Source organism: Mycobacterium sp. E2479 (assembly GCF_001667925.1).
GTDB lineage: Bacteria > Actinomycetota > Actinomycetes > Mycobacteriales > Mycobacteriaceae > Mycobacterium.
The window spans coordinates 1-57,515 of record NZ_LZJR01000010.1 but is presented as its reverse complement, the minus strand read 5'-3'; the positions used below and the strand labels follow the sequence as shown (position 1 = coordinate 57,515).

The window sequence follows — 57,515 nt, the reverse complement described above, 5'->3', positions numbered from 1 at the left end:
TGCCCGACTGAAGATTCTGCTACCCGCGCGGGCGGCGAGCTTTCCGCGCGATGCCGACGCCGCCCCACAGGGAGAAGCCGCGGATGCGTACGGTCGGCGCGCCGGGCGCGCCCTGCCCGACGACTTCGCGGTCGAAGTTTCCCATCACGCCGCGGCCGTGCACCTCGACGTTGACCTCGGGCGGCAGCAAAATATTCTGCACACCCATAATCGACATCGCATGTATGTCGACCTCGGTCGAGGTGAAGTCGGCGTAGCGCAGATCGACCACCCCGCTGCCCCACAGGGTGAAGGTGGTGAGCTTCTTGGGGACGTTCCAACGGCCGCGGCGCTCGAAGCCGCTCATCAATGCCAGCAACAGCGTCGACGGCGCCGGATTGGGCTTGCCACCGCGGCGCGGGCTGACCGGGGTCTCCGGCAGATCGGCCCGCAGCCGATCCAACTCCTCATACGTCGTCGCCGCGTAAGCCCTGGTCAAGCGGTCTTCGTAGTCGTTCAGCTGCAGGCGGCCCTGTTCGGCCGCATACGCAAGCAGCTGCGCAGTCTGAATGCGATCAGTATCGGCTGCGCGCGACGGCTCGCCGCGCGTGTCCTCCGCATCCCGTTGCGTTGAGTTGCTCATCACCAACGAGCCTACGACGTCCAGGTTTTGCCGCAAGAGAAATGGCTAAACTGCAACGTCACGCCCGCCCCTGCCGCGCCCCGGGCCGGTGCGCCGGGCCTTTTTGGACATCTGGCTAACTTCTCGGCCGGCTAACGGGCCCAGTTGGGTGGACGCTTCTCCAAGAATGCCAGCATGCCTTCGCGGGCTTCGTCGGACACGAATAGCCGGGCCGATTCCTCGGCGAGCCGCTCGGCATCGCGGTCGAAACGTTCCAGCACCGCGGCCGTGGTCAGTGCCTTGGAAGCCGCGAGGCCCTGAGGCGAACCACGGCCGATATCGGAGACAAGTTGGTCGACCGCGGCGTCGACGTCCTCGGTGGCCTCGGTGATCAATCCGATCTCGGCCGCCTGGCCGGCGTCGAACGTCTCGCCGGTCAGGTAGTAGCGCGTCGCGGCCCGCGCGGACAATTTCGGCAGCAGCGTCAACGAGATGATCGCCGGCGCGACGCCGATCCGGGCCTCGGTCAGAGCGAAGGTGCTGCGCGGGCCGGCGACCGCGATATCGCAGGCACCCACCAGACCGAACCCGCCCGCCCGCACGTGCCCGTTGATCGCGCCGATCACCGGCAGCGGCGAGGAGACGATGGCCCGCATCAAGGCGGCCATCTCGCGGGCCCGCGCGACGGCCGTGTCATATGCCGACGGTGGCGACCCGGCTAGGCCGCCGTCGCGATCGCCCCTGGGATGACCCCCGCCGGCTTCGCTCAGATCCGCACCGGCGCAGAAGGTGCCGCCGGTGTGGCCCAGCACCACCAGCCTCGCCGCGGGATCGACAGAGGCATCGCGCAGCCCCTGGTGCAGCTGATTGACCAGCGTGGCGGACAACGCATTGCGGTTGTGCGGTGAGTTCAGCGTCAGTCGCGCGTAGGGCCCGCCGGTCCTGTCGGGACCGGCGTATTCGACGAGAGCATCCATCAGTAGCTTCGGGGCAGGCCCAGCGATGTCTGCGCGACGAAGTTCAGCACCATCTCGCGGCTGACCGGAGCGATGCGGCCCAGCCGGGCCGAGGTCAGCATGGCCGCCACGCCGTACTCCTTGGTCAGTCCGTTGCCGCCCATCGACTGCACCGCCTGGTCCACCGACCGCGTGGCCGCCTCGGCCGCAGCGTATTTGGCCATGTTCGCGGCTTCGGCCGCGCCCATGTCGTTACCGGAGTCGTAGAGGGTGGCGGCCTTCTGCATCATCAGCTTGGCCAGCTCGACCTCGATGTGGCACTGCGCCAGCGGATGTGACAAACCCTGGTGCGTGCCGATCGGCGTGCCCCACACCTGGCGGGTCTTGACGTAGTCGGCGGCCCGGCTAAGGGCGAAACGTCCCATCCCGACGGAGCTCGCCGCACCCATGATGCGTTCGGGGTTGAGTCCGGCGAAAAGCTGTGCGATGGCGGCATCTTCGGCGCCGACGAGGGAGTCGCTGGGTAGGCGGACATCGTCGAGGAAGACCTGGAACTGGCGCTCGGGGCTGATTAATTCCATCTCGATCGGGGTGTAGCTGAAGCCCGGCGCGTCGGTGGGCACGACGAACAGCGCGGGGCGCAACTTGCCGGTCTTGGCCTCCTCGGTGCGGGCCACCACCAACACCGCCTGCGCCTGGTCGATGCCCGAGATATAGACCTTCTGGCCCTTGAGGATCCAGTCGCTGCCGTCCCGGCGGGCGGTTGTGCTGATCTTGTGCGAGTTGGAGCCGGCGTCCGGCTCGGTGATGGCGAACGCCATCGTCAGCGTGCCGTCGGCGATACCGGGAATCCAGCGCTGCTTCTGCTCCTCGGTGCCGAACTTGCTGATGATGGTGCCGTTGATCGCGGGCGAGACGACCATCAGCAGCAGTGCGCTGCCCGCGGCCGCCATTTCCTCCATGACCAGCGACAGCTCGTACATTCCGGCGCCGCCACCGCCGTACTCCTCTGGCAGGTTCACCCCGAGGAAACCGAGTTTGCCTGCTTCCGACCACAATTCGTCGGTGTGCTCATGCGCGCGGGCCTTGCGCAGGTAGTATTCGCTGCCGTAATTGGCCGCCCAGGCCGCCACCGACTTGCGTAGGGCCTGACGCTCCTCGCTCTCGATGAAGCTGGTGTCGGTCATGCTTGATCTCCTTCTGATTGCGGCGCTTCCACTCTTGCCAGCACAGCGCCAACTTCGACTTGCTGACCGGTTTTGACATCGAGTTCGGCGAGCACCCCGTCGACCGGGGCGGCGATGGTGTGTTCCATTTTCATGGCCTCCAGCCAGATCAATGGCTGGCCGGCGGTGACGGTGTCGCCGATCGCGGCGCCGAGCCGGATGACACTGCCGGGCATCGGCGCCACCAGTGAGCCCTTCTCGACGGTCGAACCCGGTTCCGGGAACCGCGGCTGCGCGATCAGGTGCACCGGCCCGCGCGCGGAATCCACATAGACATCGGAATCGCCGGCGCGGTAGCGGCGTACGGCGAAGCTGTGGTCGACGCCGTCGACTCGCAGCACCACGTCATTCGCCGTGGCCGACACCAACTGCACCGACGGGTCTTCGGGGAGCACCAAAGCGGTTCTGGTGAAGCGGTATTGGACGAGGTACTCGTCACCCTGGTCGTCATGATAGGTCTTGGTCTGGTGGCCTGATGCCAAATTGCGCCAGCCGCTGGGAACGGTCCGCAGCACGGGCGCTGTGGCGCGGTTATGTGCGGCATCGGCGAGTGCCGCCGCGATGGCGGACAGACGGATCACCGCGGTGTCACCGAGTGGCGCCGCCAATCGCGCCAGGCCGTGGGTGTCGAAAAACGCTGTGTCCGTTGCGCCGTCGAGGAACGCCGGATGCCGCAGGACGTTCACCAGCAGATCGCGGTTGGTGCGCACCCCGTGCACACGGGCCCGGGCCAGGGCGTCGGCGAGAATCAGCGATGCCTGACGGCGGGTCGGGGCGTAGGAGATGACCTTGGCCAGCATCGGGTCGTAGTGAATGGAGACGGTGAATCCGTCGACGATGCCCGAGTCAACCCGAATCCCGGTCCGCTGCCCCAGCGAGCCGAACTCAGTCCGAACCGACGGCACCTCGAAAGCGCGCACCAGACCGGCCTGCGGCTGCCAGTTCTTCGCAGGGTCCTCGGCGTAGAGTCGCGCTTCGATCGAATGCCCTTGCGCGACAGGAGGTTGTGCGCCGAGACGGTCGCCGTCGGCGACGGCGAGTTGCAGTTCGACGAGGTCGAGTCCGGTGGTCTCCTCGGTGACGGGGTGTTCGACCTGCAGCCTGGTGTTCATCTCCAGGAAGTAGAATTCGCCGCCGTCGTCGGCCAGGAACTCCACAGTCCCGGCCCCGGTGTAGCCGATGGCCTCGGCGGCCAGCCGGGCAGCGTCGAACAGCTTGGCGCGCATGCCCACGGTGCGCTCCACCAACGGCGCCGGGGCCTCCTCAATGATCTTCTGGTGGCGGCGCTGGATTGAGCATTCGCGTTCACCGACGGCCCAGACGGTGCCGTGGGTGTCGGCCATGACCTGCACCTCGATGTGGTGCCCGGTCGGTAGATACCGCTCGCAGAACACCGTGGGGTCACCGAAGGCGGACTGCGCTTCGCGACGCGCGGCCTCGACTTCGCCGGACAGAGCGGCTAATTCGTGCACGACCCGCATGCCGCGGCCACCGCCGCCCGCGGACGCTTTCACCAGCACCGGCAGCTGCGCTTGCGTGACAGTCTCCGGGTCGAGTTCTTCGAGCACCGGCACGCCCGCCGACGCCATCAACTTCTTGGACTCGATCTTGGAGCCCATGGCGCGCACCGCGTCCACCGGTGGCCCGATCCACGTCAGCCCGGCGTCCAGGACGGCGGCCGCGAAGTCGGCGTTCTCCGAGAGGAACCCGTAACCGGGGTGAATCGCGTCGGCGTCGGCGGCATGCGCGGCGGCGATGATGGCCCCGGCGTTGAGGTAGTCGCTGGTCTTGTCCAGCCGCACCCGGGCATCGGCCTCGGCGACGTGCGGCGCGCCCGCGTCTGGGTCGGTGTAGACAGCGACGGTGCCCAAGCCGAGCCGGCGGCAGGTAGCGAACACCCGGCGGGCGATCTCGCCTCGGTTGGCGACCAGAACTCGAGTAACCATGGAGCTCACATCCGGAAGACGCCGAAGTTCGACGTCCCCTTGATCGGGCCATTGGCGATGGCGGACAGACACATTCCCAACACGGTGCGGGTATCTCGCGGGTCGATCACCCCGTCGTCGTAGAGCATCCCGGACAACACCAATGGCAGCGACTCGGCTTCGATCTGACCCTCGACCGCGGCCCGCATCGCCGCGTCGGCCTCCTCGTCGACCTGCTGGCCGCGCGCCTCGGCCGCCGCTCGTGCCACGATCGACAGCACGCCCGAAAGCTGGGCGCCACCCATTACGGCCGACTTCGACGTCGGCCACGCGAAGAGGAACCGCGGATCGTAGGCGCGCCCGCACATGCCGTAGTGGCCCGCGCCGTAGGATGCGCCGATCAGTAGCGAGATGTGCGGGACCGTCGAATTGGACACGGCATTGATCATCATGGAGCCGTGTTTGATCATCCCGCCCTCCTCGTAGTCCTTGCCCACCATGTAGCCGGTGGTGTTGTGCAAGAACAACAGTGGCGTGTCAGAGCGGTTGGCCAACTGGATGAACTGGGTGGCTTTTTGAGACTCCTCACTGAACAGCACCCCGCGCGCATTGGCCAGGATGCCGATCGGATAACCGTGCAACTGAGCCCAGCCCGTCACCAACGAGGATCCATATAACGGCTTGAATTCGTCGAATTCGGAGCCATCGACGATGCGGGCGATCACTTCCCGGGGATCGAACGGAATGCGCAGATCCGCCGGCACAATGCCGATGAGTTCCTCGGTGTCGAACAACGGCGCGGTGACCGGCTTGGGCTTCGGCCCCTGCTTGACCCAGTTCAATCGGGCGACCACTCGACGGCCGATGCGGATCGCGTCGAGCTCGTCGACGGCGAAATAATCGGCCAAACCCGAGATGCGGGCATGCATCTCGGCGCCGCCGAGCGATTCGTCATCGGATTCCTCACCGGTGGCCATCTTCACCAGCGGGGGACCCGCGAGGAAGACCTTGGAACGTTCCTTGATCATCACCACGTGGTCGGACATGCCTGGGACGTAGGCGCCGCCCGCGGTGGAATTGCCGAACACCAATGCGATGGTGGGGATACCGGCCGCTGAGAGCCGGGTCAGGTCGCGGAACATTCGTCCGCCGGGAATGAAGATCTCCTTTTGCGTGGGCAGGTCCGCGCCGCCGGACTCCACCAGCGAGATCACCGGAAGCCGGTTCTCGAAGGCGATCTGGTTGGCCCGCAGAATTTTTTTCAGGGTCCACGGGTTGCTGGTGCCGCCTTTGACCGTCGGGTCGTTGGCCACGATCATGCATTCGACGCCTTCGACCACGCCGATGCCGGTGACCGTGCTGGCACCGACCTTGAAGGCGCTGCCCCAGGCGGCCAGCGGGCTGAGTTCCAAGAACGGCGAATCCTGGTCGACCAGCAATTCGATGCGTTCACGCGCTGTCAGCTTGCCCCGGGCATGATGACGCTCAACGTATTTGGGCCCGCCGCCGGCCAGCGCGTTGGCCAGCTCGCCGTCGATCTGCTCGAGTTTCGTCATCGCCGCCGATGCCGCGTCGGTGAAGGTGGTGGCCTCCGGATCGAGGGTCGACTGCAGCACGGTCACGATTGATACCCCAGAAGTTTGGCGGACAGTGCGGTGAGGATTTCGGTGGTCCCTCCGCCGATGCCCAGGATCCTCATGTCCCGGTATTGGCGTTCGACCTCGGATTCGGCCATGTAACCCATGCCCCCGAACAACTGAACGGCTTGGTGGGCCACCCATTCGCCGGCCTCGACCGAGGTGTTCTTGGCGAAACACACCTGCGGAATCAGGTTGGTCTCCCCGGCGAGCTGCCGTTCCACCACGCTGCGCGAGTAGACCCGGGCGACGTCGATGCGACGGGCCATCTCGGCCAATGTGTTCTGCACCGACTGGCGCGATATCAGTGGGCGACCGAATGTTTCGCGGTCGCGACACCACTGGACTGTCAGGTCCAAGCACCGCTGCGCACTCGAATAGGCCTGTGCAGCAAGGCCGATGCGCTCGGAGACGAAGGCCTGGGCGATCTGGGCGAACCCGGTGTTCTCGGCGCCGACCAGGTTGGCCGCCGGGACACGGACGTCGGTGTAGGACAGCTCGGCGGTATCCGAGGACCGCCAACCCATCTTGTCCAGCTTGCGACTCACCTCGAAGCCGGGCGTGCCCTTTTCGACCACCAGCAGCGAAACCCCGCCCGCACCCGGGCCTCCGGTGCGCACCGCGGTGACCACATAGTCGGCGCGGACCCCCGAGGTGATGTAAGTCTTGGCGCCGTTGACGACGTAGTGGTCACCGTCGCGAACCGCGGAGGTCCGCAGATGTCCGACGTCGGAGCCACCTCCCGGTTCGGTAATGGCCAACGAACCGATCATGTCGCCGGCGAGCGTCGGGCGAACGAAGGTGTCGATGAGCCGCTGATCGCCCGAGGCGATCATGTGCGGCACCGCGATGCCGCAGGTGAACAGCGACGCGAACACTCCGCCCGGGGCTCCGGTGTGATGCATCTCCTCGCAGATGATCACCGCGTCGGCGCCGTCGCCGCCACCACCGCCGACAGATTCGGGAAAGCCCGCACCCAGCAGCCCGGCGGCGCCGGCGCTCCGGTGCAATTCGCGCGGCAGGTCGCCGGTGCGCTCCCACTCGTCGACGTGCGGCAGGATCTCGCGTTCTGCGAAGGCGCGCACCGTCTTTCGCAACTGTTCTCGCTCGGGCGTGGTCCAAAGATTCACAATAGACTCTCCGGGATGTCAAGGTAGCGGCCGCGAAGCCATTCGCCCAGCCCCTTGGCCTGGGGGTCGAATCGAGCCTGATAGGCGACGCCCTGGCCGAGGATGCCGTCGATGACGAAGTTCACCGCACGCAGGTTCGGCAGCACGTGGCGGGTGACGTCGAAGTCCACCGCTTCTGGCAGCAGCTCCTTGAGCAGCTCTACAGTCAAAGTGTTGGCCAGCCATCGCCATTGCTCGTCGGTGCGCACCCAGACCCCGACATTCGCCGAGCCGCCCTTGTCGCCGCTGCGGGCGCCGGCGACGCGGCCCAGCGGCACTCGTCGCGTCGGGCCGGCCGGCAGGGGGTCGGGCAGCGGCGGGGGATTGGCGGGCGCCAATGCCAAAGTCTCGGTGGCGCAGGCGATGTCGGTACGTGTGCCGTCGGCGTGGACCGCGACGTGCGGCACCTGGGCGACATCGACGAAGCCGGGCGTGAACACACCGTAGACCTGACCGTCACCCGGCGGCGCGGTCGCATGAAATCCCGGATAGCTGGCCAACGCCAATTCGACGGCGGCCGAAGAGAATTGACGTCCTACGTTGGCGGGATCGGGATCGCGCACGACGCAGTGCAGCAGGGCGCTGGCGGTTTCTTCGGTGTCGGCGTCGGGGTGGTCGGTGCGGGCCAGCGACCACTGCAGTTCGGCGGGCTTGACGGTGAGCGCGGCGTCGAGTTGCCGGCGCAAGAGTTCGGCCTTGGCCTCGATGTCCAGTCCGGTCAACACGAAGGTCATCGAGTTGCGGAACCCGCCGATGCTGTTCATCGACACCTTGTAGGTGGGTGGCGGGGCTTCACCGCGCACCCCGCTGATGCGCACGCGATCCGGCCCGTCGGACGACAGCTCGACGGTGTCCATCCGCGCGGTGACGTCCGGGTTGGCGTAGCGCGCTCCGGTGATCTCGTAGAGCAGCTGCGCGGCTACGGTGTCCACGCTGACCAGACCGCCGGTGCCCGGGTGTTTCGTGATCACCGAGGATCCGTCGGCGCTGACCTCGGCCAGCGGAAAACCGGCGTGGGTGAGGTCGGCCACCTCGGTAAAGAACGAATAATTGCCTCCCGTGGCCTGAACCCCGCATTCGATGACGTGTCCTGCGACCACGGCGCCGGCGAGTTGGTCGTAGTCGGTGCGGTCCCAGCCGAAGTGCGCAGCGGCCGCCCCGACAATCACCGAGGCGTCGGTGACGCGGCCGGTGACGACGACGTCGGCGCCGTGGTCGAGGCAATCGACAATGCCCCAGGCGCCCAGGTACGCGTTCGCGGTCAGCGGGTTGCCCAACCCGAGTTCGGCCGCGCGCGGCAACAGGTCGTCACCCTCGACGTGGGCGACTTGGGCGTCAATGCCCAGGCGTTCGGCCAGCGCGCGAATCGCGTCGGCCAGGCCGGCCGGGTTGAGGCCGCCGGCATTGGCGACGATACGAACCCCGCGCTCGCGGGCCTCGCCTAGACAATCCTCGAGCTGCGTCAGGAAGGTCTTCGCGTAGCCGCGCTCGGGGTGCTTCATCCGATCCCGGCCCAGGATCAGCATGGTGAGCTCGGCCAGGTAGTCGCCGGTGAGGTAGTCGACGTCTCCGCCGGTGAGCATCTCGCGCATGGCCGACAGCCGGTCGCCGTAGAACCCCGAGCAGTTGGCGATCCGGACGGCGCCGGAACTGCCGGAGGCGCCGGAGGCGCCGGAAGCAGAGGCCATGCCTGTCCTCCATTCACGAATTCACCGGTTCGGATCAACCAACCAACCGGTAGGTTAGCGGGTACCGTCGGTGCCACGTCAAGGATCCCACTTCGGAGTGAAAGACCCGTAGCGCGCCCGATGGGCGGGCGATCGGCGCGCGGCGCCCATTTTGGCGACAAGCGGACCAGCGACTATCCTGGGATGCGATCGTCGCCCGTTCGGCCCACCAGCCACGCCGCGCGACAGCCGAACTGCAAGTTCCACGTCGAATTACCGAAGCAACACGAGGAGTCAGGCCCGACCATGGCCGTACCCAAGCGCAGAATGTCGCGCGCGAACACCCGTAGCCGGCGCGCGCAGTGGAAGGCCGACAAGGCCGAACTGGTCGGTGTGACGGTCGCAGGTCAGCGGCACAAAGTGCCCCGCCGGCTGCTCAAGGCGGCCCGCCTCGGTCTGATTGACCTCGACCGCCGCTAGCTCTGGATGGCGGCGGCCCGCTGCGCCCGGCTTTGCCGCGCTTGCGACCGCCGCGAGTCCCCTCACGGCGCGCCTCTCAGGTCAGTCTCAGGCGGTGGGACGAAACTAGGGCCGTGCGAATATTGGTCGTCGACGACGATCGCGCGGTGCGCGAGTCGCTGCGCAGGTCGTTGTCCTTCAACGGCTACTCCGTCGAATTGGCCCACGACGGGGTCGAGGCCCTCGAACTGATCGCGAGCGATCGCCCCGACGCGCTCGTCCTGGATGTGATGATGCCGCGCCTGGACGGCCTCGAGGTGTGCCGTCAGCTCCGCAGCACCGGTGATGACCTGCCGATTCTGGTGCTCACCGCGCGCGATTCGGTGTCGGAGCGGGTCGCCGGGCTGGACGCCGGAGCCGACGATTATCTGCCGAAGCCGTTCGCCCTGGAAGAACTGTTGGCACGGATGCGCGCGCTGCTGCGCCGCACCAAGCCGGAGGACGACGCCGAATCGGTGGCGATGACGTTCTCCGACCTGACGCTGGACCCGGTGACCCGCGAGGTCACCCGCGGACAGCGCCGGATCAGCCTGACCCGCACCGAATTCGCATTGCTTGAAATGCTGATCGCCAATCCGCGCCGGGTGCTCACTCGCAGCCGCATCCTCGAGGAGGTCTGGGGGTTCGACTTTCCCACCTCGGGCAACGCGTTGGAGGTGTACGTGGGTTACCTGCGGCGCAAAACCGAAGCCGATGGCGAGCCGCGCCTGATCCACACAGTGCGCGGCGTGGGTTACGTCCTTCGGGAGACGCCCCCGTGACGATGCGGGTCCGTCGATGATCCGGTTTCCCCGGCCCCAACGTCCACCGCTGCGCCCACCGTTGCGCGCAACGCCCTCCCTGTCGTTGCGGTGGCGGGTGATGCTGCTGGCGATGTCGATGGTCGCCATGGTCGTGGTGCTGATGGCCTTCGCCGTGTACGCCGTGATTTCGGCCGCGCTGTACAGCGATATAGACAACCAATTGCAAAGCCGGGCGCAACTGCTGATCGCCAGCGGCTCGCTGGCCGCCGACCCGGGCAAGGCCATCGAAGGCACCGCCTATTCAGATGTCAACGCGATCCTGGTGAACCCGGGCCACGCGATCTACACCGCCCAGCAGCCGGGTCAGACCCTGCCGGTCGGCGCACCGGAGAAAGCGGTCATCCACGGTGATCTGTTCATGTCGCGGCGCACCGCGGGTGATCAGCGGATCCTTGCCGTGCACCTGCAGAACGGCACGTCGTTGCTGATCTCCAAGAGCCTCAAGCCCACCGAAGCGGTGATGAACAGGTTGCGCTGGGTACTGCTGATCGTCGGCGGTGTCGGTGTGGCGGTCGCCGCGGTGGCCGGCGGCATGGTCACCAGGGCCGGACTGCGACCGGTGGCACGTCTGACCGAAGCGGCAGAGCGGGTGGCGCGCACGGACGACCTGAGACCCATCCCCGTGTTCGGTAGTGACGAATTGGCCAGGCTCACCGAATCGTTCAACCTGATGCTGCGCGCGCTCGCCGAGTCCCGGGAGCGGCAGGCGCGGCTGGTCACCGACGCCGGGCATGAACTGCGCACCCCGCTGACGTCACTGCGAACAAACGTTGAGCTGCTGATGGCCGCGATGGAGCCTGGGGCGCCGCGGCTGCCCGAGCAGGAGATGGTTGATCTGCGCGCAGATGTGATCGCCCAGATCGAGGAATTGTCAACGCTGGTAGGCGATTTGGTGGACCTCACCCGTGACGACGCCGGCCAGGTGGTGCACGAGCCGGTCGACATGACCGAGGTCTTCGACCGCAGCCTGGAGCGAGTCAGGCGGCGGCGCAGCGACATTCATTTCGACGTCGACGTGACGCCGTGGCAGATGTATGGCGACGCCGCCGGGCTGTCGCGGGCGGTCCTGAACCTGCTGGACAACGCGGCCAAGTGGAGCCCGCCCGGTGGCCACGTCGGCGTCACCATGCGCCAGCTCGACCCGTCACACGCCGAGCTGGTGATCGCCGACCACGGTCCCGGCATTCCGCCGCAGGAGCGCCGCCTGGTGTTCGAACGGTTCTACCGCTCGACGACGGCACGGGCCATGCCGGGCTCCGGACTCGGGCTGGCGATCGTGAAAAAGGTGGTGCTCAATCACGGGGGACTGCTGCGTGTCGAGGACACCGTTCCGGGAGGCCAGCCGCCGGGTACCTCCTTTTATGTGCTGCTGCCCGGCCGGCCGTTGCCCGCCTCACCGTACGGCGCGGCCGCTGCGGAGCCACAAGCCGACCAGGTTGATGCCGCGCCCGGCCCCGCCCAAGCACCGGCCGGCAATCAGGAGAACTCTCGGGAATCGGCGAACGTTATCTCAGTGGACTCTCAGTCCGCGCGGGCAAGGTAGGTCTGCGACTACTGTTGAACCCAGCCGTCGACTTGCCGAAACACTGAGATAGAGGAAGAGCGACTTAGCGACATGACGAATGACCCGAGGTATTCGCCACCGCCGCAGCAGCCGGGGTACCCCCCCGTGCCCAATCAGACTGCGCCCGTCCCGAGCCATGCGGGGTCCCCCGGTTATGCCCCGGGACAACAGCCCTATAACCAGCAATACGACTGGCGCTACCGGTCGCAGCCACCGTCTTCGCCGACGACACAGTTCCGTCCGCCCTACGAGCCCTTCAGCAGCACCGGGCCCGGCCGGATTCCCGGGGGAACCGGTGTAGGCCCCGTACCGGGAGGTACCGGCCCGGGTCCGATTCCCGGCATGCCGCCCGGCATCCCCGGTCCGCAGGAACCCCAAAAGCGTTCTCGCACAGGGTTGATGGTCGTCGGTGCGTTGGCCGTCGCGGTGGTGTCGGCCGGCATCGGTGGTGCCGCGGCCACGGCTGTCGAACTCGGCACGCACTCGACGGGCAACGGTGGTGGCCGGGTCATCGGGGCGGCGCCCAGCGTCCCCGCCGCGAACATGCCGCCCGGCAGCGTCGAACAAGTCGCCACCAAGGTGGTACCCAGCGTCGTGATGCTCGAGACCGACATAGGTCGGGCGTCCGAAGAGGGCTCCGGCATCGTCCTGTCCACCGACGGGCTCATCCTGACCAATAATCACGTCGTCGCGGCCGCGGCGGGAGCGCCCAAGGGTCCTGGAGGCCTCCCGGGAGGCCCGCCGGGGGCCCCCGTTCCACCCGGCGGACCGGGTGGCCCCGGTTCTCCTACGCCTAAGACGACGGTGACCTTCTCTGACGGTCGCACCGCGCCGTTCACGGTGGTCGGCGCGGATCCCACCAGCGATATCGCCGTGATTCGAGTGCAGGGTGTTTCCGGGCTCACACCCATTTCGCTGGGTTCCTCGTCCGACCTTCACGTCGGCCAGCCGGTCGTCGCGATCGGGTCGCCGTTGGGCCTGTCCGGCACGGTGACCACCGGCATCGTCAGCGCGCTGAACCGGCCGGTGTCCACCACCGGTGAGTCGGGCAACCAGAACACCGTGTTGGACGCGATTCAGACCGACGCGGCGATCAACCCCGGCAACTCGGGTGGCGCGCTGGTCAACATGAACGGCCAGCTGGTGGGTGTCAACTCGGCCATCGCCACCCTGGGCGCCGACTCGGCGGATGCCCAAAGCGGTTCGATCGGTCTGGGCTTCGCGATTCCGGTCGACCAGGCCAAGCGCATCGCCGATGAGCTGATCGCCAGCGGCAAAGCGTCCCACGCCTCGCTCGGCGTTCAGGTGATGAACGACAAGGGCACCCCCGGCGCCAAGGTCGTCGACGTCGTCTCGGGGGGTGCGGCGGCGGCCGCCGGCGTCCCCAAGAACGTGGTCGTCACCAAGGTCGACGACCGGCCTATCAACAGCGCCGACGCGTTGGTCGCGGCCGTGCGGTCCAAAGCACCCGGCGACAAGATCTCGCTGACGTTCCAGGATCCCGCTGGTGGCGGCAGCCGGACGTTGCCGGTGACCCTTGGAAAGGCGGATCAGTAGTGAGAGTGGACGAACCCTCGGCACCCGGATTGTCTGAGCTCGGATATACGGTGGCACCCATGGAAACGGGTGCGGAATTGGTGGTTGGCCGAGCTCTTGTTGTGGTGGTCGACGATCGCACCGCTCATGGGGATGAGGACCATAACGGTCCGCTGGTAACCGAGCTGCTGACCGAGGCGGGCTTCGTCGTCGACGGCGTGGTCGCGGTCGCCGCTGACGAGATCGAGATCCGCAACGCGCTGAACACCGCTGTGATCGGCGGGGTCGACCTGGTGGTTTCGGTCGGCGGGACGGGCGTCACCCCGCGCGACGTCACACCGGAGGCCACCCGCGAGATCTTGGATCGCGAAATCCTCGGTATCGCAGAGGCTATCCGCGGTTCGGGGCTGTCGGCGGGGATCATCGATGCCGGATTGTCCCGCGGTCTGGCCGGGGTGTCGGGCAGCACGCTGGTGGTCAACCTGGCCGGTTCCCGCTACGCGGTTCGCGACGGGATGGCGACGCTGAATCCGTTGGCGGCCCAGATCATCGGTCAGTTGTCGAGCCTGGAGATTTAGACCTCACGGCCAGCTGAACCCTGCCGGGTCGACGCGGCTATTTCGATTCGGCTTCCGCGCGCGGCCCGTGCTCGGGAGGGGGGGTGGTGGTGGCACTCCCGTGCTTGCCCGGCGATTCGCCGTTGGTCTGTGCGAGCAGGTCGCGGATCTCCTTGAGCAGGACCACCTGCGCGTCGTCGGCCGGTTCGACCTCACCGCGCTTGCGCAGCGTCGTGTATGGCAGCACGACCAGGAAGTAGACGACCGCGGCGATGATCACGAAGTTGATGGCCGCCGACAATACCTCGTTCAGGTCGATAGTCTGGCCGCCACCGATGCCAATCCGCAAGACGCCGAGATCGGACTTTTGGTTGACGCCGATCCGGTTGATCAACGGCTTGATGATCGCGTTGGTGAAAGTCGTGACCAGTGCGGTGAAAGCAGTACCGATGACCACTGCGGTGGACAGATCGATGATGTTGCCCCGGGAGAGAAAATCCTTGAACCCTTTGAGCATTGGAGACGGCCTTTCTGGGACTGGACAGAGTTGGCTGTCGGCTAGCTGACCAACAACGGCGAGGGACTCAGTGCAGGGTTAGCGTCACCGTCTGGCCCAGCGCCGAACCTGCCACCGCGTTCGCCACACGAGCCGGCAGCGCAACTAACACTACGCGGTCGCTGTCGGCCGCTTGCATCTTTTCCTTGGCCGATACCAGCACCACCACGGCGTCCGTGGCCACCACCTTGGGGGTGGCATGGGAGCTCTCCGGCGCACTGGTGACGGGCGCCGCCAGCACGTCGACGACGTCACCGACCCGCACGAGGTCGATCAGGGCGCCATCGGCCAAATGCAGCGGCACGATGCGGGCGCCCGGGCCGGCCTTCGACCCAATTGCAGCCTCCGCCAACCGGCTGCCCAACAACCGGACGTCGGTGAGTATCTCACCGCGTCGCGTCGGGCCGGCCAGCGTCGAACCCACCACTGCACCCACGTCGGCTCGGGCGCCGTCGGGAATGGTTGCAGCCAAACGCTTTTCGAGCCGAACATCGGCCGGTGTCAACGCGGCACCGGGACGAAGGTCATGATCGGCCACCACGACTTCTGCGTAATCACCGGAGGGGTTGGAGCGCAGCGTCGCGATGCCGGCCAGCACGACCAGCCCACCCGCGGCGACTCGGCGTGCCAGCACGGTGCGAGTCCAATCCGGGCGCAACCACAGGGACAGCCGGCTCAATAGGCTTGGGTTCAGCGATGATTCGCCCACGCTGCAACGGTAGGCGCAACCCGGTACCCGGGCTTGCGGCCGGGAAGGCCGGTGTGGATAGCCGTCAGCTGGTCGCGGCGGCCGCCGACGTTGTCGAGCTGCTGTTCGACTTGTCGCTCGGACTGGAACTGGACTTCTCGCTCGAGCCGTTGCCGTTCTTTTCGCTGGTTGGCGAGCCGCTCGATCCGGCGTCGCTCGACGAGGAGCCGTTGCTCGTACTCGACGGCTTCTTGCCCGATTCGCGGCTGTCGGTGCGGTAGAAACCGCTGCCCTTGAAGACCACGCCGACGGAGTTGAAGCGCTTGCGCAGCCGCCCGGAACAGCGCTTACACGTCGTCAGCGCGTCGTCGGTGAAGGCTTGCACGATGTCGAAGCGATCGTCGCACTCGGTGCACTGATAGCTGTAAGTCGGCACGAAAACCTCCGGAGGATTGCAAACCTGGTTAGCACTCTAACGTCTCAAGTGCTAGAACCGCCACGTGACATGTCTCATTCCCGATATGTCAGCGCCCAACGAGGTCGATCAACCCCTGTCGCGGCGTGAGCGCGTGGGTCATGGGGATGTCGTGCGGATCGGCCGGTAGTTCGTCGAGCACTTCCGCGTCGCGAACCACCGCGATCAGCCGCGCGCGTGGGGCGCGGCCGCCCAGCGAGCGGTCGTAGAAACCCCGGCCCCGGCCAAGCCGCACGCCGCGGCGGTCCACGGCCAACGCAGGCACCAGCACCACGTTGGCTTGCGCCAAAGCCGACGGCGGGAGCCACGGGCGCGGCGGTTCGAGCAGCCCCCACCGCCCGGTGGTCAGCGTGCCCGGCCGGTATTCCCCCCACGACAACGCCAGTGGGGTGTCGTCGGCAGCGGTGCGCGCAACCGGCAACAGGACCCGTCCGGCGCGCCGCAGCAACATGTCGAGCATCTCGATCGATCCTGGCTCGTTGCCCACCGGCACGTAGGCGCACACGGTGTCGCCGCTGGTCACAAGGCTTTGCAGGGCTTCCAGCCGGGCGCATATCTGCTGCGCCTCGGTGGCGCGAACGTCGTCGGCAACGTGGCGGCGGGCGGCAAGCAGCTGGTCGCGCAACGCGGCTTTGCTGGTGGTCGCCATGCGTCAACCATGACAGCCAGGTCTTTACACGCGCCACATCGACTCGGCCGAGCGGATGCGGGTTATCGTGTGAACAATGTCAAGCCCAAACGTGGTGGTGCCACGCACTGCGGTCGTGCCCGCCGCGGGTCTCGGTACCCGCTTCTTGCCGGCGACCAAAACCGTCCCCAAGGAGCTGTTGCCGGTTGTGGATACGCCGGGCATCGAGTTGGTGGCTGCCGAGGCGGCCGAGGCCGGTGCCGAGCGGCTGGTCATCATCACCTCCGAGGGCAAGGACGGTGTCGTCGCGCATTTCGTTGAAGACTTGGTGCTGGAGAGCACTTTGGAGGAGCGCGGCAAGACGGCGATGCTCGACAAGGTGCGGCGCGCGCCGCAGCTGATCAGGGTCGAGTCCGTGGTGCAGAGCGAGCCGCTCGGCCTGGGGCACGCGATCGGCTGCGTGGAGTCGCGGCTGGCCGACGACGAGCACGCCATCGCGGTGCTGCTGCCCGACGACTTGGTGCTGCCTACCGGCGTGTTGGGGACGATGTCGAAGGTGCGGGCGCATTACGGCGGCACGGTGTTGTGCGCCATCGAAGTAGCGCCCGAAGATGTCAGCGCCTACGGCGTTTTCGACGTCGAGCCGATTGCCGACGACGACAATCCCGACGTGCTCAAGGTCAACGGCATGGTCGAGAAGCCGAAGGCCCAAGACGCCCCGTCGCTGTTCGCCGCGGCCGGCCGTTACGTGCTCGACCGCGCCATCTTCGATGCCTTGCGCCGCATCGACCGTGGGGCCGGCGGCGAAGTGCAGCTCACCGACGCGATCGCGCTGCTGATCGCGGAGGGTCACCCGGTGCACGTGGTCGTGCATCGCGGATCTCGACACGACTTGGGAAATCCTGGCGGCTACCTCAAGGCTGCGGTTGACTTTGCATTGGATCGTGACGATTACGGCCCGGATTTGCGGCAGTGGTTGGTGGCCCGATTAGGCCTGGCGGAGCAGTAGCCGAGCGATAGCCCCGGCTGGCGGACGGCAGACCGGCGGAGCGCGTAGCGGTCCCGGGCGGGGGATGCCCCGCCTGCGCAGTGAGCGGGTCGCCGTGTGCGCGGGGCCCGCCGGGTTTGAGGGCAGAGAGGCGCGCTGTGCGTTCGGTGGAAGAGCAGCAGGCCCGGATCACGGCGGCCGCGGTTGCCCCGCGGCCGATACGTGTCGCGATCGCCGAGGCGCAGGGATTGATGTGCGCCGAGGAAGTGGTGACCGAACGCCCGATGCCCGGCTTCGACCAGGCGGCGATCGATGGCTACGCGGTGCGCAGCGTCGACGTACTCGGTGTGGGCGAGGTGGGCAGCGAGAGCTTGCCCGGCCCGTTCGACGATTCCGGCGAGAACGACGCGCGCGAGGGCCTGGTACTGCCGGTGATGGGCATCATCGAGGCCGGTTCGCGCACGCCCAGCCGGCTGCAGCCGCGCCAGGCCGTACGCGTGCAGACCGGTGCCCCTCTGCCCACCTTGGCCGACGCGGTCCTGCCGTTGCGGTGGACCGATGGCGGCACGCAGCGGGTGCGGATTCTGCGGGGCGCCCCGTCGGGCGCCTACGTGCGTCGCGCGGGCGACGACGTCCAACCCGGTGACGTGGCGGTGCGGTCCGGGACCGTGATCGGCGCTGCGCAGGTCGGACTGCTGGCCGCCGTCGGCCGCGAACGGGTGCTGGTGCACCCGCGGCCCCGGGTGACGATCATGGCGCTGGGCGGCGAACTGGTCGACATCTCGCGCACTCCAGGCAACGGGCAGGTCTACGACGTGAACTCCTACGCGCTGGCGGCCGCGGCCCGCGATGCCGGCGCCGAGGTCAACCGCGTCGGCATCGTCAGCGGCGGCCCCCGCGAGCTCCGCGAGATCGTCGAGGGCCAGATCAATCGCGCCGAGGTGATCGTGATCGCCGGTGCGGTCGGCGGTGCCGCGGCCGAGGCGGTGCGGCAGGTGCTCGCCGAGCTCGGCGAGCTCGAGGTCGTGCGCGTCGCCATGCATCCGGGATCCATCCAGGGTTTCGGGCAGTTGGGTCGCGAGGGCGTTCCGACGTTCTTATTGCCGGCCAATCCGGTGAGCGCGCTCGTGGTTTTCGAGGTGATGGTCCGCCCGCTGATTCGGTTGTCGCTGGGCAAGCGTCAGCCGATGCGCCGCATCGTGCAGGCGCGCACGCTATCGCCCATCACGTCGGTGGCCGGGCGGAAAGGATTCTTGCGCGGTCAGCTGATGCGAGACCAGGAGAGCGGCGAGTATCTGGTGCAGACGCTCGGCGGCGGCCCGGGCGCGTCATCTCACTTGCTGGCGACCCTCGCCGAGGCGAACTGTCTGGTCGTGGTGCCCACCGGCGCCGAGCAGATTCGGACCGGCGAGATCGTCGACGTCGCCTTCCTGGCTCAGCGCGGCTGAGCGAAACGACTGCATACCCTGTGAACCTGTTGCGCTCCGATTCCCGTCATCCAGGGTGGCCCATGAGCGTTGGGCCCCTGCGGGTTCCGGGCGGCGTTGTCCGGTTGCGGGCGGTGCGGTTGCGCGACGGCGCGCAGTGGAGCCGGATCCGGCTGAGCGATCGTGCGCATCTGGAACCGTGGGAGCCCAGCTCCGAGGGCGATTGGGTGACTCGTCATGCGGTAGCGGCCTGGCCGGCGTTGTGTTCTGGGCTGCGCGCCGAGGCGCGGCAAGGGCGGATGCTGCCCTACGTCATCGAACTCGACGGCCGGTTCTGTGGCCAGCTGACCATCGGCAATGTCACCCACGGAGCGCTGCGGTCGGCATGGATCGGCTACTGGGTGCCGCGGTCGGCCACCGGCGGCGGTGTGGCCACCGCGGCCTTGGCGCTGGGATTGGATCACTGCTTCGGCCCGGTGATGTTGCATCGGGTCGAGGCCACCGTGCGCCCGGAAAACGCGGCGAGCCGCGCCGTGCTGGCAAAGGTCGGGTTCCGCCAGGAGGGACTGCTGCAGCGCTACCTCGAAGTAGACAGGGCGTGGCGGGATCATTTGCTGATGGCGATCACCGCCGAAGAGGTGACCGGATCGGTGGCGTCGACCCTGGTCCGTGCCGGTAACGCCAGCTGGGTGTAGAGGCCGTCCGCCAGGGCCTGCTAGGGCTCGCGCGGAGTACAAACCGATGCCAGTTGGGACTAGCGCGACACGAGTGACTTGTGGTGCTTGTGAGAGGCAAATTACAGGTGTGTAATTGTCCTGGTCAGTAGGACCCGGCCGCGTGGGCCACCAATGGGCTTCGCGGGGGATTGACACCAAAGAGAGCAGGTCGTCATGCCAAGCATCCCGCAGTCATTGTTGTGGATATCGCTCGTGGTGCTATGGCTGTTCGTCTTGGTGCCGATGCTCGTGAGCAAACGCGATGCGGTGCGACGCACCAGCGACGTGGCGTTGGCGACCCGGGTGCTCAACGGCGGGGGTAAGTCCCGGCTGATCAAGCGCAACGGCCCGGCCGCCGGACATCGCAGCGACCCCGACTGGACGCCGCCGGAAGAATCTGCCGAGGCCGACCTCGACGAGGAGCGCGATGAACTGTCCGAGGATGAAGGCCGCGAGGTAGACGACAACGCCGACACCGATGAACTGGGCCGTCGGCGCCCGGTCGTGATGCAGATGGCCGTCGCCGAACCCACCGAGCCCGACTACCTCGATGTCGATGTCGTCGAGGATTCCCACGTACTTCCGGTGGGGGCCAGCGGCGCCGACGACGAGGCGGAGCCGACCGATATCGAGCCGGTCGAAGACCAGGTCGACACCGAGGCTGTCGCCAAACGCGACGTCGAGGACGAGGACGGCTACGAGTACGTCGAGGACTCGTCCGGTTTGGAGCCCGCTGCCGAGGACGACGACGCCGACGAGGAGGCGCCCGCGCCGATGCGGCGGAGCGCCTCGCGGCAGCGCCGCTTCGACACCAAGACGGCCGCAGCGGTCAGCGCCCGCAAGTACGCCTTCCGCAAAAAGGTCCTGGTCGTGATGGCACTCGTCCTGATCGGCTCGGCCACCGCAGCCTTCAAGGTCTCGCCGACCGCCTGGTGGGTGTGCGGCAGCGCCACTGCGATCACCCTGCTCTACCTGGGTTACCTACGCCGTCAGACGCGCATCGAGGAGCGGGTGCGTCACCGCCGGATGAAGCGGATGGCGCGGGCTCGGCTCGGCGTGGAGAACGCCTACGACCGTGACTACGACGTGATCCCGTCGCGACTGCGGCGTCCCGGCGCGGTGGTCCTGGAGATCGACGACGAGGATCCCGTCTTCGAGCACCTGGAGTACGCGATGGCGATGCGGACCTTCGGTTGGCCCCGGGACCTGCCGCGCGCCGTCGGAGAATAGTGCTCGCGGTTCGGTGGTTGGTGCCGCGGCTGGTAGCCTGCTAGCGGTCAGGGGCTATGGCGCAGTTGGTAGCGCGACTCGTTCGCATCGAGTAGGTCAGGGGTTCGATTCCCCTTAGCTCCACAAAATTTGAGCAGTTCACACCCATAAAAGCGGCCTAGCGGCATCTGGTGAATGCAGCGGCCTGGTGTGGTCATTGAAGGAAGTGGACGACGCCGCTCGCCGGCACCAGCCTCAGGGATGAAGGTTCCACTGACCGCAATCCTCGGCAAGCACGTCGTTGACATCGACTTCGAGTCCCGCGACGACTGGGCCAGGATTCGACGCCGTACTCACCACACGTTGGTAGAGAACCGCTGCGGGCTCGATCTGGCCGCGGGACCAGGACCGGGTCTGCCAGGCCCACCGGTGGCCGGGTGTGCGCGAATTTCCGATAACGCCGTCGGCGGCGGCCCACCGGCACACATCGATGCCGCCGTAGACGCCGGTGCGCTGCACTCCTATGACCGAATTGATCCCGCGCAACCACTTGAGTGCCAAGTTGTTCCAGGTGTCGTGGTTTATGTCCTCGTCGATGCTGAAGTAGATCGGGGCACTCTGACCGCCACCCGCCGCGGTATGCAGCTTCCAGGCGGTGCGAGCATCGGCGACCCCTCCCTCGAACCCGCGCCGAAAGTCCGAAGGTGCTGTCCCGCCTGGCTTGCCGTACTGGTAATTGCTGACGATCATCAGCCCGGCAGCGGTCAGCTGCTCGGCGTAAGGCCGGGTGATCGGCTTGGCACCCATTGACGAGCCGGGGCGCGATAGCGACACGTAATTGATGACCCCGGAATAGCCGGCGGCTCGAATGTGCTCCGCTGGCAATTGGCGCATGGCGAAGTCGATCAGTTTGGGAGTGGCGGCAGCCGCGGCAGGGACGGTGCCAATTTCCGACGCGACATACAACCCAGGCAATGCGGACATAGCGATGGCATAACGCAGTACGTCGCGCCGGGAAATAGCGCGTGATCGGGGGGAGCGCACATTTCCCGACAAGTCCTGCATCGCGTGATGTTAAATATGTGGACTTTGTGAAAAAAAGTAGCGTGCAGTAGTCGATATCAAATCGGTCTTTACGGTTCACCAGCCTGAGTCAACGGCCCTCAGCTGTCGAAGGCGATGGGCAGGCTCGCCGGCCCGCTCAGTCCGACAATCGGCTTCCAGGGTGCTGGTCCGTTCTTGCGGGGGTTCGCGATCCGGCGAGTGACGGTTTTCAGCGCCTCGGCGATCTCGCGCCGCGCCAGGTTCGCCCCCAGGCAGTAGTGCACGCCTGCACCGAAATTGAGTACCGGCGGCAACCCCTCGCGGGTGATGTCGAACCGGTTGGGATCGTCATAGATCGCTGGATCGCGGTTGGCCGCAGCGGTATTCGCGAACACCAGTGTCCCCGCGGGAAAGACCACGCCGCAGAGTTCGACGTCCTCGGCGACGACGCGCAATAGCGAGGTCGCGATCGGGGAGTGCCGCATGGTCTCTTCCACGGCATTCATCGCCAAGTCGGGAGAGTTTCGCAAGAGCTCCCACTGGTCCGGGTGCTCACAAAGCACGCCGATGGACGCCGCCACCTGGTTGCGGGTCGTGTCAGTGCCCGCGAGCAACAAAGCGGCAGCGAGCATGCGCAGCTCTGCGGCGTCGAGTCGGTCCCCGTCGTGTTCGGCGCGGATGAGGTCGGAGAGCAGGTCGTCGGTCAAGGTGTCGCGACGTCTGGCGATCATGTCGTCGACGTAGTCGTCCAGTTCGCCCCACGCGCGCATCACGGCGGGCACGTCATCGACGGTGAAGGTGAAGTTGAAAGCTTTGAAGATGGCGTCGGCCCACAGCGAAAACCGTTGCCAGTCTTCGCGAGGCGCACCAAGCAAAGCGCAGATGACGGGCACGGGGTAGGGCCGCGCGATGTCGGTGACGACGTCGCAGTGACCTCGGCGGCTGATCGGTTCGACGAGTTCGTCGATGACCTCGGTGATCGTCGCGTGCAGGCGTTCGACAGCGCGCGGGGTGAAGGCTTTCGACACGACACTGCGGACGCGCTGGTGTCTTGCGCCCTCCATGCCCAACAACGAGTTGACGACTTTGTCCCAAAGGGGCCCGGAGGTGATGCCCTGGACGGCGAGAATGTAGCCGGGGGGAATCTGGAACCGATTGTCTCGCAGCAGGTTCCGCACAAGTTCGTAGGAGAGCACCTCGGGTCCATAGGGTCCCAGCGCGATCGGTGCTTGTCGCTGTGCTGCTTGAAACTGCGGGTAGACCTCGTCCGGTGTGGCGGTGGCGACGTCGTACTCGATGGTGGGCAGGCCCGCTTCGAACACGCTCGGGCTCGAGGTGCTGACGGGCATTCGCCGCCTCCGTATCGGCTTGAGGACGTTACAACCGGCAGTCGGCTGTCACTTTATCCGATCTGAAGGCGGGCGGGACAGGCCGCTGCGGTAAGACGATCGCGGCGATAGGCGCGCTGCACTCGACGAAGCAGAGCCCGCTGCTTCACGACAAGGCGCCCGTACAACAGTGGCGAAGCGTTGTCCTTTAGCGGCGCGCGCCGACAGACAAAAAGTCCGCGCCACGCGCCGCTATCGGCTACAAGCGCTAGCGATTGCCGGTCAGGCCGGATTGACGGCGATTGCGCGGCCGCCGCCCCCTAGGTCGATCGTGATGCAGCCGGACGACCCCAGCATCACACCGGTCAGCACCGCGACCAGTGCGGCAGTTTTCAGCATCTTCTTCTTGCTTGCGCTCATCGGTTCACCTTTCTGCGGTAGAGACAACCGCGGCAATATCGACCGCCGGTTAGCCGATGCTATCGCGGTCTTTTTACGTGTGTGCAATATTGCGCAAAGCGCCTAAAGCTATTTATCAATGACTCCAAGTACGCGCCAATACAGCCCGTCGCCGCGTCAGCTTCGAGGACTTTATGGACGACACTTCGCCGTCCACGTCATCCGATCTCCTGCTGGCAAAGGGGTCGTGGCAACCACCCCGGTGGCCGCTCAGCCTCCGGGGTGGGTGCTCTAAGTTCTTGGAGTAATTCGCGGCAATGCCGCCGCGAGGTCAGGGGGAGCTGCCGATGGTGAAATGGACGGGATCCCGATCGTCTTTCGACCGTGGTGGAAACGTTTTGATGGCTAGGCGGCGATTGAAGCGCACGACCCGGAGGCGACGCGTTCGCATAACCAGCCCGTCGCCGTTCGCGCCGGAGTGGACGCCGCGCCCAGCGACGTACGGCGTGGGCGTTCGGCACAACGTTGCGGTGCCGATGACCGATGGTGTCGACTTGAGGGCAGATATCCATTATCCCACCGTGCCCGACACTGGACAGGCCGCCGCGGGCCCGTTTCCCGTGCTGCTGTCGATCACGCCCTACGGCAAGAAGGCGCCCCCACCGGCCGCCCAGATCGGCGGCGGCCCGGCTCCTTACCTGATCAAACGGGGCTACATCGAGGTGATGGTCGACGTCCGTGGCACGGGATCCTCGGGCGGATCGTTCGAGATGTGCGGCGAGCGCCAGACGCAGGACGGAGTGGAGCTGGTGCAGTGGGCGTCCACGCTGCCCAATGCCAACGGTCGCGTCGGCATGGTCGGGCTGTCCTACTTGGCGATCAATCAGCTGTTCACCGCGGCCGCGGTTGGCCCCGATTCGCCGCTGAAAGCGATCTTCCCGGTGATGGCGGCCCGCGATTTCTATCGTGACGCCGCCACGATGGGGGGCGTGCCGCACTTGCACGCCGTCCGCGGCTACGGGTCCGTCTACACGCTCCTCAACGTCGTCAACCCGGCACTGGAGTGGCTGGCCCGCGGCGGTCACGAACGACCGCGCTCCGGCGGCCTCGCCGCGGTTCGACAGCGCGGACGCGACCAGCGGCGTTATTTCCGACCCTTGATCGCCGAGGTTGTCGCCGGCGGCGAAACCGCCTATCACGGCCCATTTTGGGACGCGATGAGTCCGGCGCTGGTCCTGTCCAAGGTCGCCGCCAACCGCATTGCGACGTTCCTCGTCGGTGGGTGGCACGACGCGTTCCAACGCGGCGCGCCGCTGAACTACACCGCGTTGCAGAACGCGGCCGTCGGACGGCCTGACGACGCCCTGATGGAACCCGGCCAGCCGGTATCGGATCGCATCCGACTGATGATGGGCCCGTGGTATCACGTGTCGAACCACGGCGGGCTGCACCTCAATGCGCTGCAATTGCGCTGGTTCGATCACTGGCTCAAAAACGACGCCGACGCGGCCATCTCCGGAAAGCCGTTGACCTTCCAAGCGATTGGAAGCTCACAGTGGTATCGCGCCGATAACTATCCGCTCGACGAGGCGAAGCCAAGCCGCTTCTACCTGTGCCACTCGGGCCGGCTGAGTTCGGACGCCTCGCCGGAGGGTACCGCGGCGTCACTGACCTATGTGGCGCGAGGACCCCTGTCCGGTCGCAGCCTCGAACAGTGGTCGCTGGGCTTGAACAGCTTCATGCTCTCCCAACGGGGCCGTAGCATCCGCTACGACCAGGACAATCGCCGCCTGCAGCGCGGCTCGCTGACCTACACCACCGAGCCGTTCGCCGAGGCGAAGCTGGCTGCCGGGCCGATCGCATTGACCCTGCACGCGACGGCCAGCACCACCGAGACGTTGTGGGTCGCGCACCTCGATGACGTCGCGCCCGACGGCGCCAGCCGCCCGCTGACCATGGGCGCGCTGCTGGGCTCGCATCGCAAGCTGGACCCCGACCGCACGTGGTACCTGCCGGACGGCACCGTATTGCGGCCACAGCACATGAGCACCCGATCGGCCGCCCAGCCCGTCGTGCCGGGGGAGGTGACTCGCTATGACGTGGAGATCTTTCCGACGGCCGCCTTGATCGCCGCGGGCCACCGACTGCGCCTGACCATCACAACCTATGACTTTCCGCATCTGGTGCCCAGCAAGCCGGCCCGCCGAGCCTTGGCCGGCGGGCGCTACCAATTGCACCAGGGAGGACCGACGCCGTCGCACATCCTCATCTCGTTGGCAGACCCGGACGCCGTGAGTTGACAGGGATTCGGCACGCCGTCGCCGAAAAGTACCGGTTGGCCATGGTTGGGATTGCCGCAGGCCAACACGGGTACTGACCCTCTGATACGAACTCACGGAGAGGATCCGATGGCGCACCGCGACCGCGACTACATCGACGAGTTATTGCAAGAACTTCTATCGACCTATGGACCGTGCGGGCAGGAGGGGGAGGTACGCGCGGTCATCGCCCGCGAACTGCAATCCGTTGTCGATGACATGTGGACCGACGACGCCGGCAACCTGATCGGCTACGTCGCCGCCAACCCGTCGGCCGGCGATACCGGAGCCCCCAACCATCGCCACCGCACGGAGTCCATCCCCGGGACCGCGACACGGGTCATGGCGCACATGGACGAACTGTCCATGATTGTCAAGCGCGTGGAATCCGATGGCACATTGCATCTGACGCAGCTGGGCACCATGTACCCGGGCAACTTCGGACTGGGTCCCGTAGCCGTGCTGGGCGACAACGAGACCCTCACCGCCGTACTGACTCTCGGCTCCGAGCACACAACCCAGGAGAGCTCGCGAATCTGGGAGACCAAACCCGATCAGGGCGACCGTGCGCTGGATTGGCATCACGTCTACGTCTTCACCGGCCGCAGCACCGGCGAGCTGACCGCGGCGGGGGTGCACGCCGGAACCCGGGTGTGCGTCGACCGCAGCAAGAGAGCCGTTGTCGAGGTCGGAGATTACGTCGGCGCCTACTTCCTCGACGACCGCGCCGCGGTGGCCGCCCTGCTGCACGCCGCACGCCAACTGCGTGAGCGCGGGCAACGCCCCGCCGATGACGTGTACCTGGTGTTCACCACCAACGAGGAGGTCGGCGGGGTGGGGGGCACCTACGCCAGCGCCACGTTGCCCGGCGATCTGACCCTTGCCTTGGAGGTCGGCCCCACCGAACGCGAATACAACACCAGCGTCACCGGCGGCCCGATCGTCGGTTACAGCGACGCCCTATGTATCTACGACAAAGAAGTTGCCGACCGGCTCCTGACAATCGCCACCAACCTGGAGCTGTCACCGCAGGCGGCCGCGCTGGGCGCGTTTGAATCCGACGCGTCGCACTCCAAGGCGAGTGGGCTGACCGCGCGCGCCGGCCTGCTCTGCCTGCCCACGCTGAGCACCCACGGCTATGAGGTGATCGCTCGCCGCGCGATCGACGACATGGCGGCGATCGTGGTGGATTTCGTGCTGGAGCCGAGTCAAAAGATCGCCTGACACTGCCGAACGTTGGGCGAGGCGGAGGCCGGCGCATCTGATTGCCGGTGGGCCGCCTAATTGCACGAGTGACCCGCGCATCCTTGCCGGAGCCGCAACCGTGCTCATAACCTGGCAACATCCGACCGCATCCGGGGGGTTCGGCCCGGCGCGGTAGACGACGGCAAGCAGGCGGGCAGGTCATGGCAGCATCGCGACGCGCAGAGCGGCGTCGCGATGCTGCGGGTGGCGGTCTATAGCGGTGGCCGGACTGACCGGCGCGCGGGTGGACGAGCTGGCGACGATGGACATCTTCAAGGGGTGTCCCGCCGAAGACCTTGCGCCGCTGGCGGGTCGCCTGCAGCCACTTCGCGCCGCGGCCGGCCAGGTGCTGATGCGGCAGGGAGAGCAGGCCGTCTCGTTTCTGCTGATCTCGTCTGGTACCGCCGAGATCGAACACATGGGTGACGACGGCGTGGTGATGGTCGAGCATGCCTCCCCGGGGATGATTGTCGGCGAGATCGCCCTGCTGCGTGACATTCCCCGGACCGCGACGGTGACCACCGCCGAACCGCTGACCGGCTGGATCGGTGACACCAGGGCCTTCGCCAGCATGGTGCACATCCCCGACGTCATGTCGCGGCTGCTGCGCACAGTGCGTCAACGTCTCGCCGCATTCATCACGCCGATCCCGATTCGGGTACGTGACGGCACGCTGCTGTTGCTGCGCCCGGTGCTTCCCGGCGACAGCGAGCGCACCGTGCACGGACACATCTACTTTTCCAGCGACACGCTCTATCGGCGGTTCATGACCCCGCGTCTGCCAACCCCCGCACTGATGCACTACCTATCGGAGGTCGACTACGTCGATCACTTCGTGTGGGTGGTCACCGACGGCAGCGACCCGGTGGCCGACGCGCGCTTCGTGCGCGACGAGAGCGACCCAACGGTCGCCGAGATCGCCTTCACCGTCGCCGATGCCTATCAGGGTCGCGGCGTCGGCACCTTCTTGATCAGCGCGCTGTCCATCGCCGCCACGGTCGACGGCATCGAAAGGTTCTCCGCGCGAATGCTTTCCGACAACGCTCCGATGCGCGCGATCATGGACCGCTACGGAGCCGTCTGGCAGCGCGAAGACGTCGGCGTCATCGCCACCGTGATCGATGTGCCGCAACCGCGCGGCCTGCGGCGTGACGACGCCGAGCAGATCAAGCGCGTGGCCCGGCAGGTTATCGCGGCGGTTGGCTGAGACCGTCGCCCGCATGGTGTTGCAACCCGCGGCCAGTCGGGAGCATCAGGTGACTTCCAAATCTGCTGGCGCATCCGCTAGCACGTTTGAGGATGGCAGCGTCCTTCCTGAGCTGACTAAATGACGGAAGTCATTCCGGCCGGCCCCGGCACTGGCGTGGGGGAGACGGTACGGCGGTGTCTTGTGCTATCAACTCCTCATGCGGCCGTTCCGGATTGGCCCGCCGCTGGTTGCAGTGCTCGCGCTGGCGCTCGGCGCTTGCGGCCACTCATCGGGGCGGGCTCCGTCGGCCGTGCCCACGAAATTCGCTCCGACGACGGCCGTTGCGGTCAACCCCGCCAATATCAAACGCGTCGTGCGCGACCTGCCACCCGGGTACGAGGTGACCACCGGAATACCCAGTGCCGCCTCACCCAGAATGATGTGGAGCCTCGGGGGCGACCCGCAGGTCAAGCCGGCCAAGTGCGCAACGTTGGCCGACCCCGGGAACGGGCGCGACCAGTTGGCGCAGGGCGTCTCGGGATCGGGGAGCGGCGGCATCGTCGACGCGGTGGTGGTCGCTTTGCCAGGGCCAGTGGATTTCCCGGAAGACCTCGTCGCCGCGTGTGCCCAATGGTCCGAGACCGCCGGGCGGACCGTGGTACATGTCCACCTCACCGACGCGCCGCATGTCGACGGTGTCGACACCGTCGGAATGGTGGCCGACGTCAAGTCATCCGTCGAATCGGGCACTGAAATAGATTCGCGCACTTACACGTTCAGCGCGTACCTGGGCAACTACTACGCATTTACCACTTTGACCACCGATCCGGGTTCGTCGCTCCCGGTGCTGCCGCCGCAATTCGCCGCGGATCTCCTCGCGAAAACGGTGTCCACGTTGCGCAGCTGAGCGCTCCGCTTGGGTAGATTGGCCTCGATGTCCAAGGTGTTGCTCGCGACAGCGGCTGTCTGCGTCGTGGCCGGCTGCTCATCGGCCACTCACCCGGAGGAGGCCGACATCAACAAGGTCGTCGACGTGAAGTCCAGCTTCGGACCCGAGTTCCAGGTCAGCGACGTCAGCAAACAAGGAATCGATCCCAAGCTGATGGCCGGCCGCAAACTGCCTGACGGGCTGACGTTCGACCCCGCGAACTGCGCGAAAGTCGCGGCCGGGCCGGACATGCCGGCGGACCTGCAGGGCAACATGTCCGCGGTCACCGCGGAGGGCCGCGGCAACCGGTTCGTGGTGATCGCGTTAGAGACCTCAAAAGCGTTGCCATTCAACGATCCTGGGAAGGATTGCAACAAGGTGACTTTCACCGGCCCGCAGCTGCGAGGCGGTGTCCAGGTGGTCGAGGTGCCTCAGATCGAGAGCACTCGCACGCTGGGCGTACATCGCGTCATGCAGGCGTTGACGCCGGGCGGTCCACGCACTGGCGAGCTGTATGACTATTCGGCGGCTTTCGGCGAATACCAGGTGATCGTCATCGCCAACCCGCTGGTAATTCCCGATCAGCCGGTTGCTCCGGTGGACACCCAGCGGGCGCGCGATTTGCTCGTCAAAGCGGTGACGGCGGTGCGTACCTGACCGCAGTGTTGATGGCGGCGGCCCGCTGCGCCCGGCGTTGCCGCGCTTGCGACCGCCGCAGTGTTGATGGCGGCGGCCCGCTGCGCCCGGCGTTGCCGCGCTTGCGACCGCCGCAGGGTTGATGGCGGCGGCGGCTAGCGCACGCCGCGAGGGCGGAACTGGATGCTCACCCGGGGGCCGACGGACGCCGTCGTCTTCGGCACGGAGTGCTCCCAGGTGCGCTGGCACGATCCGCCCATCACCAGCAGATCGCCATGCGCTTGGGGCAGCCGCAGGGACGGGCCGCCGCCGCGGCGGCGCATCGCGAACGAGCGGGTGGCACCTAGGCTGACGATCGCGACCATGGTGTCCTCGGTACTGCTACGGCCGATGGTGTCGCCGTGCCAGGCCACGCTGTCCGAGCCGTTGCGATAGCAACACAAGCCGACCGTGGTGAACGGCTCACCTAGCTCCCCGGCGTAGATGTCATTGAGCCGCCGCCGCAGCCGGGCCAGCTCCGGATGCGGCGGCTCGTCAACGGCAAGGTCATGGAAGCTCACCAGCCGTGGCACGTCGACAACGCGGTCGTACATCTGCCGGCGCTCCTCGCGCCACGGCACCGTCGACAACAAGGCGTCCAGCAGGTCGTCGGCATCGGTGAGCCAGCCGGCGCGGATCTCGATGAACGCGCCGTCGCCGAGTTGTCGGCGCTCGGTGTGCTGGAACAGGGAGCCTTGGACCGCGATCTCCACGAAGGCGAGTTTATCGCACATCCGTTCGATGGTCCGAGGCGCGCGACGGGCGTGTGCCGGGACCGCGCGGCCCCGCGCCGCTACGGTTGACCCGTGGGTGTTGTCGAGCTGGGCACCAATTCCGAGGTCGGCGCGCTGCGCGTGGTCATCCTGCACCGCCCCGGCGCCGAGTTGCTCCGCCTCAATCCGCGCAACGTCGACCAGCTGCTGTTCGACGGACTGCCGTGGGTCGCCCGCGCGCAAGACGAGCATGACCAGTTCTCGGCACTGCTGCGGTCCCGCGGCATCGAGGTGCTGCTGTTGTCGGATCTGCTCACCGAGGCGCTGACGTACAGTGGAGCCGCCCGCATGCAGGGCGTCGCGGCCGCCGTCGACGCGCGACGACTCGGAGTGCCTCTGGCTCAGGAACTTTCGGCGTACCTGAGGGGACTCGAGCCGGCGCGGCTGGCCCAGATTCTGATGGCCGGCATGACGTTCAACGAGTTGCCCCCGGGCACCCGGACCGACGTGTCGTTGGTGCTGCGCATGCATCACGGCGGCGACTTCGTCATCGATCCGCTGCCCAACCTGGTGTTCACCCGCGACTCGTCGATCTGGATCGGCCAGCGGGTGGTCATCCCTACGCTGGCACTGCGTGCCCGCGTGCGCGAGGCGTCGCTGACCGATCTCATCTACGCCCATCACCCTCGGTTCACCGGCGTGCGGCGTGCCTACGAGTCGCGCACCGCCCCCGTCGAGGGCGGCGACGTGCTGTTGCTGGCGCCGGGCGTGGTGGCGGTCGGGGTCGGCGAGCGCACCACTCCGGCCGGCGCGGAAGCGTTGGCGCGCAGCCTGTTTGACGACGACCTCGCGAACACGGTGCTCGCGGTGCCGATCGCGCAGCGGCGCGCCCAGATGCACCTGGACACGGTGTGCACGATGGTCGACACCGACACGGTGGTGATGTACGCGAATATCGTCGACTCGTTGTCGGCCTTCACCATTGCGCGCACGCCCGACGGGGTCGCCATCAGCGACGAGGCCCCGTTCCTGGAGGCCGCGGCCAAGGCGATGGAGATCGACAAGCTGCGGGTCATCGACACGGGACTGGATCCCGTTGTGGCCGAACGTGAGCAGTGGGACGACGGCAACAACACGCTGGCCCTGGCGCCCGGCGTGGTAATCGCCTACGAACGCAACGTGCAGACCAACATTCGTCTACAGAACGCCGGCATCGAGGTGCTGACCATCCCGGGATCCGAACTCGGTACCGGCCGCGGCGGACCCCGGTGCATGTCCTGCCCGGTCGCCCGCGACCTGCTGTGACGATGCCGCGAAACTGCAACTGGCAACGCATTTCCCGAGTTGGGCCGTCGCTAGTTGCAGTTTCGCGGAGAACCAACTAGCGCCAGCTGGGCAGCCAGATCTCCATATTCCACGTCTGCTGCGAAATCGGCAGACCGGTGAGCACCGGGAACAGCCAGGCGAAGTTGGTCACCACCAAGGCCACGTAACAGCACACGGCGATCAGCCCCAGCGTGCGTCGCTCCGAATACGCCCGCGGCCGCAGCCGCCGGGGCGGGGCTCCCGGGGTGTAGAGAATGTCGCCGCAGGTAAGCGCGATGGCCATCACCAAAAACGGCGCCATGGTCGCGGCGTAGAAGAAGTACATCTGTCGGTCGATGTCGGCGAACCAGGGCAGCCAGCCCGCGCAGTAGCCGACCAGCACCGCGGCGTACCGCCAGTCGCGGCGCACCAACATGCGCCACAACGCGAAAATGAGGACGGGCACCGCCAGCCACCACATCGCCGGGGTGCCCACCAGCATCTCGGCCTTGACGCACGATTGTGCCCCGCACCCGGCGACGTTCTGCTCGTCGATGGCATAGAGTACCGGCCGCAGTGACATCGGCCAACTCCACGGTTTGGATTCCCACGGGTGATAGTTGCCGGCGGAATTCGTTAAGCCGGCGTGGAATTGGAACGCCTTGGCGGTGTAATGCCACAGCGATCGGATGGCGTCGGGCATGGGCACCACCGAATGCGGGCCGATCGTCTGGCCCACCTCGTGCCGGTCGATGGCGGTCTCGGAGGCGAACCACGGTGCGTAACTGGCCAGATACACCAACGCCGGCATGACGGCCAGCGCGTACGCGGTCGGGACGAGGTCACGCCGCAGGGTCCCCAGCCAAGGTCGGGTCACCTGGTACTGACGGCGCGCCGCCACGTCGAACGCCAGCGACAGGGCACCGAAGAACAGCACGAAGTACAGGCCGGACCACTTTGTGCCGCAAGCCAATCCGAGGAGAATTCCGGCGCCGAAGCGCCACCAGCGCACGCCCAGCCGCGGACCCCACGCCGTGTCGCCGATGCGGCCCTCCTGCAGCGCGATGTGCATTCGCTGCCGAACCTGGTCGCGGTCGACGATCAGCGCACCGAACGACGCGACCACGAAGAACGTGAGGATGCCGTCGAGCAATGCGGTCCGCGAGGCGACAAAGCTGACACCGTCGCAGATCACCAGCACGCCGGCGATCGCGCCGATCAGCGTCGAGCGGCTGAGCCGCCGGACGATCCGCATCACCAGCGCCACCATGACCACGCCGAGCAATGCACCGGTGAACCGCCAGCCGACCCCGTTGTAGCCGAAGATCGCCTCACCGAGCGCGATCAGTTGCTTGCCGACCGGCGGATGGACGACCAGTCCGAACCCGGGGTTGTCTTCGACGCCGTGGTTGTGCAGGACCTGCCAGGCCTGCGGCGCGTAGTGCTTTTCGTCGAAGACCGGGGTGCCGCCATCGGTGGGCGAGCCCAGGTTCAAAAACCGCGTCACCGCCGCCACCAGGGTGATAACCCCGGTCACCACCCAGCCGCGGACCTGATCGGTCGGCCCGAAATCGGCGACCGGCACCAGCGGCCCGGGACTGACGACGGGCACCGCGCGCTCGGTATCGGCACCCTCTGTGTTCGAGAGGGATTCGCGGGGCGGGGCGGTCATCACGTCGATCGTAGGCTGTCGGTCATGACCACCGGCCGCCTGTTGCTGGGCGCAACCCCTCTAGGCCAGCCGTCGGACGCCTCCCCCCGGCTGATCGACGCCCTGGCCCGAGCCGATGTGGTGGCCGCCGAGGACACCCGTCGGGTGCGCACGCTGGCCAAGTTCCTCGATGTGCGGATCAGCGGTCGGGTGATCAGCATGTTCGACCAGGTCGAGAACGCCCGGGCGCAGTCGGTGATCGAGGCGATCCGCGCGGGTGCCACGGTGCTGGTGGTCAGCGACGCCGGGATGCCGCTGATCAGCGACCCCGGCTACCGGCTGGTGACGGCCTGTGTCGAGGCCGGGCTGCCGGTGGGATGCCTGCCGGGACCGTCGGCGGTGACGACCGCGCTGGCGTTGTCCGGTCTGCCGGCCGAGAAGTTCTGCTTCGAGGGATTCGCGCCGCGTAAGAAGGGCGCGCGGCGGACCTGGCTGGATTCACTTTCCGACGAGCGGCGCACCTGTGTGTTCTTCGAATCGCCGCGTCGGTTGTCCGCCTGCCTGCGGGACGCGGTCGAACGGCTCGGCGGCGCACGTCTGGCGGCGGTATGCCGGGAGCTGACCAAGGTGCACGAGGAGGTGGTCCGCGGATCGCTCGACGAACTGTCGGCGTGGGCGGCCGACGGCGTGCTCGGGGAGATCACCGTCGTACTGGCCGGCGCCGCTCCCAGCGCCGACGTCCCGTCGCTGGTCGCCGAGGTGGAGGAGCTGATTGCACGCGGTGCCCGCGCCAAGGACGCCTGCGCTCAGGTGGCCGCCGCACATTCTGGGGTGCGTGCGAGGCAACTCTACGACGCGGTGCTGCAAGCGCGACGCGACTGAGGTCGCCCGGTCAGCCGGCCGGACTCGCGGCGGCGACGGACGGCAGCCCGACGACGGGGGACGCCTTATGGAGGCATTCCGCCCACTCGGCGTCGGGATCGGAGTCGGCGGTGATCCCGCCGCCGACGCCCAGCACCGCGCCGCCCGCGGCATCGAATTCGACGGTTCGGATCGCGACGTTCAGCTCACAACCGGCCACCGGCGATGCCAATCCTATTGTGCCGCAATATATTCCACGACGATTTGGTTCCCACTGCGAGAGCAGTTGACGGGCGCGATGTTTGGGTGTCCCGGTGACCGAGGCCGGTGGGAAGGTGGCGTCCAGCAACGCCGACGTCGGTAACTCGCTGGGAACCTGCGCGGACACCGTCGACACGAGGTGCCACACGCCCGGTGCGCGGCGCACCACCAACAACTCGGGCACGGTCACCGTGCCGACGATGGCCACCCGGCCAAGATCGTTGCGCACCAGGTCGACGATCATGATGTTCTCGGCGACCTCTTTGGCTGACGCGCGCAGTGCGGATGGCCAGGCATCCAGCGGCAGCGTGCCCTTGATCGGGCTGGACGTCACGATCGTGCCGCGCCGCCGCAGGAAAAGCTCCGGCGACAGCGACGCCACCGCGCCCCACGTACCGGCGAGGTAGGCCGCCCGGGCCGGGGAGGTGCGCGCCACGGCGTCGATGAAGAAGTCCAGCGGGGCGCCGGTGACCGTTCCGGTGAACTGCGTGCACACGCAAGCCTGGTAGACCTCGCCGGCGCGGATGGCTTCCAGGCATGCCAGCACCCCGTCTCGGTGTGCGGCCTGGTCGGCGATGGCCCAATCGATGTGGCATTCGCGCGCCACGACCGCCGGCGCCGCCAGCGCGGCGGCGAGCCAATCCGGCATCGGCGCGCCGGAGAGGCTCTCGTACCACCAATGGCCGTCGCGGTCGCGGCGCAGCAAGTAGTCGGTCCAGCCGCCCGCGGCCTCAGGGATCTGGTAGGCCTGCGCGTCGGCGGCGGGGTCGGGATAAGACAGGTAGCCGATCCAGCCGCCGCCCACTGCGTGCGGCTCTGGTGTCGGCGATGCCTGAACCGCGAACACGTCGTCGGCGTGCACCGGGCGCACCGACAGGCTCGGCGCGATCACCGCCAGCGCGCCGAACCATTCGCCGGTCAGCGCGGCCGGCGGCGGCAAACCGAGCCGGCGGGTGGCGTTGCCCACGGCGCGCAGCACCTGGGGTGCGGCGCCAAGATCGCCGAGCCGGTCGATTCGCACAGCCCTAGCTTGACAGAGCGGCGGTGTGTCGCATCCGCGGTGCCCGCTGCTCAGCTACGGCTGATGTCGCGGGCGGTGGCCAGGGCGGCCAGTTTCTGCGGGTTGCGCATCACATAGAAGTTGGTGATCTTGTCCTCGGCGATCTCCAGGGTGATCACGCCTTCGAGCTGTTCACCGAGGTAGAGCAACACCGCCGGGGCGCTGTTGCAGGTCACCATCTCCACCCGCATCGTGCCCAGGGCCGCGGCCCGGCGCATCAGGCCGGCGATCGCGCGGGCGACCTTTTCGGCACCGACCACCGGCCGCCGGGCGGCGCTCACCACGCCGCCGCTGTCGGCCGTCCAGGTCGCGTCCGGGGCAAGCATCGCCATCAGCGCTTGCACGTCTCCGCCGGCCGCCGTCGCCATGAACTGCGCCGTGATTTCGGCGTTGCGTTCCGGGTCGACCGAGTCGAATCGCTTGCGCCGGGCGCGCACGTGTTCGCGAGCCCGGTGCGCCACCTGCCGTACGGTGGGCGCCGGCCTGCCCACCGCCTCGGCGATCTCGCCGTAGTCGAAGCCGAACACCTCGCGCAGTACGAACACGGCCCGCTCGTCGGGATTCAACGTCTCCAGCAACACCAGCATCGCCATCGAAATCGATTCCGCCAGAACGACGTCGGTCGAGGGATCCTGCTCGTCGAGCAACAGCGGCTCGGGCAGCCACGGCCCCACGTAATCCTCGCGCCGGCGGGCACCGGCCCGCAGCGAGTTCAGCGCCTGACGGGTGACCAGCTGGGCCAGATACGACTTGGTGTCACGCACCGTCGCCAAGTCGACCGCCGCCCACCGCAGATAACTGTCCTGCAAGACGTCGTCGGCCTCGGTCGCCGAGCCCAGCATCTCGTAGGCGATGGTGAACAGCAGTGGCCGCAGCAAGGTGAACCGTTCGGCGTGCTCGCTGCCGATCGGTGCTTGCGTCATCGCGCGGCGACCTCCTCGTCGGCCGGTGACTGCGCGGGCCGCTTACCGCCCTTGATCCAGCGGTACGAACCGGGCTTGGCGGCTTCCCGCCGGATCGACCACACCGTGCCTTTGCAGATCGCTTCTTTGATCGACGCCGCCGCCCGGCCGCCGAGGAACATGTTCACCGGCGTGTCGTCGGTGCGGGAGAACTGCACGGTGGCGTGGGTGCGGCCCAGGCTGATGCACTGGCCGACGAACGCCTGGCTCAGCGCCGCGGGAGCCTCGCCGGCGATACGGCTGAGCACGGTGTTGGCGGCCTGGGCACCCATCGGGCCGGCGGCCTGGCAGCTCATCCGCAACGGTTGACCCGACGGCGCGGCGGCATCACCCGCGGCGACGACCCGTTCGTCGTCGATGCTGGTGAGCGTCTCGTCGGTGAGCAGCCGGCCCATCGGGTCGGTGTGCAGTCCGCTGCGCGCGGCCAGATCCGGCACCGCGAATCCGGCCGTCCAGATGGTCGCCGCGCTGGGCAGCACCACGCCGTCGGTGAGCACCACCTCATTCCAGCGCACCTCGGCCACCGCCACGGACTCCAGCACGTTGACACGCAGGCCGCGCAACTGTTTGGCCACCGAACGCCGGCCCCGCTTGCTCAGCGACGGACCCAGCACCGGGCCGCAGACCAGCGTCACCGGGCGCCTGCTCTCAGCCAGTTCGGCGGCCGTCTCGATGCCGGTCAATCCGCCACCCACCACGGTGACGGGTGCGGGTAGCGGCAGATCGGTGAGCGCGTAGTGCAGTCGCTGCGCGCTTTCCAGGTCGGCGACCGAATGGGCGAATTCGGCGTAGCCGGGCACCGTCTCTGCGGGGGCGCCGGTGCTGCCCACGGCGTAGATCAGGTAGTCGTAGTCCAGCTCGGCGCCGGAGGCCAGCAAAACACGCCGGCCGGCGGCGTCGATGTGATCGACGCTGCCCACGACCAACTGGATCCCCTCGCCGAGCAGCGTCGCGTAATCGGCGGTCGCCGTGCCGGTGTCGGCAACCAACTGGTGCAAGCGGATTCGCTCGACGAAGACGGGTCGCGGGTTCACTACGGTGATGTCGACGTCCGGGTGCTGGCGCAGATGGTTGGCCGCCAGCGTTCCGGCGTATCCGGCGCCGACGACGACGACATGGGTTCTCCGGCGTGCCACCTCGGTCATGGCTGTCTCCTTCTCGTAAGGTCCTGTGCCCTTGAGACACCGCAGAGCCGCCGAGCGTGACAGGCAGGCGCGCAATTGTGACCCGTCTCACTGCGCGCCAGCGGGCGGCGCCGGCCGTTTCGCCGTCGAACGCCGCTGAGCTGCAGCGAAGCTATGCCGAAACGCGCATGATACGCTGCGCTACGCCAATCAAGGCCTGCCCCGGGCCGGATCACGCACCGCTGGAACGCGCGAAACATGGGGCCACTTGCACTCGCAACGCTGTGTATTGGGAGAAACAACCTTGACGACGACGATCGCTTCGCCTGGGCCAGGCGCCGCGCCGGTATCGGCGCAGGCGCGCAGCCCTCGGTCGTCGGACGCGATCTGACGTCGCCATGGTGTGCTCATTGCGGAAACGCGCGCTGGCCGCTGTCGTGTGCGCGGCGGTGGCGCTCAGCGGCTGCGGCGGAAAGAGCGACCCGGGACCGCTGTCGGCGATGGTCAGCCCGGCCATCCCGCCCACCGCGCAGGAGATACCCAACCCATTGCGCGGCCAGTATGAGGAAATGCTGAATCCGCTTTTCCCGCAGGGTAATTCAGCGCAACAGCGATACTCTGCCTGGCCCGCGTCGTACGACGCCAGCTTGCGTGTCTCGTGGCGGCAGTTGCAGCCCGTCGATCCGCGCACCTTGCCCCCGGACGCACCCGACGACCGCAGGTTCGATTTCAGCGCCATCGATGACGCACTGGCCAAACTCGGCAGCCGCAACATGCGCCTCATCCTGGGGGTGTACGTCTACAAGTCCTGCTGCAACGATTCCTACGCCGACAACACCAACATCGCGATTCCGGACTGGCTGCGCCCGTCGGCGGCCAGCTATCCCGCGCCGTCGACCGGTTCGGGCCCGGGCATCACCCAGGTGGTACCGAACTTCAACGACCCCGACTACCTCAATGGCGCCAGCCACCTTTTGGGCGCGCTCGGCCGCCGTTATGACGGCGACGAGCGGCTGTCCGTGTTCGAATTCTCCGGCTACGGTGACTTCGGCCAGAACCAGCTCGCGTATCTGCGCGATTCGCTAGGGGCTGCGGGTCCCACCCCCGACGACAGCACCGCAAAACTGGGCTATTACAGCCAGTTCCGCGACCAGAGCATCACCAAAGCCTCCATCGCCCAGCTGGTCGCGGCCAACGTCAACGCCTTCGGCCACACCCAACTGGTAGTTGCTCCGCAGAATCCGGAGATCGTCCGCCAGCTGTTCGCCGACGACGTCACCAAGAAGTTGGCCGCGCCGGTGGGCATCCGCACGGACTGCCTCGGGGTGCAGGCGCCGTTGCCGGAGTGGGCCGAGGCCAACGACTCCCAATACGTCCGGTCCAACGACGCTGTCGTCAATGCGATCAGGCAGCGGCTGATGACGGCGCTGGTGATCAGCCAGTGGTGCCGATTGCCCAGGGGTGCCGATGCGCGGTCGTACTACGAGAAGGGGCTGCACGATGTCATCCGGTATCACGTGTCGATGACGTCGAGCGCCGATTTCCCGGACCGCGATGCGACGTCCGCGATGGACCCCAAGCTGTTTGAGTTGTGGAGCCAGGCCAATACCTCTGCCGGCTACCGGTATTCGGTCGAGGCAAAGCCCGGATCGCAATCGATGCAGGGGAAGGTGGCGACGATCTCGGTCGAGTGGACCAACTACGGCTCGGCGGCGGCCACCGAGCACTGGGTGCCCGGCTACAAACTGGTGGATTTCTCGGGTGCGGTGGTTCGCAGCCTGCCCGCGGCGGTCAATCTCAAGACGCTGGTCCACGATGAATCCAGCCAGTCTCGCGAGGAGCCGGTTGCGGAGTCGGCCGCCGAGTCGGTGCACGTGGACGTGACGGGCCTGGCGCCGGGCCACTACACGGTGCGAGCCTCGGTCGAATGGCAACAGCACATACCGGGCGCCTCGCACGTCGTGAACTACGCGCCGATGGCCCTGGCGCGAGACGGCCGCGATGGCTCCGGGTTGTATCCGATTGCCACACTTGATATCCCGAGCGACCCGACCAGCGCATAGTGAGGATCCGAAGTCCTCACGTGAATCCAAACAAATTGTGGCGCAGCTAATTCACTCGCCGCTCATTGTTCGTTCTGCTCATTCGTGTCGGAAACCGCCTGGTAGCGCGGGAATACGCCCGCGGGAGCGGGCAGCGCCGTGCCCGGTGTCAGCCGGGTGCCGACGACGGCAAACGCTCGTTGGTCCTGCGACTGTCCGAGCAGATCGAGCAGCTTGCCCGCCGATTCGGGCATGACGGGCTGAACCAGCAGCGCGGCGATGCGGACCACCTCGCAGGTGACGTATAAGACGGTGCGGAAACGTTCCTGGTCGGCCTCGGATTCGCTCTTGCGCAAGACCCACGGCTGCTGCGCCGAGAAATACTTGTTGGCGTCCCCGAGCATCAGCCAGATCGCTTCCAGCCCAAGGTGCATCGCCTGGGAGTCGAAGCTGGCCCGTACCCGGTCCAGCAAGCCGTCGGCCGTCGCGAGCAACTCGGAGTCGGCGGCAATCAGCTCACCAGGTTGGGGAACGACCCCATCGAGGTTCTTGGCGATCATCGACAACGACCGCTGGGCCAGGTTGCCCAACTCGTTGGCCAGATCGGAGTTGACCCGGGTGACGATGGCGTCTTCGCTGAAGCTGCCGTCCTGCCCGAACGGAACTTCCCGCAACAGGAAATAGCGCACCTGATCCACGCCGAACGTGTCGACCAGATTTATCGGATCGACGACATTGCCCACCGATTTGCTCATCTTCTCGCCGCGGTTGAGCAGGAACCCGTGCGCGAAAACCCTTCGCGGCAGCTCGATTCCGGCCGACATCAAAAAAGCCGGCCAGTACACGGTGTGGAATCGGATGATGTCCTTGCCGATCATGTGTAGGTCGGCCGGCCAATAGCGCCGGAACGATTCGGATTCGGTGTCGGGGTAACCAACTCCGGTCAGGTAATTGGTCAGCGCGTCGACCCAGACGTACATCACGTGGTCGGGATGCTCGGGCACCTGTACGCCCCAGTCGAACGACGTGCGCGAGATGGACAGATCGCGCAGGCCGCCCGAGACGAAGCTGACCACCTCGTTGCGTCGCACGTCGGGCGCGATGAAGTCCGGGTTGGCCTCGTAGTGGGCCAACAGTTTGTCGGTATACGCCGAGAGCCGGAAGAAGTAAGTCTGCTCCTCGGTCCATGTCAGCGGGGCGCCGGTCTCCACGGCAAGCCGGGTGCCGTCATCGAGGAGTTTGGTCTCGGATTCGACGAAGAACCGTTCGTCGCGCACCGAGTACCAGCCCGAGTAGACGTCCAAATAGATGTCTCCGGCCGCCGACATCTTGCGCCAGATCTCCTTGGACGCCTCGTGGTGGTCGGGATCGGTGGTGCGGATGAACCGGTCGAAGGAGATGTTCAACCGCTCCTGCAGCCGCTGGAACACATCGGAGTTGCGCCGGGCCAGCTCGGCGGTCGGAATGCCCTCGGCCGCCGCCGTTTCAACCATCTTGAGGCCGTGTTCGTCGGTGCCGGTCAGAAACCGGACATCGAACCCGTCGAGCCGCTTGAACCGGGCGATCGCGTCGGTGGCGATGTACTCGTACGCGTGTCCGATGTGCGGCTCGCCGTTCGGGTAGGTGATCGCGGTGGTGACGTAATAGGGCCTCATCGCCCTCAACCTTATTTGTGGGCACCTTATTGTGTGCGCGTGAGTTCCAAACGTCAGCCGCCTCCTGCCCCCGTGCCGTTGAGCCCACTCGTCGATGCGCACACCCATCTGGATGCGTGTGGCGCGACCGACGCCGAGGACGTGAACGCCATCGTGGACCGCGCTGCGGCTGTCGGGGTGATCGCGGTCGTCACGATCGCCGACGACCTCGATTCGGCGCGCTGGGTAACGCACGCCGCGGAGTGGGACCCGCGCGTCTACGCCGCGGTGGCATTGCACCCGACCCGTGCCGACGCGCTCGACGACGCCGCCCGCGCCGAGATCGAGCGACTGGTGGGCCATCCCAGGGTGGTGGCCGTCGGCGAAACCGGGCTGGACTTGTACTGGCCCGGCCGGCTGGACGGCTGCGCGGAGCCGGCCGTGCAACGAGAGGCGTTCGCCTGGCACATCGATTTGGCGAAGCGGTCCGGCAAGCCTCTGATGATCCACAACCGGGACGCCGACGCAGAAGTGCTCGATGTGCTGGCCGCCGAGGGCGCCCCGGAGTCCGTGATCTTTCACTGCTTTTCCTCAGACGCCGCCATGGCCCGCCGCTGCGTGGACGCCGGGTGGGTGCTGAGCCTGTCCGGTACCGCGAGCTTCCGCAACGCGCACGCCCTGCGCGAAGCCATCCCGTTGATACCGCCGGCGCAGCTGCTGGTTGAGACCGACGCGCCATTTCTGACGCCGCATCCATATCGGGGGACGGCGAATGAGCCCTATTGCCTTCCTTATACTGTTCGGGCGATCGCCGAACTGGTGGGTCGTCGCCCGGAAGAGCTGGCCGAGATAACGACGGGCAACGCTGCGCGGGTGTATGGATTGGTCACAGTGTGAGGTGAACGACCAGGCGATTCTCTCTAGATCGCTGCGTCGGAGTTGCCCAACCTTGACCGGTTCGTTACCGTCTTGTGATCGAACGACTGGGCCTGCGGGCCCTTAATTTTGTGACCTTGCTGCTGAATGAGTGGGTTGTTGAGGGTTGGGTAGCGCGCGTTGAGTGTATTGACAAAACTGCATCAGAATCCTTCGCCGATGTTGCGTCTCGTTGTCGGAGGGCTGCTGGTAGTCCTGGCATTCGCGGGCGGATACGCGGTCTCGGTGTGCAAGACGGTGACATTGACCGTCGACGGGGTCGCCATGCAGGTGACGACCATGAAGTCGCGGGTGATCGACGTCGTCGCAGAGAACGGTTTCTCCATCGACGAACGCGACGACCTGTACCCCGCCGGTGATGTCGCGGTGCACGACGCCGGCAAGATCGTGTTACGACGCAGCCGCCCGCTGCAGATCTCGTTGGACGGCCATGACACCAAGCAGGTGTGGACCACCGCGTCCACTGTCGATGAGGCGCTGGCCCAGCTGGCGATGACCGACACCGCACCTGCCGCGGCTAATCGCGGCAGCCGCGTCCCGCTGGCCGGCATGGCGCTGCCGGTTGTCAGCGCCAAGACGGTCCGCATCAACGACGCCGGCGCGATCCGCAACGTGCACCTGGCGGCACCGAATGTGGCCGGCCTGTTGAGTGCCGCCGGCGCACCGCTGCTCGACAGCGACCAGGTGATGCCGCCCGCGAACACGCCGATCGCCGACGGGATGGAAGTTCAGGTGACCCGCAACCGGATCCAGCAGGTCACCGAGCGAATCCCGCTGCCCCCCAACGCCCGTCGCATCGAAGATCCGGACATGAACATGAGCCGCCAGGTCGTCGAGGATCCCGGCAGCCCGGGCACCCAAGACGTCACCTTCTCGGTGGCCAGCGTCAACGGCGTCGAGACCGGTCGGCTGCCGATCGCCAACACGGTGATCACGCCGGCCCGCGACTCGGTGGTCCGCATCGGCACCAAACCCGGCACCGAGGTGCCTCCGGTCAGTGACGGCTCGATCTGGGACGCGATCGCGAGCTGCGAGGCCGGCGGAAACTGGGCGATCAACACCGGAAACGGGTACTACGGCGGTGTGCAGTTCGATCAGGGCACGTGGGAGCGAAACGGAGGATTGCGGTTCGCCTCCCGCGCCGACCTCGCCACGCGCGAGGAGCAGATCACCGTCGCCGAGGTGACCCGAGAGCGCCAGGGTTGGGGCGCGTGGCCAGTGTGCAGCGGAAGAGCTGGTGCACGCTGACCATCCGGCTGCTCGGGCGTACCGAGATCAGGCGGCTGGCCAAAGACCTTGAATTTCAGCCACGGAAATCCCTCGGCCAAAACTTCGTCCACGACGCCAATACGGTGCGCCGGATAGTCTCGACCTCCGGGGTGAGCCGCTCTGACCACGTCCTGGAAGTCGGACCCGGACTGGGGTCGCTGACCCTGGCACTGCTGGACCGGGGCCCGGCGGTCACCGCCGTCGAAATCGATCCGGTGCTGGCCGAGCGGCTGCCCCAAACCGTCGCCGAGCACTCGGGAAGCGAAAGCCAGCGCCTGACGGTCATCAACCGCGACGTCTTGACCCTCCGCCGCGGCGAGCTGGATGTCCAGCCGACAGCAGTCGTCGCCAACCTGCCGTACAACGTCGCCGTTCCGGCGCTGTTGCATCTGCTTGCCGAGTTTCCGTCCATTCACACGGTGACGGTCATGGTGCAGGCCGAGGTCGCCGAGCGGCTGGCCGCCCAGCCGGGCGGCAAGGAATATGGGGTGCCCAGCGTCAAGGTGCGCTTCTTCGGTCGGGTTCGCCGGTGCGGCATGGTGCCGCCGACCGTCTTCTGGCCGATTCCCCGCGTCTACTCCGGGTTGGTCCGCATCGACCGGTATGCGACCTCGCCGTGGCCCACCGAGGAAGCCTTCCGCCGTCACGTGTTCGAACTGGTCGACATCGCGTTCGGGCAGCGCCGCAAGACATGTCGCAACGCGTTCGTGGCCTGGGCCGGCTCGGGCAACGAGTCGGCGGATCGGTTGCTGGCCGCCAGCATCGACCCTGCCCGCCGCGGTGAGACGCTCTCCATTGACGACTTCGTGCGGTTGTGGCAGCGGTCCGCCGATCGGCCCCACAGCACCGCAGCGACGACCGCGCGGGCCGCCCAGCAGGGGGCGTCTGCCGGCTGACGGCGGGACCCAGGGCGCCGTTGCGTGTGATCGGTCGGCAGCAGCGATAGTCTGCTGCGGTGTCAGCGTCTGATGGCAACACCGCCGCGCAGTGGGTTCCCACCGGATCGGTCACCGTCCGAGTGCCCGGAAAAGTCAACCTCTACCTGGCGGTGGGTGACCGTCGCGAGGACGGCTATCACGAGCTGGACACGATCTTCCAGGCCGTCTCGCTGCTCGACGAGGTGACGGTCCGCAATGCCGATGTGCTCTCGCTCGAGATCGTCGGCGAGGGCGCCGAGACGCTGCCCACCGACGAACGCAACCTCGCCTGGCAGGCTGCCGAGCTGATGGCCGAACACGTCGGCCGGGCGCCGGATGTGTCGATCATGATCGACAAAACCATTCCGGTCGCCGGCGGCATGGCCGGTGGCAGCGCCGACGCGGCGGCCGTGCTGGTCGCGATGAACTCGCTGTGGGAACTCAACGTGCCCCGCCGGGATCTGCGCATGCTGGCCGCCCGGTTGGGCAGTGATGTGCCGTTCGCGCTGCACGGCGGAACCGCGCTGGGCACCGGCCGCGGCGAGGAGTTGGCGACGGTGTTGTCCCGCAACACTTTTCACTGGGTGTTGGCGTTCGCCGACAGTGAGCTGCTGACGCCGGCCGTCTTCGCCGAACTGGACCGGTTGCGGGAGGCGGGGGATCCGCCGCGGCTGCCCGCTCCGGGGCCGGTGCTGGCCGCACTGGCCGCCGGTGACGCGGAGCAGTTGGCGCCGCTATTGGGCAACGAGATGCAGGCTGCCGCGGTGAGCCTGCACCCCGCCCTGCGGCGGACCTTGCGCGCCGGTGTCCAGGCCGGGGCGCTGGCCGGCATCGTGTCCGGTTCGGGCCCGACGTGTGCCTTCCTGTGCTCATCGGCGGCGGCCGCGGTCGACATCGGCACCGAGGTGTCCGGGGCGGGTGTCTGCCGCACCGTGCGGGTCGCCAGTGGGCCGGTGGTGGGCGCGCGGGTGGTCCCGTCACCCACCGAGGTGTGAATTTTTTCCCAACGTGTGCGGTGGTTTGGCGCTTCCCTAAGAGGAGTTTAAGATGAGGCGCGGTGACGGGAAGCGTTGAGCAGGATCACATAGTTCCATCGCCTGCCGGGCGTTCCGGTGGGCGATCATCGAATCGGGCCCGCAAAGGTCTTGCGGGTCCGTTTCACGCTCATCGAGCGGCCGAACGCGGCCGGCCTGTGGCGGATGCGGAAGCATCATCGATCCGAGACCTAACCGCCGCCCAACTGTGTTGGCGTGCTTGCGGCGCAGCGCTGCCCAGCGGGCGGACCATGAAATCCGGGGCGTTGGGGCGAGGGCTGGAACCGAGGAGGATTTTGTGAGCAGGTTTACCGAGAAGATGTACCGCAATGCCCGGTCGGCAACGACGGGCATGGTCACCGGTGAACCCCACGAACCGGTCCGTCACACCTGGGGCGAGGTTCACGAGCGGGCGCGCCGTATCGCGGGTGGCCTGGCTGCCGCGGGCATCGGGCCCGGCGACGCGGTCGGTGTGCTCGCCGGTTATCCGGTGGAGATCGCGCCGACGGCGCAGGGCCTGTGGATTCGCGGGGCGAGCCTCACCATGCTGCACCAGCCCACGCCACGCACAGACCTCGCCGTGTGGGCTGACGACACCATGAACGTCATCGGCATGATCGAGGCGAAGGCCGTCGTCGTCTCGGAGCCCTTCCTGGTGGCCATCCCGGTCCTCGAGGAGAAGGGCATCCATGTCCTCACCGTCACCGACCTGCTCGCGGCGGAACCGATCGATCCCGTCGAGGTCGGCGAGGATGCGCTCGCCCTGATGCAGCTGACGTCCGGGTCTACCGGATCTCCCAAGGCGGTCCAGATCACCCACCGCAACATCTACTCCAACGCGGAGGCGATGTTCATCGGCGCCCAGTACGACGTCGACAAGGACGTCATGGTCAGTTGGCTGCCCTGCTTCCACGACATGGGCATGGTCGGATTCCTCACCATCCCCATGTATTTCGGTGCCGAACTAGTCAAGGTCACCCCGATGGACTTCCTGCGGGACACGCTGCTGTGGGCCAAGCTCATCGACAAGTACAAGGGCACCATGACCGCGGCACCCAACTTCGCCTACGCGCTGCTGGCCAAGCGGTTGCGTCGTAACGCCAAGCCCGGCGACTTCGACCTGTCCACCCTGCGGTTCGCGCTGTCCGGAGCCGAGCCCGTCGAACCCGCCGACGTCGAGGACCTGCTCGACGCGGGCAAGCCGTTCGGCCTGCGGCCGTCGGCGATCCTGCCGGCCTACGGCATGGCCGAGACCACGCTGGCCGTGTCGTTCTCGGAGTGCAACGCCGGCCTGGTGGTCGACGAGGTCGACGCCGACCTGCTGGCCGCCCTGCGCCGCGCCGTCCCCGCCACCAAGGGCAACACCCGCCGGCTGGCCACGCTGGGCCCCCTGCTCAAGGACCTCGAGGCCCGCATCGTCGACGAGAACGGCGAGGTGATGCCCGCGCGCGGCGTCGGTGTCATCGAGCTGCGCGGCGAGTCGCTGACGCCCGGCTACCTGACCATGGGCGGCTTCATCTCCGCCCAGGACGAGCACGGCTGGTATGACACGGGTGACCTCGGCTACCTCACCGAGGAGGGCCACGTGGTGGTGTGCGGCCGCGTGAAGGACGTCATCATCATGGCGGGCCGCAACATCTACCCGACCGACATCGAGCGCGCCGCCTGCCGCGTCGAGGGCGTGCGGCCAGGGTGTGCGGTCGCGGTGCGCCTGGACGCCGGCCATTCCCGCGAGACGTTCGCCGTGGCCGTGGAATCCAACGCCTACCAAGACCAGGCCGAGGTGCGTCGCATCGAGCATCGGGTCGCGCGTGAAGTGGTGGCCGAGGTCGACGTCCGGCCACGCAACGTGGTGGTGCTCGGTCCCGGGACCATCCCGAAGACGCCGTCGGGCAAGCTGCGCCGATCCACGTCCCTCGACCTGGTGACCTAGTCCGGCATCCTCGCTACCAGGCGTGGACGCGGTTCTGTGCGGTCTCTAGCCCCAGTTCGATCAGCAGTTCGGTTGCATCCGCAGCCTGCTCACAGATGGTGGGAACTTCGGCGCGCTCGAGGGCGCTGAAGCTTTCCAGCACAAACACCGCCGGATCCTTGCGTCCCGGAGGGCGGCCGATTCCGATCCGGACTCGCTGGAAGTCCTTGCTGCCCAAGGCATTCCCTACCGAACGCAGACCGTTGTGGCCGCCTTCGCCGCCGCCGATCTTGAGCCGGATACGGCCGAAGTCCAAGTCGAGATCGTCGTGGATGACGATGACGTCGCCCGGTGCCACCGAGTAGAACTTCGCCAAAGGGCCTACCTGACGCCCGGATTCGTTCATGTAGCAGCGTGGCTTTGCCACGATCACCGAGTGCCCGGCGAGGCGGCCGCTGACCATCTCGGCACCGGAACGCTTGTGCGCCTTGAACTTCGAACCCATCCGCGCGGCGAGCAGGTCGGCGACCATGAACCCGATGTTGTGTCGGGTCCGGGCGTAGTTGTCTCCGGGATTGCCCAGGCCGACCACCAGCAACGGCTCGGCCACTTCGTGATCCGCCTACTCGGACTCGGCTTCGGCGGCCTCTTCTCCGCCGGCCTCCGCCTCTTCTTCGCCTTCGGGCGCCGCGGCTTCCTCGGTGACCTCGCCGGCGCCCTCTTCGGCGAGTTCCTCGGCCGTCGGCGCGGTGACCACGTTGACCACCAGCGTTTCCGGGTCGGAGATTAGGTTCACACCCTTAGGCAGGGTGATCTGTCCGGCGGAGAACTGGGTACCGGGTTCGGCACCCTCAATCGACACCGTCAACTGCTCGGGAATCGACATGGCGTCGGCCTCGATCTCGATGGCGCTGGCGTCTTGGGTCACCAGGGTGCCGGACACGGCCTCGCCTTCGATGACGACACGGACCTCGACGACGACCTTCTCGCCGCGACGCACGACCAGCAGGTCGGCGTGCTGAATGGTGCGGCGAATGGGGTGGATGTCCAGTGACTTGGTCAGCGCCAGTTGCTCCTTGCCCTCGATGTCGAGGGTGAGCACCGCGTTGGTGCCCGCGTGCCGCAGCACCGCGGCGAAGTCATGGCCGGGCAGCTCCAAGTGCTGCGGGTCGGCGCCGTGGCCGTAGAGCACGGCCGGGATCTTGCCGTCGCGGCGGGCTCGCCGGGACGCGCCCTTGCCGGTCTCGGCGCGGACCGCAACCTTCAACTGGTTGACTGATTGCTTGGCCATTTGTCGCTCCTGTGTGCTCGCCTGTCTTCGGGGCACGGCCGGGTCGCGACGATTCGTCGGTCTCCGTCGATAACGGTGCTGGCCAGCCAGCCACCCTCGCCGTGACGCCCGGTCAGGTTAGCGCATCTGCACCTCAGAGGGGAAATTCCGGATCGGTAGCGAACGGGCGTCACTTCTGTCACTCGGCACTTCTGTTACTCGGCGAGGACGGTGTTGCGAGTGCCCGCCTTCGAGCGACAAATCGGCACCGGGCGGCCAGCCCCGTTGTCGCTCAAAGGCGGGCAAAACGTCCACCGCCTCCTCCGGAAACTGGCGTGGCGTTTGTGACTGGCGTGATCAGAGGGGGAAGTGGGTCTTGGTGAGCTGCTCGGACAGCGACCACAGCGCCGCCGCGGTGGCGCTGTCTCGGGCACGCCGGCTGCGCGCAACCGGCTGGGTGCGGCCGACCTGACCGAATCGCGGGCCGACAAAGGTGTCGCCGGGCACATCCGCGGACGCCGCGTACAGGGTTTGCCGCGCACCAAAATCTGCGTCGGTGGCGACCACCGACGTCACGGCCGACATCATCGCGTCACCCAGCTTGCGGCCCGAGGCGCCCTGCAGGTTGGTGTGCGAGTAGCCAGGGTGGGCGGCGAGGGCACGCAGCGGGGAACCGGCAGCGGTGAGGCGGCGCTGCAGCTCGCTGGTGAACAGCAGGTTGGCGAGCTTGGATTGGCTATAGGCCAGCCACGGCGAGTAGCGACGGTTCTGCCAGTTCAGGTCGTCGAGGTCGATGCGTCCGGCCCAGTGCGCCATCGACGACACCGTCACCACCCGATCGGTCAGCTTGGGCAGCAGCAGGTTGGTCAGCGCGAAGTGACCGAGATGATTGGTGCCAACCTGGGTTTCGAAGCCGTCGACCGTCAGCGCGAAGGGGGCCGCCATGATGCCGGCGTTGTTGATCAGCACGTCGGCCCTGCTGACCCCGTCGGCGAATCGGCGCACCGACGACAGGTCCTGCAGGTCGAGCTCACGCACCTCGACCTGACCGGCCATCCGACGGGCTGCGGTCTCGCCCTTGCGGATGTTGCGGACGGCCATGACGATCGTGGCCCCTCGTCGGGCCAGCTCACGGGCGGTCACGGCGCCCAACCCGCTGTTGGCGCCGGTGATGATGACGGTGCGTTCGGCGAACGACGGCAGATCTGCGGCGGTCCAGCCAGTCATGGCAGACAACACTAATCGTGCGGCGCGTACCGCCTAGTGGTGACGTCCGCTGCCGGTCTTTTACGGGCTGGTTCGGCGGGGATAGGGACGTGGCTCAGTCGGCACGGCCGGTGAGATTGCCGTGAGGGCTGTGACGGGATCGCCTATCACGACCATGACGGCAATCTCGGTGAGATCAGAGCAGCGCCGCGATAGCACCAATCACTTTGCCGCGACGACGAATCCGTGAATGATCGTGTTGATGTCGGTTGACTGCGCGGCCGCCTGATCAGCCAGGCCGGTGATGGTCAGCTGCACCAGATAACGCTGGCGCGCGGGCGGTGATCCGGTGGGGATGACGATGCGGTTCCAGCTGTGCAACCGCATGCCGTCGATGTCGTAGCTGCCCTGGATCATCGACGACGGAAAGCCGTTGTAGGGCGCGCCCGAGGCGTCCAGCTGTTTGAAGTTCTCGAACAGTTGCGCATCGTCGTTGCCGTGCTTGATGACTTGCGCCGGGTCGAAGTCACCGTTGAGCTTGAACACCACCAGCCGTGCCGTCGGGAATTTGCCGCCCTGGGAGATGATCAGGGTTTGCGGGTTGATGTTCGGGCTGGTGAACCGCGACCAGCCCGCAGGTGTCGGTATCGAGACCGTCAGGTCGGGCAGCGATCCCGGTTCCACCGGTTGTCCGGTCACTCCGATGCTTTGCAGATACTGCGACAGCGGAACCGGCTTCTCCGTCGCCTTGGTTGTCGTGGTCGCCGAGGTCGTCGACAGGATCGATTGGTAATCAGGCGGTTTCGGAGCGCATCCAGCGGCGAAGAAAGCCACCGCAACCAACGCGGCCACGAGGCGGCCGGGCCGATTCACAGAATCTCGCGGACCGCGTCGATCGGACGGGCCAGCCGCGTGCCCTTAGCTGTGATGACGAAGGGTCGTTCGATGAGGATGGGATGTTCGATCATTGCGTCGAGCAGCTGATCATCACTCGCATCGGCGAGATTCAGCTCCTCGTAAAGCGACTCGCGCTTGCGGATCGCGGTGCGCACGTCGATGCCCGCGTCGCGGATCATTTTCACCAGCTCGGCGCGCGACGGCGGGGTCTTCAAGTATTCGACGATGGTGGGTTCGAACTCGTTGTCGCGCAGCAGGTCCAGCGTCTTGCGCGAGGTGCTGCAGCGTGGGTTGTGAAAGATAACGGCGTCGTGTGGCTCGGCAGCCATCTAGGCGTCTCCGTCGAAGAGCCCGGTGACCGAACCGTTTTCGAATACGGCGCGGATGGTGCTGGCCAGCAGCGGCGCGATGGAGAGGACCGTCAGCTGGGGGAATCGCTTCTCCTCGCCGATCGGCAGGGTGTTGGTCACGATGACTTCCCGCGCGCCGCAGGCGGCCAGCCGCTCGGCCGCCGGATCGGATAGCACACCGTGGGTGGCCGCGATGATCACGTCGCCGGCGCCCTCATCGCGCAGCAGCTTCACCGCACCGGCGATGGTGCCGCCGGTGTCGATCATGTCGTCGATCAGCACGCAGGTGCGCCCGGCCACCTCACCGACGACGCGGTTGGACACCACCTGGTTGGGCACCCGCGGGTCGCGGGTCTTGTGAATGAAGGCCAGCGGGACGCCGCCGAGCGCGTCGGCCCATTTCTCGGCGATGCGCACGCGCCCGGAGTCGGGCGAGACGACCACCATGTTGCCGTCCGGGTAGTTGTCGCGGATGTAGCCGGTCAGCAGGTTCTGCCCGCGCATGTGATCGACGGGCCCATCGAAAAAGCCCTGGATCTGGTCCGTGTGCAGGTCGACGGTGACGATCCGGTCGGCGCCGGCGGTCTTGAGCAGGTCGGCGACCAGCCGGGCCGAGATCGGCTCGCGGCCACGGTGCTTCTTGTCCTGCCGGGCGTACGGGTAGAACGGCATGACCGCGGTGATTCGCTTGGCGCTGCCCCGCTTGAGGGCGTCGATCATGATCAGCTGTTCCATCAGCCAGTTGTTGACCGGGTCGGGGGCGGACTGCAGCACGAAGGCGTCACATCCGCGCACCGATTCGTGGAACCGCACGAAGATCTCGCCGTTGGCGAATTCCCGCGCCGTTTGCGCGGTGACGTGGACGTCGAGCTCTTTGGCCACCTGCTCGGCCAGCTCCGGATGCGCGCGACCGGAGAAGAGCATCAAGTTTTTGCGGTTATCGGTCCAGTCGTGGCTCAACGCACTGCCCTCGCCATATCGGGGTGGGGGATGGAAGGCCCCATCGTACGAAGCGAATCGTACGGAACTATGGCCGGGTTGCCAGCTAGCAAATTCACGGTGTCGAGTCGGCTTCTGGTGCTTGGTCGGCCTTGGAGACCGGCGGGGTGCTCTGACCGGCGGCTTTCTCGGCGGCCTGGGCCGCTTGCGCGGCCGCGCTGCCCGGGCGCTTGCGGTGCACCCAACCTTCGATGTTGCGTTGCGGACCCGCGGACACCGCGAGCGTTCCGGGCGGGACGTCGTTGCGCACCACCGTGCCCGCGCCGGTGTAGGCGCCGTCGCCAACGGTGACCGGCGCCACGAACATGGTGTCCGAGCCGGTGCGCACGTGCGAGCCGATGGTGGTCCGCCGTTTGGATTCCCCGTCGTAGTTGACGAAAACACTGGAAGCGCCGATGTTGCTGTGTTCGCCGATGTCCGCGTCCCCGACATAGGTCAGGTGCGGCACCTTGGACCCGGTGCCGATGGTGGAGTTCTTGGTCTCGACGAAGGCGCCGAGCTTGCCGTCGTCGCCCAGCACCGTGCCGGGCCGCAGGTAGGTGAACGGCCCGACGGTCGCGCCGGCACCGATCGACGACGCGGTGCCGTGGGTGCGCACCACAGAGGCGCCGTCACCGACGCTGACATCGGTCAGGGTGGTGTCCGGGCCGACGACGCAGTGGCTCCCGACCTGAGTGCGGCCGAGTAACTGCGTTCCCGGGTGGATGACGGTGTCGCGGCCGACGCTGACGTCGACGTCGATCCAGGTGGTGGCGGGGTCGACGACGGTGACGCCGGCCATCTGGTGGGTGGCGATGATGCGGCGGTTCAGTTCGGCGCCCAGCTGGGCGAGTTGGACGCGGTTGTTGACGCCGGCCACCAGCGCGCTGTCGTCGACGTGGCGGGCATGGATGGCCAGGCCGTCGCCGCGCAGGATTGCAATGACGTCCGTCAGGTACAGCTCCTGCTGGGCGTTGTTGGAGCTCAGGCGGTTCAGCGCGGAGCGCAGCGCCACGGTGTCGAAGGCGTAGACGCCGGCGTTGACCTCACGGATCTCGCGTTGCGAGGGCGTAGCGTCGGCGTGTTCCACGATCGCCATGACCTCGTCGTCCTGGGTGCGCAGGATGCGGCCATAGCCGCTGGGGTCGTCCACCGTCGTGGTCAGCACGGTGACCGCGGCCCGCGCCGCGCTGTGGGCGGCGATCAGATCGGCCAGCGTGTCGGCATCCAGCAGCGGGGTGTCGCCTGAGGTGACGACGACCATGCCGGCGTAGTCGGTTGGCAGCGCGGACAGGCCGCACAGCACGGCGTCGCCCGTGCCGCGGGGGCGGTCCTGCAGAGCCACATCGATGGGGCGTCCCAGGGCGTCGGCCCAGTCGGCGACCAGCGGCGCGATGCGCTCATGATCATGGCCCAGGACGACGGCCAGGTGCTGGGGAGCCACCTTGGTGATCGCGTGCAGGAGATGGGACAGCATGCTGCGCCCCGCGATCGTGTGCAGGACTTTCGGGGTGTCCGACCGCATCCGGGTGCCGGGCCCGGCCGCTAGCACCAGGACCGCGGTATCACCAGGAGACGACATCAACCCTCCTCTTGGATTTCTCCCGCACGGGCTGCGCGCGAAAGGCCGATACGCCGATAAGCGTGTCACTTCAGCTGCGGTGAAGGCAAAAAATCGAAGCTCCGTCGCCAGGACTCGAACCTGAACTATCTGAACCAAAATCAGAGGTGCTGCCGATTACACCACGACGGATCGCTAATCCATTGGCGAGCGGCGGGTTGATACCGACCGCGCCAAGAAGACTTTAGTCTGACCACGATGCGGCCCGCTTGTCGGCTGTTGACCGATACGCTGATTGACGTGGCCGTGCTGGACAAGGAACCGGACAAAGAGGCGCGGGCGCCGCGCGCGCGGATGACCGGCACCGAGCGCCGCCAGCAGCTCGTGGGCATCGCGCGCACGCTGTTCGCCGAACGCGGGTACGAAGGCACCTCGATCGAGGAGATCGCGCTGCGCGCCAACGTGTCCAAACCGGTCGTCTACGAGCACTTCGGCGGCAAGGAAGGCCTGTACGCCGTCGTCGTCGACCGCGAGATGTCGGCGCTGCTGGACGGCATCACGTCGTCGTTGACCAACAACCGGTCTCGGGTGCGCGTCGAGCGGGTCGCGCTGGCGCTGCTCACCTACGTCGAACAGCGCACCGACGGCTTCCGGATCATGATCCGCGACTCGCCGGCCGCGATCAGCTCGGGCACCTACTCCAGCCTGCTCAATGACGCCGTCAACCAGGTCAGCTCCATCCTGGCCGGTGACTTCTCCCGCCGTGGCCTGGATCCCGGGCTGGCTCCGCTGTACGCCCAGGCGCTCGTCGGCTCGGTGTCGATGACGGCGCAGTGGTGGCTCGATACCCGGGAGCCCAAGAAGGAAGTGGTGGCGGCCCACCTGGTCAACCTGATGTGGAACGGGCTGACGCACCTGGAGGCCGACCCTCGACTGCAGGACGAGTAGCCGGCTAACCGCAGTCTCGCGCCAGCAGGTCGGCAACGGTCTCCCGGCGAACAAGTTCGCGGGCCCGCCCGTCCTTGACCGCCACCAGCGCGGGTCGGCCCACCATGTTGTAGTTCGACGCCATGCTGTGGTGGTAGGCGCCGGTGCAGGCCACGGCCAGCAGGTCGCCGGGGTGCAGGTCCGCTGGGAGTTCGATGTCGCGCGCGATCTCGTCGCCCGCCTCACAATGTCGGCCGACGACTGTCACCCGCTGCTTGACTCCGAGCGCATGCCGGTTGGCCAGCGCCGCGGTGTATCGCGCGCCGTACAGCGACACCCGCGGGTTGTCGCTCATGCCGCCGTCGACCGCGACGAAGGTGCGTCCACCCGGCTGGGTTTTGATCGAGCACACCCGGTACAGCGTCACGCCGGCCCGGCCGCAGACGGCCCGTCCCGGTTCCACCACGATCTGCGGTCGCGGGAAATGCTCCGCGGCGCAGGCCTCGTCGAGTGCGTTTTCGATGACATCGGCCAGCTGCTCGAGGTTGAGCTCGCGGTCGCCGGAGACGTAGGGGATGGCGTGCCCGCCGCCGATGTTCAGCTCGGTGAGGATGACGCCGTGCCGGGTCCGGATGTCGGCCATCGCGCTGATCATCCGGCGGATCGCTTCGCCATAGAGGGCGGGGTCGGTGACCTGCGAGCCGATGTGGCAGTGCAGCCCGACGAGGTCGAGGATCGGGTGCGCCAGCACCCGCTGGGCCGCGACATCGGCCCGGTCGCCGTACAGCGTGAATCCGAACTTCTGGTCGCTGACACCGGTGGTGACGGCTCGGTGTCCGTGAATATCGATGTCGGGGGTCACCCGAATGAGCACCCGTTGGCGCCGCTGCGCCAGGCCGGCGAGGTAGGCGATTTCCATGCCGGAATCCAGCACGATGCGTCCGACCCCGACTCGCACCGCTTCGCGCAGCTCCTCCGGCGATTTGGCGTTGCCGTGCATGACGATGCGTGCCGGATCGACTCCACCGGCAAGGGCGACGGCCAGCTCGCCGCCGGAGCACACGTCGAGGCCGAGGCCCTCTTCGCGGGCCCAGCACGCCACCGCGGTGCTCAGTAGCGACTTCCCGGCGTACACCACCTCGATCCCGCGCAGGGTCGCGCGGTAGCGACGGACGCGATGCCGAAAGTCGGTTTCGTCGATGACGTAGGCCGGGGTGTGAAACTCGTCGGCGATATCGGCCAGTGGTATACCGCCGACGCACAGCCTGCCCTCGTCGTCGGGGTGCGCGGTGATGGGCCAGATCGCGGGATCGAAACGCGGGGGAGCCGCCTGACCGACAGACGGCAGGATATCCAGCAATGTCATGAATTCAACGTGCGCCCGCGGGTAATCCCGGCGGTGCCTTCCTTACGCTCCTTTGACGGCCGCGAGCTCGATATTGACGGGGTTCGGTCTGTCCGGCCCTGTCGGAGAGGGCCCCTAGAATGGGATTCATCATGACCGCACCGGGGGCTGCTCGCCCAGAAACCCCGATCGCGGGGCTCGTTGAATTGGCGCTCACCGCGCCGACCTTCCAGCAGTTGATCGACAGCGCGGCCGCGTCGCCGGCCGAGTTGAACCTGGTGGGTCCAGCCAGCGCACGGCTATTCGTCGCCAGCGCGCTGGCGCGGTTGGGTCCTCTGCTGGTAGTCACCGCGACCGGGCGCGAAGCCGACGACTTGACCGCTGAACTGCGCGGCGTCTTCGGCGATGCCGTCGCGGTCTTCCCGTCGTGGGAAACGCTGCCGCACGAGAGACTTTCGCCCGGCGTCGACACCGTCGGCGCTCGTTTGACCCTGCTGCGCCGACTGGCCTATCCCGATGACGCGCGGCTGGGTCCGCCGCTGCAGGTGGTGGTGACCGCGGTGCGCTCGCTGCTGCAGCCGATGACGCCGCAGCTGGGGCTGGTGGAGCCGGTCACGTTGAGCGTCGGTGCGGAAATCGAATTCGAGGGCGTGATCACGCGGCTCGCCGAGCTGGCCTACACCCGGGTCGACATGGTCGGCCGGCGCGGCGAATTCGCCGTGCGCGGAGGCATTCTCGACGTGTTTCCGCCGACCGCCGAGCACCCGGTGCGCATCGAGTTCTGGGGCGACGAGGTCAGCGAGATGCGGATGTTCTCGGTCGCCGACCAGCGGTCGATCCCGGAGATCGAGGTCGACACCCTGATCGCGGTGGCCTGCCGCGAACTGCTACTGACCGATGAGGTGCGGGAACGCGCCGCCGAACTGGCCGCGCGGCACACCACCCCCGAGCCCGCCATCACCGGCAGCGTCACCGACATGCTGGCCAAGATCGCCGAGGGCGTCGCGGTCGACGGCATGGAGGCGTTGCTGCCGGTGCTTCGGCCCGGCGAGCACGTCATCGAGTTCGGCGAACCCCGATCCGCCGAACTGCGCGACGTCGACGGGCGCGTCGGTCCCCAACGCCGCGACCGACCACGACGCTTCGAGGAATTCGCTACCGGTCTTGATCAGGTCGGCGGCGCGGGTGCGGACCTTCTCCGGGTCGCAGACCAAGACCGGTGTGCGCTGGGCCAATTGGTCGGTCAGCAGGACGTGCTCGCCGGGCCGAAGCACCGGCAGCAACGCCTCCATGCCGTCGACCGCGACGCCCTCGGCGATCTTGGCCA

At 67.1% G+C, this 57,515-nt stretch carries 52 protein-coding genes, 2 tRNA genes and 1 pseudogene (1 of these 55 running past the window's edge); 26 read left to right on the top strand and 29 right to left on the bottom strand.

Annotated elements, in window-relative coordinates; genetic code table 11:
• A protein-coding gene (locus A5686_RS01495; RefSeq protein WP_067930077.1) for an aldo/keto reductase crosses the window boundary here: on the top strand, positions 1-11 show its end. It extends 838 nt beyond the left edge of the window; 11 of the gene's 849 nt are visible here — the last part of the coding sequence; the start codon falls outside the window, past its left edge; it ends in the stop codon at positions 9-11.
• Positions 12-19: 8 nt separating this feature from the next.
• On the opposite strand, the gene A5686_RS01490 is transcribed toward A5686_RS01495, so the two are convergent.
• The 7 genes from A5686_RS01490 to A5686_RS01460 all read right to left on the bottom strand — a co-directional run bounded on the left by A5686_RS01490 (position 20) and on the right by A5686_RS01460 (position 9,202).
• Entirely contained in the window at positions 20-622 is a 603-nt protein-coding gene (locus tag A5686_RS01490; protein WP_067930076.1) for a DUF1707 domain-containing protein, read from the bottom strand.
• Between the two features lie 131 nt (positions 623-753).
• On the bottom strand, positions 754-1,578 hold the full coding sequence (locus tag A5686_RS01485; protein WP_067930075.1) for an enoyl-CoA hydratase family protein: 825 nt from the start codon (positions 1,576-1,578) through the stop codon (positions 754-756).
• Positions 1,578-2,744, bottom strand: coding sequence for an acyl-CoA dehydrogenase family protein (locus A5686_RS01480; protein WP_067930069.1), 1,167 nt, complete (start codon positions 2,742-2,744; stop codon positions 1,578-1,580). The genes A5686_RS01485 and A5686_RS01480 overlap by 1 nt, the downstream gene beginning before the upstream one ends.
• Entirely contained in the window at positions 2,741-4,729 is a 1,989-nt protein-coding gene (locus tag A5686_RS01475; RefSeq protein WP_067930067.1) for a biotin carboxylase N-terminal domain-containing protein, read from the bottom strand. The genes A5686_RS01480 and A5686_RS01475 overlap by 4 nt, the downstream gene beginning before the upstream one ends.
• A gap of 5 nt (positions 4,730-4,734) precedes the next feature.
• Complete coding sequence (locus A5686_RS01470) at positions 4,735-6,324, bottom strand: acyl-CoA carboxylase subunit beta (RefSeq protein WP_156749895.1); 1,590 nt, start codon at positions 6,322-6,324, stop codon at positions 4,735-4,737.
• 2 nt (positions 6,325-6,326) lie between these two features.
• Positions 6,327-7,475 carry an acyl-CoA dehydrogenase family protein gene (locus tag A5686_RS01465; RefSeq protein ID WP_067930063.1) on the bottom strand — a complete coding sequence of 383 codons (1,149 nt, stop codon included), beginning with the start codon at positions 7,473-7,475 and terminating at the stop codon, positions 6,327-6,329.
• The gene (locus tag A5686_RS01460) at positions 7,472-9,202 is read right to left on the bottom strand and encodes an acyclic terpene utilization AtuA family protein (protein WP_067930061.1); all 1,731 of its coding nucleotides are present in this window, start codon (positions 9,200-9,202) and stop codon (positions 7,472-7,474) included. Before A5686_RS01460 ends, A5686_RS01465 begins: the two co-directional genes overlap by 4 nt.
• Positions 9,203-9,487: 285 nt before the next feature.
• Between A5686_RS01460 and rpmF the strand changes: the two genes are divergently transcribed.
• The 5 genes from rpmF to A5686_RS01435 all read left to right on the top strand — a co-directional run bounded on the left by rpmF (position 9,488) and on the right by A5686_RS01435 (position 14,181).
• Positions 9,488-9,661, top strand: a complete 174-nt coding sequence (rpmF, locus tag A5686_RS01455) for a 50S ribosomal protein L32 (protein ID WP_067930324.1) — start codon at positions 9,488-9,490, stop codon at positions 9,659-9,661.
• 113 nt (positions 9,662-9,774) lie between these two features.
• Positions 9,775-10,461, top strand: a complete 687-nt coding sequence (gene mprA, locus A5686_RS01450; RefSeq protein WP_067930060.1) for a two-component system response regulator MprA — start codon at positions 9,775-9,777, stop codon at positions 10,459-10,461.
• A 16-nt stretch (positions 10,462-10,477) separates the two neighbouring features.
• Entirely contained in the window at positions 10,478-12,046 is a 1,569-nt protein-coding gene (locus A5686_RS01445; protein ID WP_067930059.1) for a HAMP domain-containing sensor histidine kinase, read from the top strand.
• A gap of 72 nt (positions 12,047-12,118) precedes the next feature.
• Positions 12,119-13,624: a S1C family serine protease gene (locus A5686_RS01440; RefSeq protein WP_067930058.1), complete on the top strand. Its 1,506-nt coding sequence runs from the start codon at positions 12,119-12,121 to the stop codon at positions 13,622-13,624.
• A 59-nt stretch (positions 13,625-13,683) separates the two neighbouring features.
• A complete protein-coding gene (locus tag A5686_RS01435; protein WP_067356524.1) occupies positions 13,684-14,181 on the top strand; it encodes a molybdenum cofactor biosynthesis protein B in 498 nt (165 codons plus the stop codon).
• Between the two features lie 37 nt (positions 14,182-14,218).
• Here A5686_RS01435 and mscL read toward each other — a convergent pair whose 3' ends face one another.
• The 4 genes from mscL to A5686_RS01415 all read right to left on the bottom strand — a co-directional run bounded on the left by mscL (position 14,219) and on the right by A5686_RS01415 (position 16,528).
• Positions 14,219-14,677, bottom strand: a complete 459-nt coding sequence (mscL, locus tag A5686_RS01430) for a large-conductance mechanosensitive channel protein MscL (protein WP_067930057.1) — start codon at positions 14,675-14,677, stop codon at positions 14,219-14,221.
• 67 nt (positions 14,678-14,744) lie between these two features.
• Positions 14,745-15,425 (bottom strand): SAF domain-containing protein, encoded by a 681-nt coding sequence (locus A5686_RS01425; RefSeq protein WP_067930055.1) that lies wholly within the window; start codon positions 15,423-15,425, stop codon positions 14,745-14,747.
• A 64-nt stretch (positions 15,426-15,489) separates the two neighbouring features.
• Positions 15,490-15,840 carry an FmdB family zinc ribbon protein gene (locus tag A5686_RS26280; protein ID WP_082947411.1) on the bottom strand — a complete coding sequence of 117 codons (351 nt, stop codon included), beginning with the start codon at positions 15,838-15,840 and terminating at the stop codon, positions 15,490-15,492.
• 88 nt (positions 15,841-15,928) lie between these two features.
• Positions 15,929-16,528, bottom strand: a complete 600-nt coding sequence (locus A5686_RS01415) for a 5-formyltetrahydrofolate cyclo-ligase (RefSeq protein ID WP_067930047.1) — start codon at positions 16,526-16,528, stop codon at positions 15,929-15,931.
• 76 nt (positions 16,529-16,604) lie between these two features.
• Here A5686_RS01415 and A5686_RS01410 point away from each other — a divergent pair, with 76 nt between their 5' ends.
• From A5686_RS01410 to A5686_RS01390, 5 genes are all read left to right on the top strand, one after another.
• Complete coding sequence (locus A5686_RS01410; protein ID WP_067930045.1) at positions 16,605-17,516, top strand: UTP--glucose-1-phosphate uridylyltransferase; 912 nt, start codon at positions 16,605-16,607, stop codon at positions 17,514-17,516.
• Positions 17,517-17,653: 137 nt separating this feature from the next.
• Positions 17,654-18,943: a gephyrin-like molybdotransferase Glp gene (gene glp, locus A5686_RS01405; RefSeq protein ID WP_067930042.1), complete on the top strand. Its 1,290-nt coding sequence runs from the start codon at positions 17,654-17,656 to the stop codon at positions 18,941-18,943.
• 20 nt (positions 18,944-18,963) lie between these two features.
• On the top strand, positions 18,964-19,617 hold the full coding sequence (locus A5686_RS01400; RefSeq protein WP_197520442.1) for a GNAT family N-acetyltransferase: 654 nt from the start codon (positions 18,964-18,966) through the stop codon (positions 19,615-19,617).
• A gap of 195 nt (positions 19,618-19,812) precedes the next feature.
• Positions 19,813-20,868: a gephyrin-like molybdotransferase receptor GlpR gene (gene glpR / locus A5686_RS01395; RefSeq protein ID WP_067930038.1), complete on the top strand. Its 1,056-nt coding sequence runs from the start codon at positions 19,813-19,815 to the stop codon at positions 20,866-20,868.
• Positions 20,869-20,918: 50 nt separating this feature from the next.
• Positions 20,919-20,991 (top strand) — tRNA-Ala (locus tag A5686_RS01390).
• A 111-nt stretch (positions 20,992-21,102) separates the two neighbouring features.
• Here A5686_RS01390 and A5686_RS01385 read toward each other — a convergent pair.
• From A5686_RS01385 to A5686_RS26995, 3 genes are all read right to left on the bottom strand, one after another.
• Positions 21,103-21,912 (bottom strand): DUF1906 domain-containing protein, encoded by an 810-nt coding sequence (locus tag A5686_RS01385; RefSeq protein ID WP_067930037.1) that lies wholly within the window; start codon positions 21,910-21,912, stop codon positions 21,103-21,105.
• Positions 21,913-22,010: 98 nt separating this feature from the next.
• Positions 22,011-23,240 (bottom strand): cytochrome P450, encoded by a 1,230-nt coding sequence (locus A5686_RS01380; RefSeq protein WP_067930036.1) that lies wholly within the window; start codon positions 23,238-23,240, stop codon positions 22,011-22,013.
• A gap of 261 nt (positions 23,241-23,501) precedes the next feature.
• The gene (locus A5686_RS26995) at positions 23,502-23,639 is read right to left on the bottom strand and encodes a hypothetical protein (protein WP_156749890.1); all 138 of its coding nucleotides are present in this window, start codon (positions 23,637-23,639) and stop codon (positions 23,502-23,504) included.
• A gap of 485 nt (positions 23,640-24,124) precedes the next feature.
• On the opposite strand from A5686_RS26995, the gene A5686_RS01375 reads away from it, so the two are divergent.
• From A5686_RS01375 to A5686_RS01355, 5 genes are all read left to right on the top strand, one after another.
• Positions 24,125-25,918, top strand: a complete 1,794-nt coding sequence (locus A5686_RS01375) for a CocE/NonD family hydrolase (protein WP_067930034.1) — start codon at positions 24,125-24,127, stop codon at positions 25,916-25,918.
• A gap of 108 nt (positions 25,919-26,026) precedes the next feature.
• Positions 26,027-27,160, top strand: coding sequence for a M20/M25/M40 family metallo-hydrolase (locus tag A5686_RS01370; protein ID WP_067930032.1), 1,134 nt, complete (start codon positions 26,027-26,029; stop codon positions 27,158-27,160).
• Between the two features lie 283 nt (positions 27,161-27,443).
• Positions 27,444-28,388 (top strand): GNAT family N-acetyltransferase, encoded by a 945-nt coding sequence (locus A5686_RS01365; protein ID WP_156749894.1) that lies wholly within the window; start codon positions 27,444-27,446, stop codon positions 28,386-28,388.
• 199 nt (positions 28,389-28,587) lie between these two features.
• A complete protein-coding gene (locus A5686_RS01360) occupies positions 28,588-29,277 on the top strand; it encodes a DUF5642 family protein (RefSeq protein WP_067930027.1) in 690 nt (229 codons plus the stop codon).
• Between the two features lie 27 nt (positions 29,278-29,304).
• Entirely contained in the window at positions 29,305-29,955 is a 651-nt protein-coding gene (locus A5686_RS01355; RefSeq protein WP_067930025.1) for a DUF5642 family protein, read from the top strand.
• A gap of 134 nt (positions 29,956-30,089) precedes the next feature.
• Here the strand turns inward: A5686_RS01355 and A5686_RS01350 are convergent, their stop codons facing one another.
• Positions 30,090-30,686 carry an alpha-ketoglutarate-dependent dioxygenase AlkB gene (locus A5686_RS01350; protein ID WP_197520448.1) on the bottom strand — a complete coding sequence of 199 codons (597 nt, stop codon included), beginning with the start codon at positions 30,684-30,686 and terminating at the stop codon, positions 30,090-30,092.
• Positions 30,687-30,779: 93 nt separating this feature from the next.
• Between A5686_RS01350 and arcA the strand changes: the two genes are divergently transcribed.
• Positions 30,780-31,991 (top strand): arginine deiminase, encoded by a 1,212-nt coding sequence (gene arcA, locus A5686_RS01345; protein ID WP_067930021.1) that lies wholly within the window; start codon positions 30,780-30,782, stop codon positions 31,989-31,991.
• Positions 31,992-32,067: 76 nt separating this feature from the next.
• Here arcA and A5686_RS01340 read toward each other — a convergent pair whose 3' ends face one another.
• Positions 32,068-33,663, bottom strand: a complete 1,596-nt coding sequence (locus A5686_RS01340; protein WP_067930019.1) for a dolichyl-phosphate-mannose--protein mannosyltransferase — start codon at positions 33,661-33,663, stop codon at positions 32,068-32,070.
• 24 nt (positions 33,664-33,687) lie between these two features.
• Here A5686_RS01340 and rsmI point away from each other — a divergent pair, with 24 nt between their 5' ends.
• The gene (rsmI, locus tag A5686_RS01335; RefSeq protein ID WP_067930017.1) at positions 33,688-34,524 is read left to right on the top strand and encodes a 16S rRNA (cytidine(1402)-2'-O)-methyltransferase; all 837 of its coding nucleotides are present in this window, start codon (positions 33,688-33,690) and stop codon (positions 34,522-34,524) included.
• Between the two features lie 10 nt (positions 34,525-34,534).
• Here rsmI and A5686_RS01330 read toward each other — a convergent pair whose 3' ends face one another.
• From A5686_RS01330 to A5686_RS01320, 3 genes are read right to left on the bottom strand one after another with little or no spacing between them, the layout of a single operon-like run.
• A complete protein-coding gene (locus tag A5686_RS01330; protein WP_067930015.1) occupies positions 34,535-35,785 on the bottom strand; it encodes an aminodeoxychorismate synthase component I in 1,251 nt (416 codons plus the stop codon).
• 50 nt (positions 35,786-35,835) lie between these two features.
• Positions 35,836-36,747 carry an RNA polymerase sigma-70 factor gene (locus tag A5686_RS01325; RefSeq protein ID WP_067930013.1) on the bottom strand — a complete coding sequence of 304 codons (912 nt, stop codon included), beginning with the start codon at positions 36,745-36,747 and terminating at the stop codon, positions 35,836-35,838.
• Positions 36,744-37,931, bottom strand: a complete 1,188-nt coding sequence (locus A5686_RS01320) for an NAD(P)/FAD-dependent oxidoreductase (protein ID WP_067930011.1) — start codon at positions 37,929-37,931, stop codon at positions 36,744-36,746. The genes A5686_RS01325 and A5686_RS01320 overlap by 4 nt, the downstream gene beginning before the upstream one ends.
• 377 nt (positions 37,932-38,308) lie before the next feature.
• On the opposite strand from A5686_RS01320, the gene A5686_RS01315 reads away from it, so the two are divergent.
• Entirely contained in the window at positions 38,309-39,973 is a 1,665-nt protein-coding gene (locus A5686_RS01315; RefSeq protein WP_067930009.1) for a hypothetical protein, read from the top strand.
• Positions 39,974-40,035: 62 nt separating this feature from the next.
• On the opposite strand, the gene metG is transcribed toward A5686_RS01315, so the two are convergent.
• Positions 40,036-41,607 carry a methionine--tRNA ligase gene (gene metG, locus A5686_RS01310; protein ID WP_067930007.1) on the bottom strand — a complete coding sequence of 524 codons (1,572 nt, stop codon included), beginning with the start codon at positions 41,605-41,607 and terminating at the stop codon, positions 40,036-40,038.
• A gap of 33 nt (positions 41,608-41,640) precedes the next feature.
• Here metG and A5686_RS01305 point away from each other — a divergent pair, with 33 nt between their 5' ends.
• The 5 genes from A5686_RS01305 to A5686_RS01285 all read left to right on the top strand — a co-directional run bounded on the left by A5686_RS01305 (position 41,641) and on the right by A5686_RS01285 (position 47,675).
• Positions 41,641-42,483 (top strand): TatD family hydrolase, encoded by an 843-nt coding sequence (locus A5686_RS01305; protein ID WP_067930005.1) that lies wholly within the window; start codon positions 41,641-41,643, stop codon positions 42,481-42,483.
• 159 nt (positions 42,484-42,642) lie between these two features.
• Positions 42,643-43,770, top strand: coding sequence for a resuscitation-promoting factor (locus A5686_RS01300; protein WP_197520441.1), 1,128 nt, complete (start codon positions 42,643-42,645; stop codon positions 43,768-43,770).
• Positions 43,734-44,687: a 16S rRNA (adenine(1518)-N(6)/adenine(1519)-N(6))-dimethyltransferase RsmA gene (gene rsmA / locus A5686_RS01295; protein WP_067930000.1), complete on the top strand. Its 954-nt coding sequence runs from the start codon at positions 43,734-43,736 to the stop codon at positions 44,685-44,687. Before A5686_RS01300 ends, rsmA begins: the two co-directional genes overlap by 37 nt.
• Before the next feature lie 59 nt (positions 44,688-44,746).
• On the top strand, positions 44,747-45,703 hold the full coding sequence (locus A5686_RS01290; RefSeq protein ID WP_067929997.1) for a 4-(cytidine 5'-diphospho)-2-C-methyl-D-erythritol kinase: 957 nt from the start codon (positions 44,747-44,749) through the stop codon (positions 45,701-45,703).
• 337 nt (positions 45,704-46,040) lie between these two features.
• Positions 46,041-47,675 (top strand): fatty acyl-AMP ligase, encoded by a 1,635-nt coding sequence (locus A5686_RS01285; protein WP_067929996.1) that lies wholly within the window; start codon positions 46,041-46,043, stop codon positions 47,673-47,675.
• Positions 47,676-47,688: 13 nt separating this feature from the next.
• Here A5686_RS01285 and pth read toward each other — a convergent pair whose 3' ends face one another.
• From pth to A5686_RS01245, 8 genes are all read right to left on the bottom strand, one after another.
• Positions 47,689-48,264, bottom strand: a complete 576-nt coding sequence (pth, locus tag A5686_RS01280; protein ID WP_067929994.1) for an aminoacyl-tRNA hydrolase — start codon at positions 48,262-48,264, stop codon at positions 47,689-47,691.
• 12 nt (positions 48,265-48,276) lie between these two features.
• The gene (locus A5686_RS01275; RefSeq protein WP_067929992.1) at positions 48,277-48,945 is read right to left on the bottom strand and encodes a 50S ribosomal protein L25/general stress protein Ctc; all 669 of its coding nucleotides are present in this window, start codon (positions 48,943-48,945) and stop codon (positions 48,277-48,279) included.
• A 336-nt stretch (positions 48,946-49,281) separates the two neighbouring features.
• Positions 49,282-50,151 carry an oxidoreductase gene (locus A5686_RS01270; protein WP_067929990.1) on the bottom strand — a complete coding sequence of 290 codons (870 nt, stop codon included), beginning with the start codon at positions 50,149-50,151 and terminating at the stop codon, positions 49,282-49,284.
• A 201-nt stretch (positions 50,152-50,352) separates the two neighbouring features.
• Complete coding sequence (locus tag A5686_RS01265; protein ID WP_369829662.1) at positions 50,353-50,982, bottom strand: LpqN/LpqT family lipoprotein; 630 nt, start codon at positions 50,980-50,982, stop codon at positions 50,353-50,355.
• Between the two features lie 17 nt (positions 50,983-50,999).
• On the bottom strand, positions 51,000-51,356 hold the full coding sequence (gene arsC / locus A5686_RS01260; RefSeq protein WP_067929985.1) for an arsenate reductase (glutaredoxin): 357 nt from the start codon (positions 51,354-51,356) through the stop codon (positions 51,000-51,002).
• Complete coding sequence (locus tag A5686_RS01255) at positions 51,357-52,337, bottom strand: ribose-phosphate diphosphokinase (RefSeq protein ID WP_064878996.1); 981 nt, start codon at positions 52,335-52,337, stop codon at positions 51,357-51,359.
• A gap of 94 nt (positions 52,338-52,431) precedes the next feature.
• Positions 52,432-53,937, bottom strand: a complete 1,506-nt coding sequence (gene glmU / locus A5686_RS01250; RefSeq protein ID WP_067930321.1) for a bifunctional UDP-N-acetylglucosamine diphosphorylase/glucosamine-1-phosphate N-acetyltransferase GlmU — start codon at positions 53,935-53,937, stop codon at positions 52,432-52,434.
• Positions 53,938-54,036: 99 nt separating this feature from the next.
• Positions 54,037-54,108: transfer RNA gene (locus A5686_RS01245), tRNA-Gln, on the bottom strand.
• 162 nt (positions 54,109-54,270) lie between these two features.
• Here A5686_RS01245 and A5686_RS01240 point away from each other — a divergent pair.
• Positions 54,271-54,864 carry a TetR/AcrR family transcriptional regulator gene (locus tag A5686_RS01240; protein WP_156656103.1) on the top strand — a complete coding sequence of 198 codons (594 nt, stop codon included), beginning with the start codon at positions 54,271-54,273 and terminating at the stop codon, positions 54,862-54,864.
• Between the two features lie 4 nt (positions 54,865-54,868).
• On the opposite strand, the gene lysA is transcribed toward A5686_RS01240, so the two are convergent.
• Positions 54,869-56,209, bottom strand: coding sequence for a diaminopimelate decarboxylase (lysA, locus tag A5686_RS01235; protein ID WP_067929983.1), 1,341 nt, complete (start codon positions 56,207-56,209; stop codon positions 54,869-54,871).
• Between the two features lie 131 nt (positions 56,210-56,340).
• On the opposite strand from lysA, the pseudogene A5686_RS01230 reads away from it, so the two are divergent.
• Positions 56,341-57,515 (top strand): annotated as a pseudogene (locus A5686_RS01230) (hypothetical protein); the annotation flags it as partial.

Bases quoted from the DNA above. Each gene is read 5' to 3' on its own strand.
- A5686_RS01445 (WP_067930059.1), top strand. From the start codon at position 10,478: ATGATCCGGTTTCCCCGGCCCCAACGTCCACCGCTGCGCCCACCGTTG.
- metG (WP_067930007.1), bottom strand. From the start codon at position 41,607: ATGAGGCCCTATTACGTCACCACCGCGATCACCTACCCGAACGGCGAG.
- A5686_RS01240 (WP_156656103.1), top strand. From the start codon at position 54,271: ATGACCGGCACCGAGCGCCGCCAGCAGCTCGTGGGCATCGCGCGCACG.
- rsmI (WP_067930017.1), top strand. From the start codon at position 33,688: ATGACCACCGGCCGCCTGTTGCTGGGCGCAACCCCTCTAGGCCAGCCG.
- A5686_RS26995 (WP_156749890.1), bottom strand. From the start codon at position 23,639: ATGAGCGCAAGCAAGAAGAAGATGCTGAAAACTGCCGCACTGGTCGCG.
- A5686_RS01385 (WP_067930037.1), bottom strand. From the start codon at position 21,912: ATGCAGGACTTGTCGGGAAATGTGCGCTCCCCCCGATCACGCGCTATT.
- A5686_RS01365 (WP_156749894.1), top strand. From the start codon at position 27,444: ATGGACATCTTCAAGGGGTGTCCCGCCGAAGACCTTGCGCCGCTGGCG.
- arsC (WP_067929985.1), bottom strand. From the start codon at position 51,356: ATGGCTGCCGAGCCACACGACGCCGTTATCTTTCACAACCCACGCTGC.
- rpmF (WP_067930324.1), top strand. From the start codon at position 9,488: ATGGCCGTACCCAAGCGCAGAATGTCGCGCGCGAACACCCGTAGCCGG.
- A5686_RS01275 (WP_067929992.1), bottom strand. From the start codon at position 48,945: ATGGCCAAGCAATCAGTCAACCAGTTGAAGGTTGCGGTCCGCGCCGAG.
- A5686_RS01415 (WP_067930047.1), bottom strand. From the start codon at position 16,528: ATGGCGACCACCAGCAAAGCCGCGTTGCGCGACCAGCTGCTTGCCGCC.
- A5686_RS01355 (WP_067930025.1), top strand. From the start codon at position 29,305: ATGTCCAAGGTGTTGCTCGCGACAGCGGCTGTCTGCGTCGTGGCCGGC.
- A5686_RS01460 (WP_067930061.1), bottom strand. From the start codon at position 9,202: ATGGCCTCTGCTTCCGGCGCCTCCGGCGCCTCCGGCAGTTCCGGCGCC.
- A5686_RS01475 (WP_067930067.1), bottom strand. From the start codon at position 4,729: ATGGTTACTCGAGTTCTGGTCGCCAACCGAGGCGAGATCGCCCGCCGG.
- A5686_RS01320 (WP_067930011.1), bottom strand. From the start codon at position 37,931: ATGACCGAGGTGGCACGCCGGAGAACCCATGTCGTCGTCGTCGGCGCC.
- A5686_RS01380 (WP_067930036.1), bottom strand. From the start codon at position 23,240: ATGCCCGTCAGCACCTCGAGCCCGAGCGTGTTCGAAGCGGGCCTGCCC.
- A5686_RS01435 (WP_067356524.1), top strand. From the start codon at position 13,684: ATGGAAACGGGTGCGGAATTGGTGGTTGGCCGAGCTCTTGTTGTGGTG.
- glmU (WP_067930321.1), bottom strand. From the start codon at position 53,937: ATGTCGTCTCCTGGTGATACCGCGGTCCTGGTGCTAGCGGCCGGGCCC.
- A5686_RS01410 (WP_067930045.1), top strand. From the start codon at position 16,605: ATGTCAAGCCCAAACGTGGTGGTGCCACGCACTGCGGTCGTGCCCGCC.
- lysA (WP_067929983.1), bottom strand. From the start codon at position 56,209: ATGACATTGCTGGATATCCTGCCGTCTGTCGGTCAGGCGGCTCCCCCG.
- A5686_RS01480 (WP_067930069.1), bottom strand. From the start codon at position 2,744: ATGACCGACACCAGCTTCATCGAGAGCGAGGAGCGTCAGGCCCTACGC.
- A5686_RS01485 (WP_067930075.1), bottom strand. From the start codon at position 1,578: ATGGATGCTCTCGTCGAATACGCCGGTCCCGACAGGACCGGCGGGCCC.
- A5686_RS01270 (WP_067929990.1), bottom strand. From the start codon at position 50,151: ATGACTGGCTGGACCGCCGCAGATCTGCCGTCGTTCGCCGAACGCACC.
- A5686_RS01490 (WP_067930076.1), bottom strand. From the start codon at position 622: ATGAGCAACTCAACGCAACGGGATGCGGAGGACACGCGCGGCGAGCCG.
- A5686_RS01440 (WP_067930058.1), top strand. From the start codon at position 12,119: ATGACGAATGACCCGAGGTATTCGCCACCGCCGCAGCAGCCGGGGTAC.
- A5686_RS01360 (WP_067930027.1), top strand. From the start codon at position 28,588: ATGCGGCCGTTCCGGATTGGCCCGCCGCTGGTTGCAGTGCTCGCGCTG.
- A5686_RS01325 (WP_067930013.1), bottom strand. From the start codon at position 36,747: ATGACGCAAGCACCGATCGGCAGCGAGCACGCCGAACGGTTCACCTTG.
- glpR (WP_067930038.1), top strand. From the start codon at position 19,813: ATGCCAAGCATCCCGCAGTCATTGTTGTGGATATCGCTCGTGGTGCTA.
- A5686_RS01315 (WP_067930009.1), top strand. From the start codon at position 38,309: ATGGTGTGCTCATTGCGGAAACGCGCGCTGGCCGCTGTCGTGTGCGCG.
- A5686_RS01370 (WP_067930032.1), top strand. From the start codon at position 26,027: ATGGCGCACCGCGACCGCGACTACATCGACGAGTTATTGCAAGAACTT.
- mscL (WP_067930057.1), bottom strand. From the start codon at position 14,677: ATGCTCAAAGGGTTCAAGGATTTTCTCTCCCGGGGCAACATCATCGAT.
- A5686_RS01340 (WP_067930019.1), bottom strand. From the start codon at position 33,663: ATGACCGCCCCGCCCCGCGAATCCCTCTCGAACACAGAGGGTGCCGAT.